Raw genomic sequence first — 57671 nt, 5'->3', positions numbered from 1 at the left:
CAACTGGATGCGCTGCCAAATCCTTTCCGTACCGATATTTAAACAATATTCAACAGCCTTGCCTAACCCTAACGTAAGGGCCCGGCTTTTCTCGTAAAGCTCAAATCTGCGGGCATCGCTTCGCAGTTGGTACCCGGTCAGATCAATAGTTGGCGCACTGAAGCCATCCATAAATATCAGCTTCAATTTGTCCTGCACCTCCCTCCGTACAAATAAAAACCCCGTGCCTCGTGGCGCGCGTAAATACTTACGGCCGGTAACCGCCAGCATGTCGCAATCAATCTGCTTAACGTCTACCGGGGCATGACCAGCGCTCTGGCAGGCATCAACCAGGTATAAAACATTATGCCGGCGGGCTATTTTTCCTATCTCTACAATCGGCATCATTCCGCCTGTGGTTGAAGCAATGTGGGTAATGGCAATCAGTTTGGTTTGGGGCGATATGGCGTTTTCCAGTTCATTAAGCGAGAAGTCACCATATTCGCCATTAGGGATCACCCTAATTTTAACGCCGTTGTTTTTTTCGACATTTAAAAAGCCAATCACATTGGTCACATATTCCATTTCGGAGGTGATGATCTCATCACCCGGTTTAAACTCGATGCCGTTAAAAGCCAGCCCCCAGGCTGTGCTTGCGTTTTCAACTATGGCAATTTCATCCTTATCGGCATTAATAAGCCGGGCAATAAGGCTATAGGTATTTTCTATTTGTTCCTTATATTTTACCTCAATTTCATAGCCACCGAGTAGGGCCTCCTCCCTTAAATAATCAATCACGGTATCAACTACTACACCAGGCGGCAACGAGGACCCGGCATTATTAAAATGTATTTTAGATGCCGTGCCGACTGTTTCGGCTCTTAGCCTGATGATCTCCTGTTCGCTTATTACTGTAGTATCCATAGCTGGTATCGGTTTTTGTGCGATACAAAGTAAAGCGATCTGACAGCAATAAAACAGATGCAGTTTTATTATTTTATAACATAACAGATAAGATTTACCGGGACTCTGTAAATTATTTCAAAAAAACATAGCTATACCATTGTACATAGCAATACAATGTATTATATTTGCTGTATGAATAATGAATTTGTGCAGAACTGGTTTTCACAGGTGAAGAAGGGAACGCTGTCCTACATCATTCTCATCATCCTTGATGAAAAGGAATATTACGGCTATGAGCTGGTGCAGGAAATAAAAATTCACACCACACTGGAAGTTGCCGAGGGTACCTTATACCCCTTGCTAAACAGGTTAAAGACGGAGGGAATTGTTGATTCCAAATGGGTGGAACAGGAGTCGGGCATTCCCCGAAAATATTATACGTTAAGCGCGAACGGCAAAGCAACACTAACCGAAATGAAGAAGATCTGGTCGGCATTAAACACCGCCATTAACAAAATAGAGAAATGAAGAGAATAGTTTTTATAAACCCAACGGCGCAAAAGATCTATGATGATTATTTTGCAAGAGTAAGCAGGTGCATCAGCATCTTAAACGACGACGATCAGCTTGAAGTATTGATGGAACTAAACAGCCATATCTACGAGGCAACACACATGGCTCCGCCGGCAATTGAAGTGGATACACTGGTAAATACACTAGAAAAGTTAGGCGCACCCGAGGTTGTATTACAGCCTGCAGTTGCTTATAAAAAGATCCAGCAGGCAGGCCGGTCCTTTAACCCGGTACATATTTTCCAGGCGCTTTACCTCAATATCTCAAACGGCATTGGATTCCTGGTAATGGGAATTATTTATTTGCTGACGTTCGCCTTCGGGTCATTGGCCGTTGTCAAAATAATTTCTCCTGAACATACCGGCCTGTTTTTAAGGGGCGACCGGTTCTTTGCCTTCGGGTATACTCATGATTTGCCATCGGGACTCGTGGAGTTGCTTGGCAATTGGTTTATAGTCACCGTAATTATGCTAATGGGCATATTTTACTTTTTAAACACCCTGCTATTTCGGTTACTGAAAAAGAACTGACTTTTTCAGCTATATATACATAGTTATACTAGGTATATTTTATTGTAAACTTTAATTAAATCATCATGATCGCTGAATCAAAACAAACAGAACGCGGGCTATCGCCTGCCAAAACCATTTTATTTGCTGTGGCATGCGTTGCCATATTTGTAGTAGTGGCAGTCATTTGCGAATTGCTAACCTCGTGGATAACAATAAATCCACTTAAAATAGTAACCAGGGAAGTGTTTTTAAGAACGCCGTTAACCATTTTTGCGCTTCACCTTTTTGCCAAACGTGTTATTAGGGCATATGATCCGGGCACCATTTATGGTAAATTACTAATTGTAAATGCTTTAAAATGGATTGCTTTGGGTTTGCTCTTACCTGTTACAGTAGGGATATTTTATTACCTGCTTCATTTTATGGTGCCATTTCAGCATACGGTACCGCTGAACTTAACCGACAAGCTCGGTGTGTTTGCAAAATGGGCGGCTGTGTCTATTGCTGCCGGAATAACGGAGGAAGTACTATTCAGGGGGCATTTGTTTATGATCATCAACAGCAGGTATTCTAAATTACAGGCGGTATTGATTAGTTCCCTTGTTTTTGGTGTTGTGCATATCGTCATGCTTACTTCTTTTGGTGCACAGGATATTCTGATCGTCGTTTTTGGAGGAATTATTGCAGGCACCGTGTTCTCACTTATTTACCAATACACCAAAGTGATCTGGTATGCTGCCATATTTCACGTTATGTGGGATATATTCTTCATCGGCAAAATAACAACCCTTGCAGCAACACAGGCAGACGCAAACCAGGCTATCATGGCTTTTAAGCTGACTGCACATAGCCTATTGCTTACCGGTGGAAATTTTGGTATAGAGGGCGCTGTTCCTTGCTTAACGGTTTACATTATATTAGGCATTGCTTTGTATAAAAGGATCCAAAAGCGGGATAACGTTTCAGCACCGGAGCAAGCTGGATTTTTTACACCGATTAAAGCTTAACTTTGCGGGCACAATGTCATCAATACCCGAAAAAGTAAATCCGGCAGAAAAAGAAAACCTGCATCCGCGTAACCTGCACCGGGAGCGCTACGACTTTAAACAGCTTTATAAAAGCACCCCGGAGTTAAAAGCTTTTGTTGCGGTTAACCGGTTTGATGTTGAATCGATAGATTTTACAAACCCGGAAGCCGTTAAAGCGCTAAATAAGGCTTTGCTAAAACACTTTTACGGCGTTGACGGATGGGATATCCCGGCAGGATATCTTTGTCCGCCAATACCGGGCCGGGCTGATTACATCCATTACGTAGCTGATCTGTTGGCGGAAGGTAACAATGGCGTTATCCCCACAGGGAACAAAGTAAATATCCTTGATATCGGCACGGGCGCCAATTGTGTTTATCCTTTAATCGGCAGCAGTGTTTACGGATGGAATTTTGTTGGTACTGATGTTGATTTGGTAGCAGCCAGCTCGGCCAAAAATATCATTAAGCTGAATAAACAGTTGCACGACAAAATCGAGATCCGCCTGCAAAACAATAAAGGGTCAATTTTTAAAAGCATTATTAAGCCGGGAGAGGTGTTTGATGTAAGTATCTGCAACCCGCCCTTTCATGCATCAAAACTGGATGCCCGGGCAGCAACCGACACCAAATGGAAAAAACTTGGCATCAGCCCAAAACAAAATAACCCGCTTAATTTTGGCGGACAGAAAAACGAGCTTTGGTTCCCCGGCGGCGAGGCGGCCTTTATTACCCGCATGATAGCGGAAAGTGCGCTGATGCCGGAGAGTTGTAAATGGTTTACCACGCTGGTATCAAAAAAGGAGACGCTGCCCGTAGTACAACGAGCTTTAGATAAAGTACGTGCCGCAGATGTTAAAACCATCAGCATGGCGCAGGGGCAAAAGGTGAGCAGGGTTTTGGTGTGGCGGTTTATTTGACGGCGATAACAGTTATTCCTTTTTCTGTAAACGATCCAACTTCAGCGCCCTTATAATCAGTTATTATCGTATCGATCAAATCCAGTTCAGCGAATTTCAGGTATGATTCCCTTCCGATCTTAGAGCTATCACAAAGGATATAGGTTTGCTCACTTTGCCGGGCTATCGCAAGGGTAATTGAAGCTTCCTTTTCGCTTTGGGCAAACAGGCCATTTACTGAAATTCCATCGACGCCTAAAAAAGCCTTAGTTGCCCTATAACTCGCTATATGTTCTTCAGCCATGCTGCCGTGCACGGCTTGCCTGGCGTGGTCAACTTCGCCGCCGATAAGGTTTATGGAAACCTGGCTGTTGTGCAGTTCAAAAACGACGGGCAGCGAATTGGTAATTACTTTGATCTTTTTATTCCGGATAAACTGGCAAAGCCTGTAAACTGTGCTGCCGCAATCCATAAAAATAATATCGCCATCCTGGATCTCTGCGGCGGCCCTGCGGCAAATTTCGTCCTTGGCCTTTTGATTTACGGCTGTTTTATTTTCAAATTTAAAGCCTGCCAAAGGATCAACCTTTGTTGCCCCGCCATGGGTTCGGTAAAGCATGCCATCTGCCGCCATACGGTTAAGATCGCGACGAATGGTGATCTCCGATGTCCCCAATAAAACGGCAAGCTGGTGAATATCAGCATCACCCTCCTGTTCCAATACCTGTAGTATTTTTTGCTTTCTTTTTTGAAATACCATTAACTATTCTTTTATTTGATCAAAAATAATCAATATTTATCAATTATGAGCAATGTAATAATTCTTGACACCGAAATCCTTTCTGATAATTGGTACATTTTGAAACGAGTGACCTATGAAATTGAGCAAAACGGCACGGTAAACAAACAACAACGCGAGGCTTACGATCGGGGTAACGGCGCAACTATTTTATTATATAACAAAGAGAATGCAACAGTTGTACTGACCCGCCAATTCCGGATGCCGACGTTTATTAACGGCAATGCAGACGGTTATTTGATAGAGGCTTGTGCCGGCTTGCTTGACAAGGATAACGCAGAAGATTGCATTAAACGCGAAACCGAGGAAGAAACCGGGTTTAAGGTTACCCACGTTGAAAAGATCTTTGAAGCTTACATGTCGCCGGGGTCGGTAACAGAGATCCTTTACTTTTTTGTGGCAGAGTATACCAGGGAAATGAAGGTAACCGAGGGCGGCGGACTTATAGAAGAACAGGAAAATATTGAAGTGCTGGAACTGTCATTCGACAAAGCCCTGGCAATGATAAAATCCGGCGAAATCAGGGATGGTAAAACTATCATGCTGTTGCAATATGCCGCAATAAACAATTTGCTGCCGCGAGTTTAGTCCAAAGGACGTAACTCGTGGTAAAACATATTGTAAGCTTTCAGCTTACTGAACTGAATAAATTCAAAAGATATCAACTCCGTCCCTACCAAATCTTCACCCGCTTATCAGGCTCAAGCCACATCTTGTCACCCTTTTTAATATGGAATGCTTCGTAAAATTCCGGCACGTCGGTAAACGGTCCGTTTACACGCATAAAGCCAGGAGCGTGTTCGTTGGTGAGGATCTGGCTGGATAGCAATTCCTTTCGCTCCTGCCCAAGCCAGCCCAGCGAATAACCAAGGAAAAATCTTTGAACAGGCGTAAACCCGTCTATTAACTTCCCTTCTTTATATTGCTCTGTTTTCTTAAACGCATCAAGGCCGATTACTATACCGCCCAAATCGGCAATGTTTTCGCCCTGGGTAGCCTTACCATTTACATGCAGGCCGTAAATACTGTAACCGTTAAACTGGTTAATGAGCATTTGGGCACGTTGTGTAAACTTAACCGAATCTTCAGGCAGCCACCATTCCTTTAAATTTCCCTTTGCATCAAACTGGCGGCCCTCGTCATCAAAACCATGCGTCATTTCATGACCGATGGTTGACGCGGCTGCGTAGCCATAAACTACCGCGTCATCAACATCTTCATCCTTAACACCGGGAATAAGAAATTGCGCAGCAGGCAGCACGATCTCGTTATTCGACGGGTTATAGTAGGCATTATACGTTTGCGGCGTTATTCCCCATTCCGTACGATCAACCGGTTTGCCCAATTTGTTGGCTTCGTACCGGTGCCAGAAGTTATTGGCACGCATTACGTTTAACGCGTAGGGACCGCGGTCGATAGTTAAGGTCGAAAAATCTTTCCAATGATCAGGATAGCCTACTTTGGGGTTTACCTTTGCTAACTTGTCATAGGCTCTCTGTTTGGTTTGCTCACTCATCCAGTCGAGTTTTTGGATATGTTCCTTAAAGCTGGCACGCATGGCTTCAACCAGGTTTACATAGCGGCCCTTTGTTTTTTCGGGGAAATACTCCTTTACAAAGATCTGCCCTAACACCTCCCCCATCAGGCCGTTTTCAGTATCCAGTACACGTTTCCAGCGGGGAAGCTGTTCTTTCTGACCATATAATACTGTTCCATAAAACCTGAAGATCTCATTATCAAAAGGCTTGCTTAAATACGAAGCATAGGCCACTACCAGGTTTTTACGCAGGTAGTTTTTCCAGTCGGCCAGGCTGAACGTGCTTAGTGTTTTATTTAGCGCCGTATAGTATTCCGGCTGACCAACTATAACAGTGTCGGCGCCTTTATAGTTCATTTTTTCAAATGTACCCTTCCAATCAATTGCAGGCGCCAGTTTGCCCAGGGCGGCCAAGGGCATTTTATTGTAATTATGATAAGGATCGCGCAGATCTTCCAGCTTTCTCGAGTTGTCTGCCAAAAACTTCTCCAGCTCGTAAGTTTTTTTACTGGCAGCAATTGCCTCATCCGAACTCAGGCCCGACAGTTTGTATACAATAGGAAGATGTTTTTGCTGATAGTCGTTTCTTATTTCAACACTATGCGCATCCGTATTAAAGTAATAATCGCGGCTTGGCAGGCCTATGCCGCCCTGGTATAGCTGCAGCATATTTTTGTCGCTGTTTTTTGCGTCTTGTCCCACGCCGATAGCTATTGGCGATTCAACACCTATGGTTTGGAAATGGGCAAACAGTTCAACCAGGCCCTTAACATCACGTACCTTTTCAATGTTGCTCAACTCGCCTTTTAACGGATCAAGGCCCTGTTTTTCGATATTTACAGTATCTAAGCCGCTGTAATAAAAATCACCTATTTTTTGGGTATTGCTTCCCTTTGGGGCATTGGCTGTTAGTGCTTCCTCGTTTATCTTTTTTAAACGGTCGCGTAATTCCTCTTCAACCACATTGCCTATACCCCATGATGAATATGCAGCGGGAATAGGATTTTTTTTGAGCCAGCCACCATTGGCATATTTAAAAAAATCGTCGCCGGGCTTAACGGTTCTGTCAATATCTTTAACTATTACGTCGTTATCGGCGCTATTTTTTGATTTGTTGTTACAGGCGCTTATAATTATCACACCCATCATCCCGGTTAAAATTGCCCTTGTCGCGTAGTTTCTGGTCATTAGTTTAAATTTTTTGTAGCCAATTAAATACAGCCGATGTATGATATATTATACACCTGAAGTTCAAAAAACAGGAATTTATTCAATCTGTATGAAATATTGAACAAAGAAACATTAAATAAAAGTATGATTTAGTTACTGATTTGTTAAGAACGGCGGGAAATGCGATCGCGTATAGTAACATTTACGTTACAGTTAATCAGGCCGGGCAGTTGGCAAATCCTTTATGTTCAACTATAAAAACTCGTTTAATCAGGCCGTATCTCCCTTACAATCAAAGGTTAATTTTATTAACTGGTTAAACAATTTATCCTGTTAAATTAACTTATATTACCAGGATCCATATGCTTTGGCACAACCCTGTTTTCTTTAACAAACTTATTAGATGAAAAATTTATGAATTTATGGCTTAACATTTGCTATCAGTTGGGCAGCCCTGCATACAATCTGTGAAAAAACGATAAAACATCTACCTGTGAAAAATAATTGTTTTTGAATTCTCAGACGCCCAAGCTGAGGTTTTTTGTTCTTTGTTTTGGGTTTAATCAATAGTTTAAATTAATTAGGGGAAAGGGAGCTTCAACAGAGCTCTCTTTTTTTTGTTTATATTTTTTACTATGCATGCATAATATTATTTTTGAGGCCAGAACCAGATAGCCCATGTATTTTGAACTAACCGAAGAACAATTAATGATCCGCCAGGCAGCGCGGGATTTCGCTCAAACTGAACTTAAGCCCGGCGTGATAGAACGTGATGAACACCAGAAATTCCCAACCGAGCAGGTAAAAATGCTTGGTGAGCTTGGCTTTTTAGGCATGATGGTATCACCCGACTATGGCGGCAGCGGCATGGACGCTATCTCATACGTGCTGGCTATGGAGGAACTATCAAAAATTGATGCCTCGGCATCCGTGGTGGTTTCTGTAAATAACTCGCTGGTATGTTACGGGCTCGAAAAATACGGAAGTGAAGCTCAAAAGCAAAAATACCTGGTGCCATTGGCAAAAGGTGAAAAGTTAGGCGCATTTTGTTTATCTGAGCCGGAAGCAGGTTCGGACGCCACCTCGCAACGAACAACCGCCGTTGATATGGGCGATTATTACCTGCTTAATGGCGTTAAAAACTGGATCACCAATGGCAACTCTGCATCCACCTACCTGGTTATGGCGCAAACCCACCCCGAAAAACGGCACAATGGCATTAACGCCTTAATAGTTGAACGCGATATGGACGGCTTTAAGGTAGGCACAAAGGAAAATAAGCTGGGCATCCGTGGCTCTGACACGCACTCACTGATGTTTACCGATGTTAAGGTGCCAAAGGAAAACAGAATTGGCGAGGACGGCTTCGGGTTTAAATTTGCCATGAACACACTGGAGGGTGGTCGCATAGGGATTGCTGCCCAGGCGCTGGGCATCGCATCAGGAGCCTATGAACTGGCGCTTAACTACTCAAAGGAACGCAAGGCTTTTGGAAAAACCATCGCCGACTTACAGGCTACACAATTTAAACTGGCTGACATGGCCACCGAAATTGAAGCCGCGCGCTTATTATGCCTTAAAGCAGCGTGGTTAAAGGACCAGGGATTGCCTTACGCTCAAGCAAGCTCAATGGCAAAGCTTTATGCAAGTGAAGTTGCCATGCGCACAACCGTTGAGGCCGTGCAAATTCACGGTGGCTACGGTTTTGTAAAGGAATACCATGTAGAGCGGTTAATGCGCGATGCCAAAATTACCCAGATCTATGAGGGTACTTCCGAAATTCAGCGGATTGTAATATCAAGAGAAGTGCTGAAATAATTTGATAAAAATTTTATAGGTTTGGGTATGTTAAAAAAATCACGACTCATCCTATCAATTTTATTGAGTTTAACTATAATTGGTTCAGCATCTGCCCAAACCAAACTAAAAACAGGTATTTGGCGCGGCACCTTAAAAACGTCATCGGGTCATGAGCTGCCTTTTAACTTTGAGGTGAGCGATGTTGCGGGCAAGCAGCAAATAGCCATCATAAACGGCACTGAACACTATAAGGTGCCGGATGTAAAAACTTATGGCGATTCTGTTTTTATCAAGATGCCTTTGTTTGATTCCGAATTCAGACTAAAACTTGAGGGGGATAACTTAACAGGTAACTGGATCAGGCACCTGGGCGATCACGACTCTGCCCTCCCGTTCGCTGCTGTTCCAAATATTTCATGGCGATTTTTGAAAGATCCGGAAAAACCGGCTTATGATATCACAGGTCGCTGGGCAGCCATTTTTGGCGATGGTACGCCCGGTCGTGATGAACTGGTTGGCGAATTTAAACAGGATGGCAATAAGCTTACAGGGACATTTTTAAGTACCACCGGCGATTACCGCTACCTGGAAGGAACTGTTTCAGGCGATCAGCTTTACCTTTCCTGCTTTGACGGTTGCCACGCTTTCTTATTTACCGCTAAAATCAACAGCGGGAAGATCATCAGCAATGGCGAGATGTATTCGGGCTATTCGGGCTTCGACAAGTGGAACGCTGTAAACGATCCTAACGCCAAATTACCAGACGCTTATTCCTTAACCGTATTAAAACCGGGATATAAGAAGATCGAATTCAGCTTTCCCGATATCAACGGACACAAGGTATCGTTGAGCGACGCCCGCTTTAAAAATAAGGTAGTTATTGTACAGATCCTCGGCTCGTGGTGCCCTAATTGTATGGACGAAACCAACTTTTTTATCAACAGCGGTTATTACAAAAAATACCATGCGAAGGGAGTTGAGGTTATCGGCCTGGCTTACGAACGCACAACCGATTTCAAGAAATCACAGAAAACCGTTGCGCAGCTAAAGGATCATTTTAACGTGCCTTACCCGCTGCTGATCACCGGCTTTACCCCGTCAAAAGGCGACCCGATGAAAAGCCTCCCTGCATTGGCTGATTTCAAAGGCTTCCCTACCACCATCATCATCGACAAAAAAGGGAATGTACGCAAGATCCACACCGGCTTTAACGGCCCGGGAACAGGTGACCATTACACCGAGTTTGCAGTTGAATTTGATAAGCTGACGGAGGATTTGCTGGCGGAAAAATAGGGGAATTTCGGAATTTTTCATAGGACGATTATTTTCAAAGGCATTCAAGAGGGCTACGCCGTTCGGATGTTCGATTTTTCTCTATTGAATTTTTTTTGAGTGGCGCTCAAGAGGGCTATGTCGTTTCGGATTTGAGGAATGTGCCTTGTCTTGAAGCCTGTTGTATAAATATTGGCAAAAAGCCATTACCTTTAAGGCGTTATTGACGTTCGTGCAAATCACGGGCTCATTAACTCAAAACTCAGCATTGAACACATCCATCTACATAGCCAAACGGTATTTATTCTCACGTAAGAAGATGCATGCCATCAATATTATTTCGGGCATCTCTATGGTCGGGGTATTAATTGGCAGTGCGGCGCTCATTATTATTTTGTCGGTGTTTAATGGCTTCGAGGAGGTTATCCTATCGCTATACAGCAACTTTACGCCCGAACTAAAAATTGAACCGCGCCTCGGTAAAACGTTCAATCCAAATACCGTTTATTTCAATTCGCTTAAGAAAGACCCAAAGGTGTTTTCGTTCGCCAGCGTATTGCAGGAGAAGGTGCTGATAAAATATGGAGGCAAACCCTTCATCGGCACAATAAAGGGCGTTAGCGACGACTTTATGAAGAAGGGCGACCTCGACAGCATCATTCAAACGGGATCGTTCACATTGAAGCATGAGGGGCACGATTTTGCAGTGATAGGCTCGCAGGTGCAGGCAAGCTTGAGTATAAGCGTGCGCGACCAGCTTACACCCATAGAGATTTATTCGCCAAACCGTAATGCAGGCAACAGCACAACTGAGCTCGACGAATTCAACGTGCGCTCCATTAACCCATCAGGGGTGTTTGCATTGGGGCAGGAGTTTGACGACCTGATGATCACCTCGCTTGATTTTGCCCGCGATCTGCTCAATCAGCCGGTAAATGTGTCGTCGCTTGAGCTCAGGTTTAAAAAGGGGACCAACATCCAGGCCATGCAGGTAGCCATCCAAAATAAAATAGGTGGCGATTTTACGGTAAAAAACCGCAGTCAGCAAAATGCCGAATTGTATAAAACATTGAACTACGAACGCTGGTTTATTTTCATGATGCTGGTATTTGTACTTATTATTGCAATATTTAATATAATAGGTTCGTTAACCATGCTGGTTATGGATAAACGAAAGGATATTGCTATATTAACCAGCCTTGGCGCAAACAAGCAGCTTATACAGGGAATCTTCTTTTTTGAGGGGATGATGATATCAATAATTGGTTGCATTGCCGGTGTTTTTTTAGGGTTGGTATTTTGTATATTGCAGCAGCATTATGGCTTTGTAAAAATGGGCAGCGCCAATTCGCTGATTGATGCCTACCCTATTGCACTGCTGGCCAGGGATTTTGTGCTGGTGTTTTTAACAGTGGGCGCTATTGCGGTAATTGCATCGGGCATTAGTGCGCGTTTGAGCATCAAGGGGCTGAGTGATATTAAACAGGATTTGTAATTTTATTGAATGTATTTGAGGGCTGTAAAATATTTAATATTGGTTTGGATTGTTGTTGCCGCATGTTCATGCAATGGCGGTGGCGACAAGGAGCATCCTGTTGTTTTTAAGGGGGTGTACAGCTTTGGCCCCGAAGTAAAATCGTTTAAGGATTGCGACAGCGGCCGTGAGTTTTGGGTTACCGACAGCTCCAAACAACTGGAACTACAATACTCGCAGTTAAACTTTGAAAAACCTTATGAGCCCGTTTATGTTGAAGTAGAGGGGGTAAAGATCCACTCCAACAAAGAGGGCCTTGGCTCGGAATACGATAGCACCCTTGTGGTGAAGAAGTTAATTAAAATAACAAAGGAGATCCCGCAGGATTTGTGCAAATAGAGATTAGAAACTGGTGATTAGAGATTAGTTGGACGCGGGATAATAATATAATAATTTACAAGGATAGTTGTTGGCTTTTAGCTTTCTGCTTTTACCTTTCAGGCTTAGATAACATGGAATCAAAACGTCAGCAAAAATTTGCGGGAGTAATACAGGAGGACCTTGCAGCAATATTTCAGCGCGAGGGAATCAATTACCTGCCGAATACACTTATTACCATAACCAAAGTACGTGTTACGCCCGATTTGGCCATTGCCCGGATCTTTTTAAGCTTCTTTAACAATACGAACACGCAACTGGCCCTGCAAACCATTAAATTGCACGCCTCCGAGATCAGGTATAAGCTGGGTGCACGCATAAAGGACCAGGTAAGGATAATCCCTCAGTTGGAATTTTTTGTGGATGATACCAGCGAATACGTTGAGCGGATGGACAAGATCTTTGATAAGATCAGCAAGGAAGACAGGCAACCGGAAACCGAATAACACACTATGGATGCCGCTGCCCGGTTAGCTGCTTATTTTACTGCCAATCCCGGAAACGTAGGTAAGGTGGTGGATTATAATGCTGATGCAGATTGCCTTTATCATTTCGACCTTACTGCCTCGAATACGGAGCTTGATGCCGATACCTTTTCAGATACGGCAAGATTCAGCAACTGGATCAACAAAAAACTTAGCGATAATAATTGCAGGTACGGCATAGGTGGTTACATGGAACACCGCACCATATACGCCCGCAGTGCCCACTTTGATACCGAAGACGAACCGCGCCGCTTACACTTAGGCGTTGATATCTGGGCAAAAGCAGGCACCCCTGTTTATTCGCCTTTGGATGCTACCGTCCACAGCTTTCATGATAATGATAACTTTGGCGATTATGGTCCAACTATCATTCTCCAACATCAGCTGGATGACTTGACACTTTATAGCCTGTATGGCCATCTAAGTCGTGCAAGTTTGGATGGATTATACGTCGGCAAGTCCATCAGCAAAAATGAAAAAATGGGCAGCTTTGGCGATATGGAAGTTAACGGTCACTGGCCCCCTCACCTGCACTTTCAACTGATGTTTGATATGCAGGGAAAGCAGGGCGATTTCCCCGGCGTATGCAGGTTCTCCGAAAAGGAAATCTATCAAAAAAACACTCCTGATCCGCAATTGATATTGAAGTTTGCGGATGCGATGAATGGGTAACAAGTTACAATACTTCCTTTGTTACAGGCGACACAGCTGGTTAGTTCAGAAAAGGGTTGGTCACTTTCTCATACCCTATAGTAGTATCCGGCCCATGCCCTGGATAGACAATGCAATCATCCGGCAGTAAAAGTAGTTTTTGTTCGATATTGTCTATCAGCTGGGTAAAGTTTCCACCGGGCAGGTCGCTGCGGCCTATGCTGCCCCTGAACAGTACATCTCCGCCTATCAGCATGTTAGATTCCTTATCGTAAAAACATAAATGTGCGGGCGAATGGCCGGGCGCAAATATTAAATGCAGTGTGGTATTGCCAAACGTTACGGTGCCTGTTTCGGGCAGGTATTCGTCAGGCAAGGGCGACAGCTCATACCTGATCCCCATTGCGGGTGCATAGCCAGGGATGGCGTCCAGCACGGGCAGCTCACCCTCATGGAAACGCGGCTTTAATCCGTACTGATCGAAAATAAATTTATTGCCCAGCACGTGGTCGATATGGCAATGGGTGTTTAGCAGCAAAACAGGTTTTAAATTATTCTTGCGGATGAAATTCACCACCACATTTTGTTCGGATGCAGTTTCCATGCCGGGATCGATGATGGCGCACTCGCCCGTTTCATCGTAGACTATGTATGTATTTTCCTGGTACGGATTGTTTACAAAAAATTGAACCTTGGCCATGGAGCAAAGGTAAGGATTGTAGTCCGAAAGTCGGGAAAGCCAGTAAAGTGTGGAAGAAACTTTTTGCTGAGAAAAAAACCTATTCCGGTTAACAAATTAACTTAATCAACCCAATCTAACTTAATCAACTCAATCAACATCTTCCGGACTCCCGGACTCCCCTCATATCTCCATCACCTCCTTTTTCTTCTTGCTCTTCATTCGTTTAGGCAAAAACTCAAGGATCTCGTTCCTCAGGGCCTCAATCATCCGGCGCTTCAAAAAATTACGCTGTATCACGATGCTTACCTCCCGTGCAGGCTCCGGCGATTTAAAATACCGCACCTTATCCAGTTGTTTGTCGGTAAGGTCTGACAGGGCAAGTTCGGGCAAAATAGTGGCACCGTTGTTTTGATCAACCATGCGCTTCAGCGTTTCAACACTGCCTGTATTGTATTCAAAATGTTTAAAGCCCTGGGTGGCCTTGCGGCGCTGGCAAATGTTTAAAACCTGTTCGCGCATGCAGTGGCCCTCGTTCAGGATCCATATCTCCTCCATATCAATATCATCGGGCACAATGGTTTTCTTTTTAGAGAGCTTGCTGTTTTTGGATACGTAAGCCACAAAGTTCTCGTAAAACACGGGCAGCTCTGTAAGGTTACTCTCGTGCAGCGGGGTTGAAAGGATACCGCAGTCGATCATCCCTAACTTTAGCTGGTCAATGATCTGCTCGGTGGTTTGTTCCCAAACTATGAGTTTCACCTGGGGATATTTCTCAATAAAGCCATGTAGTATTTTTGGCAGGATATAAGGTGCAATGGTTGGTATGATGCCCACTTTTAGTTCCCCTGATAACTCCTTTTGCCTGTCGGTAATGATCTCTTTTATCTTTTCGCTTTCTGAAAGCAGGATGCGCGCCTGTGTGATGATCTCTATGCCAATCTCGGTAGGTGTAACCGGCTGCTTACTGCGGTCAAAGATCTTTACGCCGAGGGTATCTTCCAGCTTTTGCACCTGCATACTAAGAGTTGGCTGGGTAACAAAACATTTATCTGCCGCCGCTACAAAACTACGGTAGGTGTCAACAGCAACGATATATTCTAATTGGGTAATGGTCATACTTATATGTTTTAGAGGGAACCAGGAAGTCAAGAATCAAGAGCCAGGAAAAATAATGAATATCAAGTGTTTTCTATCTTGATTCTCGCTTTCTTGTATCTTGACTCTAAATCAATATAGTTTTTCTCTATTCAAATATAGTAATTATTGATTTTTTCTATTGAATTATTATCGTGAAGTTTGAATATTATAAAACTACGCTGATATGGAAACCAATAAAAAAAAGCTAACCACCGCATCGGGCATCCCGTATGCCGAGAACGAAAACTCCATGACCGTTGGGCCACGTGGCCCTATATTATTACAGGATTTTATCCTGCATGAAAAGATGGCGCACTTTAACCGTGAGCGTATTCCTGAACGTGTAGTACACGCTAAGGGGTCGGGTGCTTACGGCACTTTTACCGTTACTCACGATATTTCAAAATACACCCGTGCCAAATTATTTAATACCATTGGCAAGGAAACAAAAACCTTTCTGCGCTTTTCAACCGTAGGAGGCGAAAAGGGTTCTGCCGATACAGAACGCGACCCAAGGGGCTTTGCTCTGAAGTTTTATACCGAAGAGGGCAACTGGGACCTGGTAGGCAATAATACCCCTGTATTTTTTGTGAAGGACCCTAAAAAGTTCAGCGATTTTATCCATACCCAAAAGCGCGATCCATATACCAATTGCAAAAGCCCAACCATGATGTGGGATTTCTGGTCGTTAAACCCGGAGAGCCTGCACCAGGTAACCATCCTGATGAGCGATCGTGGTACTCCTTACGGCTATCGCCACATGGACGGCTTCGGCAGCCATACCTTTAGTATGATCAATGCAAACAATGAAAGGCATTGGGTAAAGTTCCATTTTAAAACCGAGCAGGGAATTAAGAACTTTACAGATAGTGAAGCCGGCGAAATGCGTGGTAAGAACCCTGACTTTGCTCAGCACGATCTGTTAACTCATATTGATAGCGGCAATTTCCCAAAATGGAAATTAAAGATCCAGGTAATGACCGAGGAACAGGCCAAAACCTATAAATGGAATCCGTTCGACTTGACCAAGGTATGGCCGCACGGCGATTTCCCTTTGATTGATGTAGGTGTTCTGGAACTCAACAAAAACCCGGATAACTATTTCGCACACGTAGAGCAATCAGCCTTTGCGCCTGCACATGTTGTTGATGGAATAGGCTATTCGCCCGATAAGATGTTACAGGGCCGCTTGTTATCGTATCCTGATGCACACCGTCACCGTTTAGGCGGTAATTACGAGCAGATCCCTGTAAACAGGTGTCCGTTCGCTGTAAATAACTACGAACGTGATGGCCAGATGCGCGTTGACGGCAACCAGGGTTCGGCTCCCAACTATTTCCCCAACAGCTTTGATGATATTGTTGCTGATCCGGCCTACAAGGAACCATCATGGGATTTAGGAACAGGCGTAGCCGATTGGTACGACCGCAATGCAGAGGGTGAAAATGATCACTACACGCAGCCTGGTGACCTGTACCGCCTGATGACCGATGAGGCTAAACACGACCTGGTCACAAACATCGTAAACTCCATGAGCGGCATTGACGGCCCTAAAAAGGACCTGATAGTAAACAGGCAGCTATGCCACTGGTTCCGCGCCGATATTGGCCTGGGAATGGCAATAGCCAAGGGTTTGCAACTTGATATGGATGCAGCCATGGGATCAATGGCAGCGCATATGTGAGGTAGTCTGAAGTCGAGAGTCTTCAGTCAATAGTCTTAAAAAGTAAAGCCGGATAAATTTGCTAACTATCCGGCTTTTTGTATACTTTATTTTTTGACTCAAGACTTAGAACTCAAGACTTAGAACTCCTACACTACTCCACCGTTACCGATTTCGCCAGGTTTCTTGGCTGATCAACGTTACAGCCACGTAATACGGCAATGTGGTAAGCCAGCAACTGTAAGGGTATTGTTGCCAGTAAGGGAACAAACGCTTCGTCTGTTTGAGGGATCTCAATTACGAAATCAGCCATGCTCTTCACTTCGGTGTCGCCCTCGGTAACGATGGCTATTACATGGCCCTTACGCGCCTTTACCTCCTGTATATTACTGATCACTTTTCCGTATGATGAATCCTTGGTTGCAATAAATACCACGGGCATATCATCGTCAATCAGGGCTATAGGGCCGTGCTTCATTTCAGCAGCAGGGTAGCCTTCGGCATGGATGTACGAGATCTCCTTTAACTTCAGTGCACCCTCAAGGGCCACCGGGAACGAGCTCCCTCTGCCTAAAAACAGGCAGTTGGTAGAGTCCTTAAACTTCTCGGCTATTTCCTTAATGTGGTCATTTGACTTCAAGGCCTGCTCAACCAGTTCCGGGATCTCATTCAGCTGGGTTAAAAGCTGGACCATTTTACTTTCGGTGATCTTACCACGCTGCTGGGCTATGTAAAATGCCATCAGCGTTAAAACGGTTACCTGTGCGGTAAAAGCTTTGGTTGATGCCACTCCAATTTCAGGCCCGGCGTGAGTATAAACCCCTGCATCGGTAGTGCGCGGAATAGATGCGCCGACAACATTACAAACACCAAATATGGTAGCCCCCTTCTCCTTTGCAAGCTCAATGGCTGCCATGGTATCGGCTGTTTCGCCCGATTGTGAAATAGCTATAACCAGGTCCTTTTCAGTAATAATCGGGTTACGGTACCTGAATTCAGAGGCGTACTCGACCTCAACGGGTACACGAGCATATTCCTCTATTAAATACTCACCGACCAAACCTGCATGCCAGGAGGTGCCACATGCCACTATAATTATGCGGTCGATGTTTTTCAATTTTTCGGTATATTCCTTTATTCCGCCTAACTGAACTTTGCCTTTTTGGGGATAGATCCTTCCGCGCATACAATCGCGAATGGAGCGTGGCTGTTCATAGATCTCCTTCAGCATAAAGTGGTCGAAGCCGCCCTTTTCAAGCGCCTCCAGCTTTAGGTCGAGCTCCTGGATATATGGGGTTTGTACAGTGTTATCGATATTCTTTATCAGCAAATCTTCCCGGCTGATATAAGCAACTTCATTATCATTCAGGTAGATCACATTTTTGGTATACTCTACAATGGGCGTAGCATCCGATGCAATAAAGTATTCGCCTTTACCAACACCAATCACCATGGGGCTTCCCTTACGGGCGGCAATCAGCAGATCAGGCTCGTCTGCACTCATGATTACAATAGCATAGGCGCCTATCACTTTGTTTAAGGCAACTCTAACCGCCTCACGCAGGTCAAGACCTGTCTCGTTTTGAATGTCCTCAACCAGGTGAATTAAAACTTCAGTATCGGTATCGCTTTTGAAAACGTGGCCTTTGTTAATAAGCGTTTCCTTGATAATACCATAATTTTCAATTATCCCGTTGTGGATAATAGTAAGCTTACGGTTGCCGGATGCATGTGGATGCGAGTTCCTGTCGCTTGGGGCGCCGTGGGTTGCCCAACGGGTATGGCCCATACCAATGGTGCCACCGGTATCAACACCCTTTACGAAATCTTCCAGGTCGCTAACCTTTCCGGCTTTTTTATAAACTTTCAGTTCTTTATCAAATAACGAAACACCGGCGCTGTCGTAACCGCGGTATTCCAGCCTGTGAAGGCCTTTTATAACAATGGGATAGGCATCTCTGAAACCTATATATCCAACAATTCCACACATAAATAGCTACTATTGTTAATGTTTAACAGGGGCAAAACTAACAACATAAACGATTAAAGGGTAGGGATGTTGGCGCAGGGCCAATAATAAATTTTTTTAAAAAGTAAGCAGACTTCGCGAACTATGGCGTAAAGGCTATCAAAAAAAGATTTCTAACGCCGCATAACGATTTGCGGCTATCCCTTAAACAAAAAGCCCGAAGAATGCAGTTGATACATTTTTCGGGCTTTCAAGCGAGTTATGTTAAAGACTATTGTCCTTTTTTAATTTTAGTGTAGATAACATTCAGCTTTATTTTATAGGCCGATGAGTTATCTGTGCCCACAGCAGATGTACGCGCCGCAACGGCAGGCGTAGCTGTAATTTGCACTGCCGTATTGCTTGTTGTATCGATAGGGGCTATATAAGTGCCGTAATCAACTGTCTTTTTAAGCAATAGGTCCTGCATATAAGCAGTCAGGATGAAGTGATAGCTTTTAGTCACGGTGCTAAAAAATCCACCGAAAACGGATGCGCCGCCTGAACGTGGATCGCTGGTTGAACCATCCTGGATGTTTGTTCGCTGATGCGCTATGTCCAGCTGATACATAGTGATCCGCGGTATTGTGCGATACTGGCCGGTTGATCCAACGGTGGGTGTTATTACCAGTTCTGCACGGTTAAGTACGAGATCGCTGTCTTTCTTCAATAAATTATTCCGCAGGTTGACCAACAGGTTAGGGAAGCTTATTTTGGCCCGCAAGCTGGCAAGCCCTTGCAAATAAAATGTGCTGGAAGTATTTGCTGTACTATTCAACGCAGCATTTATCGTTGTTGAATAAGTATGTGTGATGTTTGCTGCTAACCCGGTTATCGGGAGTTTAACCTGTGTGGTATCAATAGTGGTACCGTTATTTATTTTGCAATAAATAGCAACGGTGTCGCCTTTTGTAAACATAAAGGCGCCTCCGGGGCCGGTAGTTTGATTCTTATCAAGCGTTATATAAAGCCCTTTAACCAATGTTTGGAAAACCGTATTGGAAGAAAGTGTAGCGTTACTGGCGTTAAAAAAGTTCGAAATAATAAAGCTTTTATCTATTGGGATCCTTAGCTGCGCGGGCACCTTCCTAAGGGTATCAGGTGCACCGGTTAAAATGTTATAGATCTTAATAGAATCATGCGTACGGGCCTTAAATGTTAAAGAACCAAGTAAACTTGATGAATTATATTGCCACTTCTTGGTATTATAATAACTTTTGGTTTCGTCGTATTTTTCTGTTAGCTGATAAACATTCAGCTTATAATTAGATGCCACTGAATCTCCGTAAAAACCATCAGCAAAGGGCATTACTAACCTTACCGAATCGATGCTTATCGTTCCTGACGGCAGGGAATATGATGCTGCCCCCGGAAGGCTTAAACTGGCAGCCAGGCTTGATTCTGCCACCCCAAAAACCGGATCGGTAAAGAAAGCCAGCGGGTTTTTTGTAGCCTGTGTGGTTACAACAGAATCCTCCAAAACTGTCTTTACAAGTATTGTTGATGTATCAATCAGTTTACCAGTAAGTTGGGACGAAGAATCGACACCCAAACCTACAGTATCCTGGTTTTTACAACTATTCAAAATAAAAAGACTTATCAACAACGTTAATAAGTCTAAGCGGAAAAATTTCATATATGATCTCAAAGCTTATACAACTTGTGCCAATTCCTCATTGGCAATTTCGTCGTAAAAATTGTAATAATTTTCGAAATCTGCGGTGGATTCGAATTCTAAAACCGATTTATGGCTGTTTTTAACATTATTTAACACATCTTCATCGATTTGTTCATCAGCTAAAACTATTCCATCGCTGTATTGAATAGCGCCTGCATATAAGGCCGAGTTAGTGCCCGGTTTGTATACTTCGGTATGCTTTTCGCTCATATCGCCCATAACAGCCTTTTGAGCAAAATCGGCATCCATAGCCTCGGTAAAGTCGTTTTTATAAATTGAATAAACAACCTTCGAATTTTTGAACGTCGGATCGTCCTTGTAGGTTGTCTTTAAGTAAGCAGGTACTAAAGCACTCATCCAGCCGTGGCAATGGATAACGTCAGGAGCCCAGCCTAATTTTTTAACAGTCTCTAAAGCGCCCTTGCAGAAAAAGATCATGCGCTCATCGTTGTCAGCATAAAACTTGCCGTCCTTATCGTTAAAAACGTGCTTACGCTGAAAGTACTCTTCATTATCCAGAAAATAAACCTGCATTCGTGCAGCAGGGATAGACGCAACTTTAATGATCAACGGATTGTCATTATCATTAATGATAATGTTCATTCCGGATAAACGGATCACCTCGTGTAACCTGTTCCTACGCTCATTGATATTTCCAAAACGCGGCATAAGGATACGAATTTCGTAACCCTTTTCCTGCATAGCCTGCGGAAGCTGGCGTGTGATTTCAGAAATTTTTGAGAGTTCAAGGAAAGGAGACATTTCGTGAGTTATAAACAAAAGCTTAGATTTACCCATCACTATATCAGTATTTAATTTATATAAAGAAGTCCAAAAAATTGAGTTTGCAAATATAAGCATTATTATATGAACTGGCAACCACTTATGCAAGTAACTTTTGGTAAATAATAATCATTTACACAACTTTGCCCCAATTATGTAATTTCATTTGTATTGAAAACATTTACTTCTAAGAAAACATTACAGGAATACCTGCACCAATTAAAAGCCTCAAACAAAACCATCGGATTTGTAGCTACTATGGGCGCGCTGCACCAGGGCCATATCTCGCTTATTGAGCTTGCGAAGCAACAAAACGACATAGTTGTATGCAGCGTTTTTGTTAATCCCACCCAGTTTAACGACCCAAAAGACCTAGAAAAATATCCCCGCACAATTGAGGCCGATACCAAAATGCTGGAGCAGGCAGGCTGTGATATTTTGTTCAATCCCGAAGTAAATGAGATGTATGATGGTAATGAACAATGGCATTTAAATCTTGGCGAAACCGAGCATTTGCTGGAAGGAGAATTCCGCCCGGGGCATTACCAGGGAGTTACGCAAGTAGTAAATAAGCTGTTTAATATTGTTAATCCCGACAAGGCTTACTTCGGCCAAAAGGATTACCAGCAATTTTTGATCATCAGTAAAATGGTTGATATGTTAAATATGCCGGTAAATCTTGTGATGTGTCCTATCCTGCGTGAGGCAGACGGGCTGGCCATGAGTTCGAGAAATATCCACTTAACACCGGAAGACAGGCAGCATGCGCTTGTCCTGTCAAAAGCACTTAACTGGCTCAAAGATAATTTTGACAAACACAACATCCCCGAATTAAAACAAGAGGCTGAGAAAATGATCAATTCCGAACCCGGCGTGGAGCTTGATTACCTTGCCATTGCTGATGGCGATACGCTGCACCCTGCAACGGAAAATACCAAAAGTATAGTGGCCCTGGTAGCCGCCAAAGTAGGGAAGACGCGGTTGATAGATAATGTTATTTTGGTTCATGGTTGATAGTTCATGGTTCATGGCCGGAGCATTAAACTCAAGGAGCTTCATATTCACAAAGTGCAGCTACTATGATCTATGAACCATCAACTATGAACTAAAAACTTCCAGCTTCCTCCCCATCACTTCACTAATTTTCCGGTACGATTCAAATGTCCAGCCTGCAACGTGCGGTGTAAGAATAACCTTGCCTGATTGTTTAAGCTCCTCAAACCATTCCTGCTCAGCCAGTGCCGGAAACTTCTCTACCTCCAGCACATCCAGCCCCGCGCCTAAAATCTTGCCTTGTTTTATTGCATTAAGCACCGCCCTAACCTGTGCAGTTTTACCACGTGAGGTATTGATAAAGAATATCGGCTTCCTGAAATGGAACAAAAATTCTTCGCTGATCAGGTATTGCGTTTCGCGGGTTAGCGGGACGTGCAGGCTCAGCACATCGCTGTGCTTCACAATTTCCTCCATGCTTACCTCGCGGGCGTATCGGTCGCTGAAACCGGTTTTATATTTATCGAAAGCAATAACATCAACCCCAAAGCCCGACAGCTTTTTGGCAAAACTGCTGCCCATGTGCCCGTACCCGATAATACCTACCGTGCGGCCTTTTAGCTCATAGCCACGGTTAGCTTCGCGCAACCAGCTCCCGGTGCGGATCTCCGCATCTGCCCTGTTAAAATTATTCATTAAAGATAGCAGCAAGCCCACCGCGTGTTCGCCAACGGCATCCATATTGCCTTCGGGGGCGTTTATCAGTGTTATATTTTTTTCGGCGGCATATGGCTCATCTATGTTATCCATACCGGCACCTGCCCGGCAAATAAAGCGCAGGTTTTTAGCAGCATCCAGGTATTGCCTGTTCAATAAGAATTTAGAGCGGATAACCAGGCCTGCATAATCGCCTATTATTTGTAGCGCTTCGGCAGCGGTTATTTTGGGTTGATAGTCGCAATGATACCCTTTGGCTTCGGCCATTTCCATAAAGACCGGGTGGATATCATCGACAATAAGAATATTATTTTTCAAAGACTTAACGTTTATATCAAACCGTAAAATTATAAAATGGCGTGGTTAATTAACATTCATGCAACGGTTTATTAATAAAAGATGACATTTTGTGCATTAAATAAAACTGGCACGCTTATAGTCTGTTATTTACTACACGGATTAAAAACCGGAAAGAATAAAAATGAAACTTAAAAAATTTGGAGCTAGCATGAAAATGCAGGCAAGCAGGCTTTCGCATCAGGGCTTTAGGCAGATCTTTGATCGGATAAACCAGCTCAATATAAAAAACGGGGTTGACAAACTAGGGATCGATAAGTTTATTGAGCAATGCGCCTACATGGCGGCAGGCTCAGGTGTAGTATCCGGCACCGGCGGCGTATTAACAATGGTAATTGGCGTACCTGTAGATTTTATCAACCTGATCACCCAACAATTCAGGGTAACCATGGCCATTATGTATTACAAAAGGGGCCATTACCAAATAGGGTTTGAGGAATTTATGTCGATGATAGCAACTTCATTAAAAGTTGAAGCGGGCGTAACACTAACCAAAAGCATGATGGAAGGTATAGCCGAAAAGCTATTGATGATATTAGGTACCCGTACTGCCGAAAGATTGGTGCCAGTAGTAGGTGCGGTTATTGGCGGTACTGCAAATTACTTATTCATCAAACGCATGGCTGAATCAGTAAAGAAGATGCAGCTGGTTGAACCGGTTGTTATAATTGTAGATTAGTTGATGGTTCATAGTTGATGGTTCATAGCCGAAAAAAGTGCATGTAAACCTTTTATAGCTATGAACTATGAACCATCAACTATGAGCTGCAATCTATTCATCCCTCAACGATTTTATCGGGTTGGCTCTTGCTGCCCTAATTGTGAGGTAGCTGATGGTCGCCATCGAAATAAATAGTAAGGCTATAACGGGCAAAACAAACTGCCACCATGTTAATGTTGCTTTAAACGCGTAGCTGTTTCGCCACTCTTGTATGAAAATATAGGCTATCGGCAAAGCCAGCAAGCCTGATAACAATACCAATTTCACAGCGTCAAGGGTTAGTACAGAAGCGATATTGCTAACCGATGCTCCCAATACCTTGCGCACACCGATCTCTTTGATCCTGCGCGACGTAGAATAGGCGGTAAGCCCAAATAAACCCATACAGGCAATCAATATTGCCAGCGAGGAAAATCCCAGGAAAAACCTGCCGAACTGAACGTCCTGCAGGTATTGGCGATTGTAAAAATCATCAAGGAAAAACCAGTCCAATGACGATTCTGGGAAATAATTATTCCAGTTATTTTTTATGGCTGACACAACTTGACTGGTGTTGTTGCCTTTAAACTTAATTGAATAATAATTAGTTGGGATCCAGCTAAGCGCCGGGTCCATAAATAATATAACTGCGGTATACTTTTGCTGTAGCGATTGCTGGTGATAGTTTTTTACAACGCCGATAACCAGGTTAGGTCGCTTTTCATTGGTTTCAATCCACACCTGCTGGCCTACGGCCGCCTCGTTTGATGCAAAGCCAAATTGCTTGACTGCGGCTTCATTTAATATAACCCCGGTTGAATCTGTAGGTCGGCTCTTATCGAATGCCCTCCCGGCTACTACCCTCAGATCATAGTTTTTTATAAAATCGTGATCAACCTTTAACATTTCATAGGTAAGCTCATCATTTTTCGATGCACCAAACCGGCGGTTCGCTAAAAACTCACCAACCGCTTTGCCCGGCACCGCTCCGGATACAGTAACCCCGGCTATGCCTGGGCTGTTCAGCATTACCTGTTTGAAGCTCTGGATCTTTTGTGCATAATTTGGCGTGTTAACCGGAGCTTTTATTACGATAGTTTGGTTGATTGCCGTGCCGGGCTGTTGTCCCGTCATGAAAATGATTTGCCGGTATACCGCAAATGTTCCGGCTATTAATACCATAGAAGCAACAAACTGGAAGCCAACCATACCTTTTCGAAGAATAACTCCACTTTTCGAAAAGCTGTATTTACCTTTTAATACGCTTACAGGCTTTAATTTCGAGAGTAGCAATGCTGGGTATACGCCCGAAATAAGGATACTCCCGATAAATACTATTGCTATTTTTAAATAGAGCTGGCTGTTGAATAATAAGCCGAATGAGAAATTGCCATTTATAAGCTGTGGTAATAATTTATCGATGACAAGCACCAGCAGTCCTGCCATCAGCAACGAAATACAGAGGACAACAAACGACTCGAACAAAAACTGCAGCAGCAACTGCATGGAATTTGCGCCATTTACCTTGCGAATGCCAACCTCCCGTGAACGATCAATTGCTTTCGCTGTTGACAGGTTGATATAATTTACACAGGCAATCAGCAAAATAACATAGGCAATTATGCCCAGGAACTTTACCGCAACCCGATTACCCTTCGCTTCAATTTCATATTGTTTTGGTGGGTTAAGATGGATGTCGGTTAGTGGCACCAGCGTAATAGCCCATTTCAGATTCTTCATTGAAGGGCCCGTTTTAAAGCGTTCCGCTAAGGCAGGAAATTTCGCTTCTACGGCATGGATATTAGAACCCGGACGCAATTTCAGGAATGTATAGCTTTCATGGATGTACCAAAAATCCTGAAAAAATAACGGCGTTGATGCCCACGAGATCAGGAAGTTAAAACGCATGGTTGAGTTTGGAGGAACATCTTTAAACACACCGGTAACCATACAATGTAAACTGCCGTTCAGTGTATTTACTTCCATAAATTTGCCCATCGGGTTAGCGTTTCTGAAGTATTTGGTTGCTGCCGACTGTGAAATAACAATGGTATTAACATCCTTCAATACCGTTTTTGGATCGCCCTGCAAAAGCGGGTACCCGAAGAAGGTGAAAAAGTTGGTATCGGCAAAACAAACATGCTCCTCGCGGTATTTGATATCGTTATACCTTACCACCCGTTCCGAATTATTCCAGTTGATGCGTACTATCGAGGCTATTTCAGGGAAATTCGCCTTCATTGCAGTAGCATAACCATTGGTGCTTGTTGGCCAGTCGTCGGTTATTTGTCTGTCTTTATAAAAGCTGCTTTCAACCCGGTAAATACCGTCGGCGTTCTTAAACATCCGGTCGTAGCTTTTCTCAAAATTTACATATGCGCTGATTAGAATATAAGCAGCAATACCAAGGGTTAATCCGCCAATGTTTACAAACGAGTAAAGCTTATTTTTAACTAAGGTTCGGCGGGTTGTGAGCAGGATGTTTTTAAACATTATTCAGCGCTTAGGGTGTGAATAACGAATTTAAGAATTTTAGAGGAAAAATCCAGCTATTACCTGTTATTGGTGATCATATTAGTCAATTTCACAAAATCATCAACACTTAAGCGTTCGGCACGTAGATCAAGCATGGGCTCATTGGTCATTTTTTCCTTATTTATTAGGGATGATACTGCATTGCGTAAAGTTTTTCGGCGTTGGTTAAAGCCAGCCTTTACTACCTGCCAGAACAATTTCTCGTCGCAACCCAGGGTCTCAGTCTTATTGCGGGTTAACCTTATAACTGCTGATAGTACCTTAGGCGGCGGGTTAAATACGCCAGCCTTCACGGTAAATAAGTATTCCACTTTATAGTAAGCCTGAAGGAACACGCTCAGTATCCCATACTCCTTGCTGCCTGGTTTTGAATTACAACGTTCAGCAACCTCCTTTTGAAACATACCTACCACTTCAACAACCTGTTGCCGGTTGTCAAGCACCTTAAAAAGAATCTGGGATGAGATATTATAAGGAAAGTTACCGATTATCCCCATCGGCCCGTTAAAATACGCTGCGAAATCCATCTCCAGGAAATCGGCGTTAATAAGGCGTTTACCTAATGCCGGGTATTTTTTTTGAAGATATTCGTACGATTCGGTATCGATGTCAATTAGGGAAACCTCCAGATCTGGCTTCTGTAATAAAAAATCTGAAAGGATGCCCATACCTGGCCCGACCTCAAGAACCTGGTGATAACCAATATCGGGGCGCAGACTGTCAACTATTTTTGCAGCAATATTTTTATCAGTAAGAAAATGCTGACCTAAATGCTTTTTTGCTCTTACCAACGTCATTATTAATCAAATATTGAGCAAATTAAGGCATATTTGTTCTTTAATGAGTTAAAATCTTTTTATTTGCATGGTTAAAGCAGAAAGCGCAAAGCAAAAAGCCGAGAGCCGAACCAATAAAACTGGTAAAATATCCACCCAAAAAATCGGTGTAATCACCTTTTAATCGGGGTAATCATATATGACATGAGCGAGAAAATTAAAATAGGAATCAGCATAGGCGACGTTAACGGAATAGGTTTGGAAATAATTATTAAAACATTGGCCGATAGCCGAATTTATGATTATTGCATTCCTGTAGTTTACGGCCATACCAAGCTGGCTTCTTTTTACCGCCGTACCACAACGGTTGAAGATCTTAATTTTTTTGTGATCAATCAGCCATCTGAAGGAAAGAAGGAAGGGCGGAAACCGAACATGATCAATTGCTGGGATGAGGATGTAAAGGTTGAACCAGGTGTAGCCAATAGCGAAGTGGGCAAATATGCCTTTATGTCGTTAGAACGCGCAACTGCCGACCTGATCAACGGGCAAATTGATGCACTGGTTACAGCGCCCATTAATAAGGACACCATACAAAGCGAACAATTTAATTTCCCGGGTCATACGGAATATCTACAGGAGCGCGATGGCGCAGCAGAATCGTTGATGTTTTTGGTAAGCGATACTTTGCGTGTTGGTGTAGTTACAGGGCATATCCCGCTGTCTAAAGTTTCTGAAAGTATTACTACTGAAAAGATAGTAGCAAAGCTAAAACTAATGGATGCCAGCCTGCGTAACGACTTCTGGATCCGCAAGCCTAAAATTGCAGTATTGGGCCTCAACCCTCATGCAAGTGATAATGGGCTTATCGGCAATGAGGAGCAAACCGTAATTATTCCTGCAATTGAGGAGGCCCGCAACAATAATATTCTTGCTTTCGGCCCTTATGCTGCCGACGGCTTTTTTGCAAATGGCACCTATTTACAGTTTGACGCCGTGCTGGCTATGTATCACGACCAGGGCCTCATTCCATTTAAACAAATAGCTTTTGAATCGGGCGTAAACTTTACCGCCGGTTTAAACTTCGTACGCACCTCGCCCGACCATGGTACCGCCTATGATATCGCCGGAAAAAACCAGGCATCCGAGATCTCGTTCCGCGAGGCCTTGTTTACGGCCATGCATATTGTAAAGCACCGCCGCGAAACATTGGAGCTTCACGAAAACCCGCTTACCATCACCAAATTGAGCCGCGACAGGGATTAGGGAAATTTAACGCCCTTTCAATCAACAATGGGGATAAACCTCACTCGAAATTTACGAATTAAAAGAGCCCGTAGAACATGATTTTTATGGGCCTTTTACTGTAGCTAATTTGTTACAGACAGCATTTACTATCATTCAGCTAACAGATTGCAATTCAGGGCCCTGTGTAACAGAAAAATACGGATAAACTACTAAAACCATAGGATTTATATCTTTTATATACTTTTTAAAATAATTTAAAAAGGCTTGTGATTTTGGTTTGCTTTTTTTCTAAGTTTATCGAATATTTCTCAACCAATTACTTTTATTACCCAAAATCAAAATTTATGAAGATTAATTTACCTTTAAAATTCTGTTGGTTAACCGCTGCGCTATTAGCTGCAGGCTATACCAACGGCTATTCCAGCCCGATAAAAGCCAAAGGGCACGACAGGGCTGTTCACGCTCAGATGCCGGTGAAAGGAACCATTAAAGACGCCACAACAGGCGAATTGCTGATTGGTGTATCGGTATCTATCAAAGGCACCACCACTGGCGTGCAATCAGATGTTAACGGCGCATTTGCATTAAATGCCAATCCCGGCGATGTACTTGTATGTAGCTACATTGGCTACGTCAGCCAGGAGGTTACCGTTGGTAACGATGCAACAATCAGCGTCTTATTAAAAGCAGATGCAAAACAGCTAAGTGAAGTTGTTGTAACGGCGCTGGGTATCTCAAGGGAATCAAAAACCCTTTCGTACGGGGTACAAACTTTTAAAACAGCTGATGTTAACGCTGTAAAAGACCCCAGCTTAGTTAACACGCTATCGGGTAAAGTTGCCGGTGCGCAGATTACCAAGAGCGCATCAGGCGTTGGTGGTTCAACAAAAGTTGTTTTACGCGGTAACAAATCAATAAGCGGCGATAACAACGCGTTATTTGTTATCGATGGTATTCCTATGCCAAGATTGGAATCTGGCCAATTAGGCTCGTCTTTTGGGGGTATGGACAGAGGTGACGGTATTGAGAACCTAAACTCCGAAGATGTTGAAAGCGTTACTGTATTGCCAGGTTCTGCGGCATCAGCACTATATGGTAACCAGGGATCAAATGGTGTTATATTAATAACTACCAAAAAAGGATTAGCAGGAAAAACTGTAATAAACTTTTCTTCAAACACAACTTTCGAAGATCCTTTTAAGCTTCCTGATTTCCAAAATACTTATGGTCCTTCGTCGGCAGGCGCCAATGATAGCTGGTCGAACACAAAACTGTCGACGCCGTCAACTTTCAATGCAAGAGACTTTTACCAAACGGGTAAAACATTTACCAATTCACTTTCGATACAAACTGGTACAAAAGTTAACCAAACTTATTTCTCGTTCGAAAGCACAAATTCGTCAGGCATAATTCCGGATAACAAATTGGACAAATACAATTTCTCTATTCGCAACACCAGCCAATTTTTAAATGACAAACTTACATTGGATGTATCTGCAAACTATATTCACCAGAATGTAAATAACAGGCCAAACCTGGGATTTTATTATAACCCGATTGTGCCTTTATATCTTTTCCCTCGTGGTGTTGATTTTAATCAATTCAAATCAAATTTTGAAGTTTACGATCCAACCCGGAACTTGATGGTTCAGAACTGGCCATATGCTATCAGCGATATTGCTACTCAAAACCCATACTGGATAGTTAACCGCAACACAAACCAGGATCACCTGGCCCGCTTGCTGGGAACAATATCTGCTAAATACCAGTTTACAGATTGGTTGAACTTGCAGGCACGTGTTAAGGTTGATCGTTCAAACAGCAACTACGAAGCACAAAACTACGCTTCATCAACAACAACATTGGTTGGCTCAAAGGGAGCGTACACTTACAACCCAAGCGGCACAACTCAAACTTATGCTGATGCGATTTTAAACTTCAACAAAAAATTCTCAGACATTAGTGTAAATGCTAACCTGGGTGCAAGCTTACAAAATACTGTAAACTATGGCTCAAACACTTCAGGTAACCTTTTAAATTTTGCTAATTTATTTTCAATTTCGAATATTGACTATACAAGGGTGTTCCCTACTCAATATTCAGATCAGTTGCAAACACAATCAGTATTTGCCACCGCAACTGTTGGATATAAAGACAAATTATTTTTAGACGTTACCGCCAGGAACGACTGGGATTCAAGTTTGGCTTTCACACAGAAAGACAACTATTTTTATCCATCAGTTGGCTTAACCGCTGTTTTAAGCCAGATGTTTAAGCTACCTGAATTTGTATCGTTTGCAAAATTAAGGGGTAACATAACAGGGGTGGGTAACGGTAGTGCCATTTTATATGCTGCTAACCCAACTTTTGCGGTAAGCAATGGTTTAACCAATCCGGTTGGCGCTGAAAAATTCTCTACATTAAAACCTGAACATACAACATCATATGAAATAGGTACCGACTGGAGGTTTTTGAATGACCAGATTACCTTTACCTTAAACGTCTACAGATCGTTCACAACAGACCAGATCTATGGTATCACTCCGTCTGCTGCGACAACCTTTAGCTTATTTTACGTTAACGGTGGTAAAGTACGCAATGAAGGTATAGAGGCAACGTTAGGATACAATCTCAAAGCCGGCGATTTTAGCTGGAAACCAAGTGTTAACTTCTCATTAAACAGGAATAAGATCTTGACGGTTGTTGATTACACCGATCCGCTTTCAGGTCAGCCGGTTGACCTTCAATACCAAACACTTTCAACTGACTATGTAAGCCTTCGCGCTCAAAAAGGCGGTTCGTTTGGTGATTTTTATTCACAAACACTGCTAAAAGACGCGAATGGAAATTACATCACCGATGCTAATGGCCTGCCGCAACGTGGTACCGACTACACTAAAATTGGTAACTATAACCCAACTTTTCTTGTAGGTTTCCAAAACCAGTTTAACTACAAAAACTTTAGCTTAAGCTTCCTGATTGACGGACACTTTGGCGGACAGGTAGTATCCATGACTAATGCGCTACTTGACCAGTACGGCACATCGGCTGCAACAGCTAAAGCCCGTGATAACGGCGGCGTTGATATAAATGGCAAAAAAGTTGACGCAAAAAAATACTTTGACCTTATTGACGGCAGAAACGGCCTTGCGTCAGAATATGTTTACAGCGCTACAAATATCAGGCTGCGTGAGTTAACATTAGGTTATACTTTACCAGGCACATTGTTTAACAATACAGTTAAAAATATCGGCATTTCAGTTATAGCACGTAACTTATTCTTTATTAAGAACAACGCACCTTTTGATCCGGATGCAATGTTATCAACTGCAAATGGCTTCCAGGGACTTGATATATTTAACTTACCTACCATAAGAAGCGTAGGTTTTAAAGTAACTGCCCAATTTTAATTGTGAAATTCATAAACGATATTGAAATGAAAACAAAATATTTAAATAAAAAATTTGGCATTGCCTTAGCTTGTATTGGCTTGGGCTTTACATTGCTTCAATCGGCATGTACCAAAAACTTCGAAAAGTATAATACCAATAAGTATAACCTGACCGATTCATTACTTAAGATTGATGGCGAAGGGCTTGGAACTTTTATGTTGCCAATGGAATTAGGTGTTGTAAACTCAACAAACTATAACTTCCAGGTACAGGAAAACTTAAATGCTGATATCTTTTCTGGCTTTATGATGACTGCTGATGCAGGCTTTAACCCTAACAACCATACTTACGGACTTAATTCAGGCTGGAATACTGCGGCGTTCGATCTCGGTTTTGGTACTATTATGGCTGATTGGGTACAGGTAAAAGCAAGGGTGACCGCAACATCTCAAGATTACCTTGCTGTTGCCAACATATTGAAAGTTGAAGGTATGCACCGTGTAACTGATGTGTACGGGCCAATGCCATATACCCAAGTTGGCGTAAAAGCCTTTTCTGTCCCTTATGACAGCCAGGAAACAATTTACAAAACGTTTTTTGATGAACTTGATTTTGCCATAAAAACACTAACTCAGTATGTTAAAGATCACCCTGGTGCTACTCCATTTAAACCTTATGACCTCATCTACGGGGGTGATTACAAAGAATGGATAAAATTTGCCAATTCATTAAAACTGCGTTTAGCGATCAGGATTTCTATGGTAAATCCAGCCATGGCGAAAACTGAGGCCGAGTCTGCAGTAAGCGATCCGGGAGGCCTGATCACTACTAATGGTGACAACGCTTATGTAAAAGCTGCTAACGGCGTAACATTTACCAATCCCCTATGGTCTGTTTGCTACGAGTACCTTGATATTCAAGCAGGCGCTCCGTTAGAGTGCTACTTACAGGGCTACAATGATCCACGTTTAGCTGCATATTTCGTAAAAAATAAAAATGGCGAATATCGTGGTATCCGTAATGGCATCGTACTTGACAATTCAGACGAATACGCTATTGCAAGTAATTTAAACCTTACCAACACATCTCCTATAAGGTTTATGGCGGCGTCTGAAATCTCTTTTTTAAGGGCTGAAGGTGCTTTACGCGGATGGAGCATGGGCGGTACCCCGCAAAGTTTCTATGAGCAAGGTGTAAATCTTTCATTTGACCAGAGCGGAGTTGCACCAGGTAATTACCTGAGCGATGCTACCAGCACTGAAGCAAACTATGTCGACCTTGTTCGCGCAAGCAACAATGCTTCAGCAGGTTCAAAAGACATCAGTACCATTACCATCAAATGGAACGAAGCTGACACTTATCAACGCAAGCTTGAACGTATCATCACTCAAAAATGGCTGGGTTTATGGCCAGATGGCAACGAAGCATGGGCTGAGCAAAGAAGAACCAATTACCCAGTGTTAATGCGTGTTGTAGTAAACAACAGCCAGGGAACCATCAGCACTGACAACTTTATTCGCAGGCTTCCTTTCTCACAAAAAGAATATGACACCAATAAAGACCAGGTTACCAAGGCGGTTAGCTTGTTAAGCGGTCCTGACAATGGCGGTACCCGTTTATGGTGGGATTTAGCTACCAAAAACTAAATAACATTTAATATTGTTACGGAAGGGCCCTTTTAAAAGAGGGCCCTTCATACTTTAAGAGCCATAGGTTTTAGGGATTTTGGGAGCTTAAAATCGTTTTAAAAAAACACTTTTCTATTATCATATTTATCCTTACATTTGCGGGCTAATTGTTGCTCATTGAAATCGCTAAGAAATTATTCGATTCCTTATACCGGCCTGAAACTGGGGAAGCACCAGTTTGAGTATGTTGTTAACGATGCTTTTTTCGACGAGTTCGAATATTCGCTGGTTAAAAAAGCAAACTTAAACTGCCAGGTTGAGTTGGAGAAACAGGAGACCATGATGATCCTGAATTTTCAGATCACCGGTACAATTGACACAAACTGCGACAGGTGTTTGGCGCAATATCCGCAGCAGGTGGATATACACGAACAAGCCATCGCGAAGTTTAGCGACGAGGAGATAGATGAGGATGAAGAGATCATCACCCTGACAAAAAATGATCACGAGATCAATATAGCAGGGTTGATGTATGAATATATAAACGTTGCTTTGCCGTTTATAACAGTTTGTGATAACGAGGGTAATACACCCTATTGTGATAAGGAAATGCTGGAAAAGCTTAATAACCTTTCAGCAAATACAGAAAAAGATGAGCAGATTGACCCAAGGTGGGAAGCGCTCAAAAAGATTAAATAAAAATATAAATACCAGGTTTTATGCCACATCCAAAACGCAAAATATCCAAATCAAGGAGAGATAAACGCAGAACGCATGATAATGCTGTTGCGCCAACTTTAACTACCTGCAAAACTACAGGTGCCGTACATTTGCCACACAGAGCTTACACTGTTGACGGTAACGTATACTACAACGGTAAATTACTGATTGAGAAGGCAGCTGTAGCTTAAGTTTAATTTTCTGAAATGAAGATTGGCTTAGATATTATGGGCGGTGATTACGCTCCCAAAGCAACCGTTTTAGGGGCAATTGCGGCTTATGATGTTCTGTCTGTTAACCAAAAGCTTGTGCTTATTGGTGACAAGGACGCAGCTATAAGCATTCTCCAGGAAAACAACTTTAACCCGGATCATTTCGAGTATGTACATACAACCGAAGTGATCGGTATGGGTGAGCACCCCACGAAGGCAGTTGTTCAAAAGCCCGACTCCAGCATTGCTGTGGGTTTTAAACTGCTTAAGGAAGGTGCAATTGATGCATTTTCATCTGCCGGCAATAGCGGTGCTATGCTGGTGGGCGCTATGTTTAGCGTAAAGGCAATTCCCGGCGTTTTGCGCCCGGCGATAGCAAGTTTTATACCTAAACTGAATGGCGGTTTGGGTATTTTAATTGATGTAGGCGCCAATGCCGATTGCAAACCCGAATATTTGCTTCAGTTTGGAGTGCTGGGCAGCCTGTTTGCGCAATACATTTATAACATTGACAACCCACGGGTTGCCTTAATGAATATAGGCGAGGAAGAGGAAAAGGGCAATATACTTTGCCTGGCAGCTTACCCGCTTATGAAGGAATCTCCACTTATTAATTTCACCGGTAACGTTGAAGGCCGCGACCTGTTTGGCGACCATGCTGACGTTTTTGTTTGCGATGGCTTTACCGGCAATATAATGCTAAAGCTTGCCGAATCGTTTTACGTTGTTACGCTTAAAAAGAAGATCAAGGACGAATTTTTCGACAGGTTTAACTATGAGCAATACGGTGGCAGCCCTATTTTAGGCGTAAATGCCCCGGTTGTAGTTGGTCACGGCATTTCAAGCCCCGAGGCCATAAAAAACATGGTGCTGCTTTCAAAAAACATGGTTGAAAGCGCCATTACAGATAAAATTAAACTGGCTTTCCAGTAGAGGATATTATAATGAATAAAATTCATGCTGCTATTACAGCCGTGAACGGTTACGTACCCGATTATGTACTTACCAACCACGAGCTGGAAACGATGGTGGACACCAACGACGAGTGGATAACCACGCGTACAGGCATCAAAGAGCGAAGGATATTGAAGGGCGAGGGCCTGGGCACATCAGACATGGCGGTACCTGCTGTGAATGGTTTGTTAAAAAAACGCGGTATTGGGGCCGATGAGATCGATCTGATCATATTTTGTACATCCACACCTGATCGTGTATTCCCAGCTACAGCAAATATATTGGCCGACAAAATTGGCGCTAAAAATGCCTGGGGGTACGACCTGCAGGCTACCTGTTCAGGCTTTTTATTTGGGCTTGCAACCGGTTCTCAATTTATCGAAAGCGGCAAACACAAAAAAGTATTGGTTGTTGGCGGCGACAAAATGTCGTCGATGATTGATTATAAGGACCGCGCTACCTGCATTATTTTTGGCGACGGCTGTGGTGCCGTTTTATTAGAGCCTAACGACGAAGGAAACGGAATTATCGATTCTGTTTTAAAGAGTGATGGTGCGGGTCTTCCATTCCTGCATCAAAAAGCAGGGGGATCTGCAAGGCCGACTTCACACGAAACCATTGACGCTCGCGAACACTACCTATACCAGGAAGGACAATCGGTTTTCAAATTTGCAGTAACCAATATGGCCGAAGTTGCCGCCGAAGTAATGGAGCGCAATAACTTAACGGCCAATGACATAGCATGGCTGGTACCACACCAGGCCAATAAGCGCATTATTGATGCAACTGCCAGCCGAACCGGCGTTAGTTCAGATAAAGTAATTATAAATATTGAACGTTACGGTAATACCACAAACGGAACTTTACCTTTGTGTTTGTGGGAGTGGGAAGATAAATTTAAAAAAGGCGATAACCTTATAATTGCTGCATTTGGTGGCGGATTTACCTGGGGATCGATCTATTTAAAATGGGCTTATTGATGAGCAGTTTTTAAAAAGTGCGAACTATAGAGTTAAAATAATTTTATACTTTTAGTCCGCATTTTTAAGTTTATATCTGTACATCAAAGATATTTTTTCAATAAAAAAATAAAAAATGAGTAAAATTCATGCTGCTATTACAGCTGTACACGGTTACGTACCTGATTATATACTAACTAACCAGGAGCTGGAAACAATGGTAGACACCAACGACGAGTGGATAACCACCCGTACTGGCATAAAGGAACGAAGAATTTTAAAGGGAGAGGGTTTAGGCACTTCAGACCTTGCCGTTCCGGCTGTTGAAGCGCTCTTAAAAAAACGCGGCATCAGTGCCAATGAACTTGACCTGATCATCTTTTGCACCACTACTCCCGACCGTGTATTCCCTGCTACGGCAAATATATTAGCCGATAAAATTGGCGCAAAAAATGCCTGGGGTTACGACCTGCAGGCAGCATGCTCCGGCTTTTTATTCGGATTGGCTACCGGCTCGCAGTTTATAGAAAGCGGAAAACATAAAAAAGTATTGGTTATTGGCGGAGACAAAATGTCGTCGATCACCAATTACGAAGACCGTGCTACTTGCATTATTTTTGGCGATGGCTGCGGCGCAGTTTTGCTGGAACCTAATGACGAAGGCAATGGCATCATCGACTCCATTTTAAGAAGCGATGGCTCCGGTGTACCTTACCTGCACCAAAAGGCAGGCGGATCAGTTAAACCCGCTACGCACGAAACCGTTGATGCGCGTGAACATTTTGCTTACCAGGAAGGCCAGGCGGTATTTAAATTCGCCGTTACAAAAATGGCGGATGTTGCGGCCGAAGTAATGGAGCGCAATCAGCTGCAATCAGAAGATATTGCATGGCTGGTACCGCACCAGGCCAACAAACGCATCATCGATGCAACCGCCAACCGTACCGGTGTTACTGCCGACAAGGTGATCATAAACATAGAGAAGTATGGCAATACAACCAACGGAACAATCCCGCTGTGTTTGTGGGAATGGGAAGACAAATTTAAAAAGGGCGACAACCTGATATTAGCAGCCTTTGGTGGTGGTTTTACCTGGGGATCTATCTATTTAAAATGGGCGTACTAATGTGCAAATGCAGGATAAAAAAGATGTCGCAATATTTCAATTCGCATATTTAAAATCCGCACATTTGCACGGCCAACACGAACATTATTAAATAAGTTTTGTTTATTTGCGTACAACTGACAATTAAATCTAATTAACTAAAGCATTTGCACCTTTGAAATCTGCACAGCCGCATATCAATCATTTGGACATCTGCACATTATCATATAACTTTATCAAAACCAATTAATCCCCGGCATGGATATTAAACAAATTCAGGATCTTATACGCTTTGTTTCCAAATCAGGAGTAAACGAAGTTTCAATAGAGCAGGAAAACTTTAAGATCACAATAAAAACCAATGCGGTTTCAACAATTGTGAATGCAACAGTTCCTGATGTAAGCTATGCGCCTGCGCCAGTTGCAGCTGCCCCTGTAGCAGCTATTCCAGCTGCGGCACCGGTTGCCGATACATCACACTACATCACTGTAAAATCGCCGATGATTGGCACTTTTTATCGTTCTGCAAGCCCTGAAAAGCCATTATTTGTGAACGTTGGCGATGAAATAAAACCGGGCTCAGTGCTTTGTATTATTGAAGCAATGAAATTATTTAATGAAATTGAATCGGAAGTATCCGGTCGGATCGTAAAAATACTGGTTGATAACGCATCGCCGGTTGAATATGACCAGCCGTTATTTTTGGTTGAACCTATGTAATTATGATTGATTGCACCGATCTTAAAAAGATTACACCGATTTTTTGATTAAGAATTGAATCGGTGAAATCGTCAAGCAATCGGTGAGATCACAAAAATCAAACTATGTTTAAAAAAATATTAATAGCTAACCGGGGAGAGATTGCCTTGCGAATTATTCGCACCTGTAAGGAAATGGGCATAAAAACCGTAGCTGTATATTCAACTGCCGACAGGGACAGCCTTCACGTTCGTTTTGCTGATGAAGCTGTTTGTATAGGCCCCCCTCCAAGCCGCGATTCGTACCTGAATATTCCGAACCTGATATCGGCAGCTGAACTTACCAATGCAGATGCTATTCATCCGGGCTACGGGTTTTTATCAGAAAACGCAAAGTTCTCTTCTATATGTGCCGAATACGGCATCAAATTTATTGGCGCTACCGCCGCACAAATAAACGCCATGGGCGATAAGGCCTCGGCTAAGGAAACCATGAAAAAAGCCGGCGTGCCCTGCATTCCGGGTTCCGAAGGTTTACTAACCAGTGTGCAGGAAGGCATCGCAATCTCAAAAAAAATAGGTTATCCCGTTATATTAAAGGCTACTGCCGGTGGTGGTGGCAGGGGTATGCGTATTGTTTGGAAGGATGAAGAGTTTGAAAATGCATGGGATAGCGCCCGTGCAGAATCAGGCGCAGCCTTTGGCAACGATGGCATGTACCTTGAAAAATATGTGCAGGACCCGCGCCACATCGAGATCCAGGTAGTTGGTGATCAATATGGTAAAGTTTGTCACCTTTCAGAACGCGACTGCTCTATTCAGCGCCGTCACCAAAAGTTGGTTGAAGAATCTCCGTCGCCGTTTATGACAGAAAAGCTGCGTAAAAAAATGGGCGAAGCTGCCATCAAAGGCGCGAAGGCTGTAAAATACGAAGGCGCGGGAACTGTTGAGTTTTTAGTTGACAAAGACCGCAACTTTTATTTCATGGAAATGAATACCAGAATCCAGGTAGAACACCCCGTTACCGAGGAGGTTATTAATTTCGATTTAATAAAGGAGCAGATAAAGGTTGCCGCCGGCATCCCGATCTCGGGTAAAAACTACGAACCGATATTACACGCAATTGAGTGCCGTATCAATGCCGAGGATCCGTTTAACAACTTCCGCCCGTCTCCGGGTAAGATCACCAACTTCCATTCACCCGGTGGTCATGGAGTGCGAATCGATACCCACGTTTACAGTGGCTATGTGATTCCGCCTAACTACGACTCGATGATCGCAAAGGTTATTTGTATGGCCCAAACCCGCGAGGAGGCACTGGCAACAATGGAACGTGCATTAAGCGAATTTGTAATTGAAGGCGTAAAAACAACCATTCCATTCCATTTGAAATTATTGCAGGATCCTAATTTCCGGGCGGGCAATTTCACAACCAAGTTTATGGAAACCTTTGAATATTCAGAATAAAAAACCGGGGTATAAAAATTAAACGTATTTAATGTTCCGGGCGCTTCAAGCCGGTTTTTATTTCAAAAATGGCCAATTTAGGTAAAAAGCTGATCCAGGCGATCAAGGATAAAGGAAACAAGTTAGAAGGTGAAATGTCGTTCTTTGAGCACTTAGAAGCTTTAAGATGGCACCTTATCCGCGCAGCGTTAGCCATAGTTGTATTTTCGGGGGTATCATTCGCTTATTACGACCAGATTTTTAGTGGCATAATCATGGCGCCCGCCCATACCAGCTTTTGGACTTACCGCATGATGTGCGGTATGGGAGACTTTTTCCAGAGCATATTACCTTCTATATTCAAAGCAAAGGACTTTTGTGTAAACAGTATCGATATACAGCTGATCAACACTGAAATGGCTGGCCAGTTTACGCTGCAGATCAACTCATCGCTAATGATCGGCCTTGTGTTAGGTATCCCTTACTTATTCTGGGAACTATGGAGATTCATTAAGCCGGCGCTGCACGAAAAGGAAAGAAAGGCTGCAAGCGGTTTTGTGTTCTATGCCTCGTTATTATTTCTGTTAGGAGTGTTGTTTGGCTACTATATAATTACGCCGCTATCATTGCGTTTTTTGGCTGGCTATAAAGTAAGTGATTCTATTCAAAACCTATTTTCCATTGACTCTTATCTTTCATCCGTATCTACCTTAACCCTGGCGACAGGAGTGGTTTTTCAGTTGCCAATTTTGGTGTATATTGTTGCGAGCCTTGGCTTTTTAACGCCAAAGCTAATGCGCAGCAGCAGACGCTATGCCATTGTTATAATATTGATCATTGCTGCAGTGGTAACACCAACTCCTGATGCACTTACCATGACTGTGGTGGCTATTCCATTATTTGTTTTATACGAATTAAGTATAGTAGTTGCAGGTGTTGTTGAAAGACGACGCAAGGCCAAGGAACTAGCATCATAATTGATTTGCGGATTTTTGATGTGCGGATGTGCGAATGACCTTTAGGCTCGCAAATCCGCACATTTTATTTATAAGGCATTTTCCACCATCCTGGTAATTTCTTCATCCGCACATTTGCATATCCACGCATTCGCACATCATCTTCCTTTTCTTTCCCACAAAAATTTTACCTTCGCCACTTACAATAATCATTAAATTTGATGTTATGAATAAAGGGCTAAAGATTGCAATTGGCGCTGATCACGCCGGGTTTGAATATAAACAAGCATTGATTGAAAGCCTGGATGTTTCAGAAGTTAAAGATTTCGGAACCTATTCCGATGCTTCGGCAGATTATCCGGATTTTGCTCACCCCGTGGCCCTGGCTGTTGAAAGCGGCGACTTTGATTTCGGGATCCTGGTATGCGGCAGCGCTAATGGTGTTGCTATAACAGCAAACAAACACCAGGGCATTCGCGCAGCTATCTGCTGGAATGAAGAGCTGGCTGTACCTGCCCGTAGTCACAACAACGCAAATATTGTTTGCATCCCGGCACGCCACATTTCTATCGAATTGGCAAAAAAAATCGTGGAGATATTTCTAAGCACCGAGTTTGAAGGCGGGCGGCACGCAAACAGGGTGAATAAGATTGCTTGTTGAGGGTAGTGGTTGGAGGTTAGCCAGATGGTAATCTCGCGTTATGGCTCAAATGCTAAACCATTTTGGCCATGAACCATCAACTATGAACTAAAGAAACTAACTGACCAAAAATGAATAAATTATTCCTGACACTAACCGCATTGGGTGTGGTTACCAGCGCCTGTGCGCAACAAAACCCCACGGCCATGAAGTACGCTTCAATTATCAGCGCCGACCTGGCTAAGCAACACTTAAGTATCATTGCTTCCGATGCCTATGAGGGTCGCGAAACCGGCAAACCCGGTGCCGATAAAGCCGCGCATTACATCGCCGATGAGTTTAAATCATTGGGCTTGCAGCCGATTGTAAAAGGCTCTTATTTTTTGGATGTACCTGTGGTACAAAACTCATTTAAAGTAAATTCATTTACCGTAAACGGCACAGCATTAACCAGCGGCACCGACTTTACCGCAAGGGGTGGCGCGGGCACAAAGACAATTGATGCAAAGGATATTGTGTTTATTGGCTACGGAATAAGCACCGACAGCTATGACGACCTGAAGGGAATGGACCTTACCGGTAAGGTAGTCATGTACATCAGCAACGGCGAGCCGATGAACGATGGCAAGTCAAAAATCACAGGTACAGATAAACTATCTGACTGGAGCGGACAACGCAGCAGGAAGCGTACGCAACTGATCCAAAGTAAAAACCCTTTGTTAATGCTGGCTGTATCACCAACCCCGGCGGCGCTTCGCCCAGGTGGTGGTGGCCCGCCGCGTTCTCTTCCGATGACAGTGAAACAGGACGGCCCGACGCCAGCTGTAGTATACACAATCCCACAGTCTACTGCCGACCAGATTTTAAAAAGCACCGGCAAAACTATTGCCGATTTAAAGGCCGCAATTGACCAAACCGGAGCACCGCAATCCCAAATAGTTAAAGCCGATGTTTCTACATCTTATGCCACCGAGGAAATCCCGGTTAAAGCTGTTGACGTGTTAGGCTATTTGCCGGGCAGCGATCCTAAATTAAAAAATGAGGTGCTGGTAATTTCCGCGCATTATGATCATATCGGCCTGATGCCTGAAGGTTCAAAGGATATGGTGAATAACGGTGCGGACGATGACGGTAGCGGAACAACTGCCATAATGGAGATTGCACGTGCATTTTCAAAAGCTAAAAAAGATGGTCACGGCCCTAAAAGGAGCATCCTGTTTTTAGGGAATGTGGGCGAGGAAAAAGGTCTGCTGGGTTCACAATATTATACCGATCACCCGGTAATTCCGTTGGCTAACACCATTACCGACCTAAATATCGATATGATCGGTCGTGTTGGTACCGAATATATTGGCAAGGCCGATTCTGCAAATTATGTATACGTAATCGGATCAGGAATGTTAAGCACCGATCTGCATAACGCGGGCGAGAAAGCCAATAAAACCTACACCAACCTTATTCTGGATTACAAGTATGATGATCTGAACGATCCGAACAGCTTTTATACCCGCTCTGATCATTATAACTTCGCCAAACATGGCGTACCGATAATCTTCTACTTTAACGGCGTACATGCGGACTATCACAAACCCGGCGACGAAGTAAGCAAGATCAACTTCCCGCTGCTGGCTAAACGCGCACAACTGGTTTATTATACTGCATGGGATTTGTTAAATGCTGATAAACGCCCGGTTGTAGACGGTAAGAAATAGCCTCAAATCATCGGGCTGTAATGGCTTGGCTACAGAAAAGCGATAGGTTATCCTGTCGCTTTTTTTATTATAGTAATTTGGTTAATTTCAGCCACTAAATTAAAACCATGAAGAAATTTATACTATCACTTTCGTTTGCCGGTTTGGTAACCGGGGCCTTTGCACAGCAGGACCCAATTGCCATGAAATATGCACCAATCATCAGTGCAGACCTGGCAAAAAAACATTTGAGCATCATCGCATCTGATGCCTACGAAGGCCGCGAAACCGGTAAACCAGGTGCCGACAAAGCCGCCCATTATATTGCCGATGAGTTTAAATCATTGGGCTTACAGCCAATTGTAAATGGTTCATACTTTTTTGATGTCCCGTTAAGCGAAAATTCGCTGAATGTTTCATTTTCAGTAAACGGCGCGGCATCAACTAATGGCGATGACTTTTTTGCCTATAAGCCAGCAGCCGACCGAACTTTGGACGTTAACGAAATTGTATTTGTAGGATACGGTACCGATACTGAAATTGCCGGCACCGACCTTACCGGTAAAATTGTTTTATGGATAAACGAGGACAAACCCGAAGCAGGCAAAACACCTAATACAAGTTTCCGCGCTACTCCTGCCCGTGCATTGATCTTAAAAAATCTGCAAAGCAAAAGCCCCGCTATCATTTTGGCAGCAAACGGCGGCATGGCCGATCTGCTTAAAAAGAACAAAGGTTATATCACTGCCGCACGTTTAGGCATCAAGAAAGATGCCGGCACCGAAGTTGATAAAACCCCGGGCGTATTCTGGATTACAACCGGCTTAGCCGATCAACTGGTAAAATCAAGCGGTAAAACTTATGACGCGCTAAAAGCAGCCGGAGCAAATGCACAGACCATAAAAGCTGATGTTAAACTGAGCTACAAAACCATAACTAAGGATGTAAAAGCAGTTGACGTTTTAGGTTACCTGCCCGGCAGCGATCCAAAATTAAAGGATGAAGTGGTAGTAATCTCAGCACACTATGACCACATCGGCCTAATGCCTGAAGGTACTAAAGGCGACCGCGTAAACAATGGCGCTGATGACGACGGCAGCGGAACCACCAGCATTATGGAAATTGCCCGCGCATTCTCAAAAGCTAAAAAAGATGGCCACGGTCCGCGCCGCAGCATCCTGTTTTTAGGGAATGTGGGCGAAGAAAAAGGCTTGTTGGGGTCTGAGTACTATACCGATCATCCGGTAATTCCTTTGGCTAATACAATTACAGATTTGAACATAGATATGGTTGGTCGCGTTGGTACCGAATACATCGGAAAGGCTGACTCTGCCAACTACGTGTATGTAATTGGTTCGGGAATGTTGAGTACCGACCTGCACAATGTGAATGAAAAAGCCAATAGCACGTACACCAAAATGGACCTGGATTATAAATATGACGACCCTAATGATCCAAACAGCTTTTACACCCGCTCAGACCATTACAACTTTGCCAAACATGGCGTACCGATCATATTCTATTTCAACGGTGTACATGCCGATTACCATGGCGTTGGCGACGAGGTGAGTAAGATCAACTTTCCGCTGTTAGCCAAACGCGCGCAATTGGTGTTTTATACTGCATGGGACTTGCTGAATGCTGATAAACGCCCTGTAGTTGATAAGAAATAATGAATAATTGATTTTTTAGATTGGGTTGATTAGGTTAATTTTTGTCACAAAATAACTTATTCAACCCAATCAATTATTCACTTAATCAACTAAATCCCCTAACTTCGCAAATATGGGAAGCACGGCGGATGAATTTTTGGTAGCCTCGGAGGAAAAAGCTTTCGACATGGGGCACCGGCGCATTATCAATTACAATATTGGTAAATATGATGCTGCAGTTGAGCGCGGATTATCGAAAATCATCAACCTTGAGAACACCAAGCGCAAGGCCCACGCCATCAAGTGGAAGGTGATGGAAAACCTGGACAAGCTGCTCCCGGAGTTTGAAGCCAACTTTCAGAAACGCGGCGGCAAGGTAATTTGGGCAAATGATGCCGAAGAAGCTAACCGCGAGATCCTGAACATCATCAAAAAAGCCGGCGCCAAAACTGTTGTAAAATCAAAATCGATGGTTACCGAGGAAATTCAATTGAATGAGTTCCTTGAAGAACACCACATCGAATCATTGGAAACTGATCTTGGAGAATACATTGTACAATTGCTGGGGCAAAAGCCTTACCATATTGTTACGCCTGCCATGCATCTATCTAAGGAAGACATCGCAAAGCTCTTCCACGAAAAGTTCGGCACTCCGCTTGACTTTACACCGCAACAACTTACCCAAAAGGCGCGCGAACTGCTGCGCGAAAAATATGTACAGGCCGACGTTGGCATTACCGGCGCCAACTTTTTACTTGCCGATACCGGCAGCATCGCCATAAGCGAAAATGAAGGAAATGCGCGTTTAAGTACATCGTTCCCGAAGATCCATATTGCGGTTGTTGGGATCGAGAAACTTATTCCCTCAATAACTGATCTCGACCTGTTTTGGCCGATGCTGTCAACACATGGAACAGGGCAAAACTTAACAGTATACAACACCATATTGAGCGGCCCGCGACAGGCTGACGAAACTGACGGACCGGATGAAATGTACGTTGTTTTGCTGGATAACGGTCGCACTAACCTGCTTGCGCAAAAGGACCAGCGCCAGGCTTTGTATTGCATTCGCTGCGGGGCCTGCTTAAATGCATGCCCGGTTTATAAAAATATTGGCGGGCATACCTACGAAGCTACTTACAGCGGCCCTATCGGGTCCATCATAACGCCACACATGGCAGGCATGGAAGAGTTTAAGCACCTCAGCTACGCCTCCAGTCTATGCGGAAAATGTACCGAAGTATGCCCTGTAAAAATCGACATCCACAAGATGCTGCTGCTCAACCGCCGTGATGCGGTAAACGAGATGCTGGTAACAACCAAAGAAAAATGGGGCTGGGCTTTCTGGAAAAAAGGAATGCTAAACCGGAAGTTTACAGATTTTTTTAGCGGCAAAACAAAAAACTTTTTACTCCGCCGGTTCTTCAAAAAAACATGGGGCCATTATAGGGAGATGCCGACCGTTGCTGAAAAATCATTCAGCCAGCAATACCAGGAGAAGAATGGATTTGGTGACTAGTTAATTGGAGACTAGAGATCAGAGGTTAGGAAAACCGCGACAACTAATCTCTAATCAACTAATCACTAGTCTCTAACCCCCTAATGCTTATTTCCGAATCCAAATTCCTTGTAAGTATTTGGTAATTCTTCTGAACTGCTGAAGGGGAATGTGAATGAGGTCCACCAGCTTTCAAAATCGGCATCCTTGTCCTTTGTTGGCTCGATCCTAACAGCGCGAAGCAGGTAAACGCCCTCACGACTAAGATTAAATGTTACCTCGCCGTCATTATTGGTAGTTAGGTTTTGGGTATAAACATTACCGGTAATAGTTTTTATATAAAGCTCCATAGCAGTAGATGCCGCTGGCTTGCCCATAAATTGCAGTACTGCAATCATGTCGTCACCGTATTGCTTATCGTACGGGTTCTTCTTTAAAATTATTTCAAAATCCTCATTCAGCACCTTTTCGTAAGCTTTACCATCCTGGTTATCAACGGAAACCAGTGTTTTTAAATAGCGGGTGTATTTTTCCTTTACCCTGAACTGGTTTCCACTTTTTACCTTTTCAGCCATTTTATCCAGGCCCTGGTTATTTAAAAACTCTGCATAGGCATCCCGCGAGGTAAAGCTAAACTCATATCCTCTCGTCATTTCAATTAGCGACTGACCGGGAAGTGTCATTTCATAAGTTAATACCGGGGTTACGGTGTCTTTAGCCGCTTTAGTTAAATCAAGTTTCTTTGATCCGTTATATAGCATAAAACGGGTGGTTTTAGTCGGCTGATAGCCAATTTCGGCATCTTTTACAAAGGTGTCCCCTGTTAATAAATGCAAATTCATTTTATCGCCCTTATGCATAAAGAACATTTCGGGCAACAGGAAATAATCGTGCGTAGTGGCAGCTATTCCAATAGCGGCTGCGAGTATAATAAGTAAAATTGGAGCGTGTTTTTTCATTTTGTCGTTCATAGGTTCAGTTGTTCATTAGTTCATTGGTGCAATATTTTACATCCGGTTGAACAGTCCCGATTTGTATCCTATAATAGTACCTAAGCACTTAATGCTGAATTAAACCGCAAACTACCAATAAAAATCCGGCTATCAGTAATTGAACTTTCAACCAATGAACTGATGAACCAGTAAACCAATGAACCAACAACCAAACATACAAAGTTTTAAAAACTTCAGTAGTTTTACCAAATGATTTTCGACCGAAAAAACCTAAATAGTAACCAACTGCTTGAATTTTATAAGAAGTTACTATGGCCGCGCCTTGTTGAGGAGAAGATGCTGATCCTTTTACGGCAGGGCCGCATTGGCAAATGGTTTTCGGGAATTGGACAGGAGGCTATCGCGGTTGGCAGCGCCCTTGCCATGAATAACGATGAATATATTTTGCCGATGCACCGCAACCTGGGTGTGTTTACCACGAGGGATATCCCCCTTTCACGGCTGATGGCCCAGTGGCAGGGCAAGGCTTCCGGCTTTACCAAAGGCCGCGACCGCTCCTTTCACTTCGGTACACAGGAATATAAGATCATTGGAATGATCTCGCATCTTGGGCCGCAATTGGCATTGGCAGATGGCATTGCCCTGGCGGATGTTTTAAGTAAGCGCAAAAAGGCAACCCTTGTATTTACCGGCGAAGGGGCCACCAGCGAAGGTGATTTTCATGAAGCCCTAAACATTGCAGCCGTTTGGAAACTGCCCGTGATATTTTTGATAGAGAACAATGGCTACGGGCTCTCGACCCCGGTAAGTGAACAATACAACTGCAGATACCTGGTTGACAAAGCCATCGGCTACGGCATGGAAGGCCGCCGCATTGACGGCAATAACCTGCTTGAGGTTTACCATACTGTAAGTGAGCTTGCAGCGAGCATGCGTGAAAACCCGCGCCCCGTTTTGCTGGAGTGTATGACGTTCAGGATGCGGGGACATGAAGAAGCTTCCGGCACCAAATATGTTCCCCAGCATTTATTTGACATCTGGAAAGAAAAGGATCCGCTTCGCAATTTTGAAACCTATCTGCTGGATGAAGAGATCCTGAGGCCTGAATGGGTCCCGCAAATGAGGGCCGAGTTTATTGCACAGATTGAAGCGGAGATTGAAAAGGTTTTCAGCGAGCCTGATATTATCCCCAATGTCGAAACAGAAGTAAAGGACATGTACGCACCGTACACTTTTCCTGCGTTTCAACCTTCCATCTCTTCAACAACTAACAAACGTTACATTGATGCGATCAGCGACGGCTTAAGGCAGAGCATGCGCAAGCATGATAACCTGGTGATAATGGGCCAGGATATAGCCGAATATGGCGGTGCATTTAAAATCACCCAGGGCTTTGTTGAGGAGTTTGGCCGCGGACGGGTGCGGAATACGCCCATTTGTGAATCCGGCGTGGTTGGGGCTGCGATGGGGCTGGCCATTAACGGATATAAAGCTGTTATGGAAATGCAGTTTGCCGACTTTGTGACCGTTGGCTTTAATCAAATTATAAATAACCTCGCAAAAACGCATTATCGCTGGGAGCAGGGCGTAGACGTAGTGATCAGGATGCCGGCGGGTGCCGGTACTGGGGCCGGCCCGTTCCACTCGCAAACAAACGAGGCCTGGTTCACAAAAACCCCGGGGTTAAAAGTGGTTTACCCGGCATTCCCGGCGGATGCCAAAGGGTTGCTAATGGCCGCCATTGACGACCCTAACCCGGTGATGTATTTTGAACATAAATATTTGTACCGCAGCACCAGCGGCGAGGTACCCGATGGCGATTATTACATAGAGATAGGTAAGGCTAAGATAATACAGGAAGGCAAAACAGCCAGCATCATTACTTATGGGCTCGGTGTGCATTGGGCAATTGAATACGCCACCAAACACCCGGAATTGTCTGTTGAAATAATTGACCTGCGCAGTTTGCAGCCCTGGGATAAGGACACTGTTGAGGCAAGCGCTAAGAAAACCGGTCGTGTGCTTATTTTACAGGAAGATACCCTGACCAACGGCTTCGGCGGCGAAATTGCAGCGCACCTGGCAGAGAATTGCTTTAAATACCTGGATGCTCCGATTATGCGCTGCGCAAGTTTGGATACCGCCATCCCCATGAGTAAGGCGCTTGAGGAACAATTTTTAGCGAAGGCCAGGTTGAGCGAGACGATGGAGAAGCTGCTTAATTATTAATAGACACTAATGCTCACGAATTTTTTCGAATTACACGAATTGGAATTGCAAAATTCGGCAATTACTTTTCTGTGGCATGTTTAATTCATGAAACTCGATTCAATTCGAAAAATTCGTGTCTTTCCCTTCGTTAAATTTTGTTAAACTTATTATTGTTTAATACCCATATCGATAATAATAACAGATAAACTTTTACCTTTAGGCTTAGGTTTCTTATTTTCGCGGGTGGAGAGTGTTGGAACTTTGTTACTCACTCACAATTAACCACTCGCAACTGACAATACTATGGAAGAATTTGAAGCAAGCGCATCGGCAAAAAAAACAAAAACGATATATATATCTACCGTTTTTGGAATTGCCATGGTGCTGTCAATGATAGGGTTATTGGGGTTGATCCTGGTTGAGGCAGAAAACCTGTCAAGGTATGTTAAAGAAAATATTGTACTAAATATTTTTGTTGACGATGCCGCGCATGAAACTGATGTTTTACAACTGCAGAAGCAAATAGAAAGCAATATCATGGTTAAGCAAACCCAGTATGTAAGCAAGGAGCTTGCTGCACGAAACCTGCAAAAGGATTTGGGTGAAGACTTTGTAAAATTCCTGGGTTATAACCCATTGTCGCAATCGCTTGATGTTTACCTTAAGGCCGAATACGCCAACAATCCCGATATTGAAAAGCTTAAGGCCGAGTTGCTTAAAAATCCGTTGGTGAAGGAGGTTAAATACCAAAAATCATTGGTCGACCAGATGAATGAAAATATTACCACCATAAGCCTGATCATACTTGTATTTGCGGGCATATTCGTGGTGTTGTCTGTAGCGCTCATTAACAATACCATCAGGCTGGCTATCTACTCTCAGCGCTTCCTGATAAAATCAATGCAGCTAGTTGGCGCAACAAAAGGGTTTATCCGTAAGCCATTTATGCTGTATGGCATCTGGCACGGGCTATTGGGCGGCCTTATCGCCATCCTGATTTTAATAGGCACACTTTCATTGGCTTACAAAGAAATCCCTGACCTGATAATCCTCAGGAATTATACAGAATTCGGGCTGATATTCGTAGCAATAATAGGTATAGGGATCTTTATTTCGGGATTCAGCACCTTTTTGGCAGTTAACAAATTTTTACGTTTAAAAATATATAATTTATATAGGTAGTGCGGGAGGTAAAAGCTGAAAGGCAGCTTCATTATTCACTAATTCAGTCATTCACTAATTAAAAACATGGCACAGAAAATAACCAAACCGGCTACTCCGGTTAAAACTACAGCCGCTGCTAAACCTGCCTACAAAGCACCAGAAGCGAAACCGGTTAGCTTTATATTCGACAAAGGCAATTACCGCCTGCTTATCATCAGCATTGCAGTGGTAGCGTTTGGCTTTATATTAATGAGCGGTACTACCGACATCTACAGCAACACCAAAATTGTGATTGCTCCTTTGGTAGTATTGGGCGGATTCGCGCTGGGATTTTTTGCCATCTTCAAAAAACCATCTGTAAAAGCTGATTGAGCTGATATAAGTGAGTGGTTGATTGAGTTAGATTCTCAACAGCGCACTTAATTTAATCAACTTAGTTAACTCAATCCACCTAATCAACTTTCTCCTACCCCTATGAACATTATCCACGTTATAGTCCTGGCCATTATTGAAGGGATTACCGAGTTTCTGCCTGTGTCCTCTACCGGGCACATGATCATTGCATCATCAATAATGAATATTGCATCTGATCCCTTCGTAAAGCTATTTACCATTGCCATTCAATTAGGCGCTATCTTATCGGTAGTGGTACTATATTACAAGCGTTTTTTGAAATCGCTTAACTTTTACTACAAGCTGTTTGTCGCGTTTATACCTGCGGCAATATTCGGGGTGCTTTTCAGCAAAAAAATTGACAATTTGCTTGAAAGTGCTCTTACTGTAGGCATCACTATGTTTGTTGGCGGGATTATCTTGTTGTTTGTTGATAAATGGTTTAATAAACCCACCGTTACCGAAGAAAAGGATATCAGCTACGCAACAGCCCTTAAAATAGGCTTCTTTCAATGCCTGGCCATGATTCCCGGCACTTCGCGTTCTGCAGCCTCAATTGTTGGGGGGATGTCGCAAAAGCTAACCCGTACCGCTGCTGCAGAGTTCTCCTTCTTCCTGGCTGTGCCAACCATGTTTGCTGCGACAGCAAAAAAGCTTTGGGATTTTCACAAGGATGGCCACATTTTCACCGGCGAAGAGATCAAATACCTGGCTATCGGCAATATAATTGCATTTGTAATAGCGATGCTTGCCATAAAATCTTTTATCACCTTCTTAGAGAAAAAAGGATTTAAGCTATTTGGCTGGTACAGGATTATTTTAGGCGCAATAATCATCGGCCTTATTGCCAGCGGGCATAATCTGCAGACAGTATAAGATATTGCAGCGCCACGCTTAAGCGGTTAACCTTCAAGTATCATTTCTTACCCAGTCCGCCTACGCGGGTGGCATTATCCTTGGCAAAGGTGTCCCAACCAGAGTACGACTTTTTGCTGCCCGAGGTGCCCTTGCCGGTGGGGATCCGCTGAAATGAATGGCACACGGCCACAGCAAGCCCGTCAGTAGCATCTAAAAAATCAGGCGTTTCGTTAAACTTAAGAAGGGTTTTGAGCATCGCTGCCACCTGTTCCTTGGTGGCGTTACCATTGCCGGTTATGGATTGCTTTATTTTGCGGGGAGCATATTCGGTTATGACCATGCTGCGGGATAATGCAGCGGCTATTGCCATACCCTGCGCACGGCCCAGCTTCAGCATCACCTGGATGTTTTTGCCATAAAAGGGCGCTTCAATGGCAAGGCAGTCGGGGTTGTAGTTATCAATCAGTGCAACAGTTTTTTCAAAGATGCGCTGCAGCTTCAGCATGGGGTCGTCAATCTTTTCCATCTTCACTACCCCAAGGCTTATCAGTTCAATTTTTGTGCCTACCTCCTTTACCAGGCCATAGCCCATCACCACTGTTCCCGGGTCAATACCTAATATTATGCGTTCCTTTTGGAGTTCCATTTAGAGACCAGCGACTGGAGATTAGAGATTAGTTAAAATTTAAAAGCGCAAGGTATCAACAAAATCAAACATTGCCTAATATTTGATCTGTGCTAAATACTCCATCCTCAGTATCATCCTTGCACCCATAGAGGCCAAGTGATCGGTGTGGACCTGGCAATCTATCAGATCATAGCGCCCGCTTTTGCACAGATGAATTAACGCCGACTTTGACGCATTACTCACGAGGCTGAACATACTCTCGCCACAAAAAACATTACCCACCTGCACGCCATATAAGCCGCCTATTAACTCTTTGTTCTGCCAAACCTCCACTGAGTGGGCATGTCCTTTTTTATTAAGGTTGATGTATGCAGCCTGCATATCGGGGGTTATCCAGGTACCATCCTGGCCGGGGCGTTCCATCTTTGAACAGGCAGCTATTACCTGTTCAAAGCATTCATTTACAGTAATTGTAAACATTCCCGATTTTAAAACCCGCTGCATCGATTTGGAAATTTTCAACTCATCGGGGTAAAGCACAAACCTTTCATGCGGCGAAAACCACAAGATCGGTTCGTCCTCGCTGTACCACGGGAAGATGCCATTTTGATAAGCCAGCAGCAGGCGCTCTTCCGAAAGATCGCCGCCAATAGCCAGCAAGCCGTCGTCCTCCGCCAATGCGGGATCGGGAAAAAGCAAACGTTCATCCAGCCTGAAGATCATCAGGGCAAATTTACGCCTTATGCCGTATCACCAGCTTTTTATTTTGCGCCTTGGCTACCGCATCCATATACTGCTGCATCTCGGTGTATTTGGCCGCAGGGATAACGTGATTGGTTAGCTTAAAGCTGGCCTTGCTGATAACCTGGTTCTTTGCAGCATCATAAGTGTAGTTAATGTCGTACGAACCATAGCTAAACTTCAGACTTTGATTTGCCGGCAGGGTTTCCACTTCAAAGCCCGTTGGCAGGTCAATGGTGGTGGTGCATGATTTTTGCAATGGAAAATCGAAATAATAATCGGTTTTTCTTTTTTCCTCAATGGGTACAGTACCGCGCCACAGGCTAAACGCCATAGGCTTATAGAATTGCTTGTCGCCCGACATTACATCGCAAAACTTATCATATTCCATGTTAAGGCTTATCTCCTTCACATAATTAGCGTCTTCGCCCGATTTATAGTCAAATGCAGCGGGCTGCTTTATATTCAAATCGCGCAGCAAAAATTCTTTTTGCTCGTCCTCCTTAGTAGCAGCCATGCCTATATACATCTCGCGGTATTCACCTGTGCTTAAGATCTTTATAGCTGTTTTAGCGCCACCGTCGGCATCAAGTATAATATGTGCTTCGCCGTTAAACTGGTTATCTGCCATTTTACTACGGGGCGTATTTACCAGTTTGCCACCGTCATCCCCAATTAACAAAGCTGTGCGATTTTCTGTAAATGCGCTCGGTTTACCAAATTGTGTTGTGTTGCTGGTGCACTCCAGCCAGGTTGTATCTCCTTTAAAAGGAATACACAGAATAACATGGTTAAAATAATTAAACGGGAATGAGAAGTCAGCAGGCTCTTTGTTGGGTTCCGCGTTTACCACGGCGTAGTTTGATGGGATGTTAACCGCTTTAAGCAGCGCATTCATATAATTTGAAAGAGCCTTACAATCACCATATTTTTTTTCATCAACAAACTTTGCCGGGAAGGGCTTTAAACCGCCTATACCCAGCTGAACGCTAACATAGCGCATGCTTTTTTGCATGTACCGGTACAGGAACTCGGCTTTCGCTTTGTCCGTTTTAATGGTGTCCGTCATTTTGCGGATCTCTTCTTCGCGCTGAGGTGCTAATGTACAAACATCCGAATTCAGACCCTTTATAAATTTACCAAAGTTTTGCCACGTTGTAAAATCACCTTGAACACCATAAAACTGGAAATTATTATCGGCGAAATAAATAGCGGGTAAAACCCGCCATGAAACAGCCCCTTCTTCCATTTTAAAAGCTTTCAGGTTCGAAACCTTCCAGGTGTAATCACTCACGTTACCTGTTATGGTTTTAACAGGCTTGGCAATAGTGTTTCGGTTGAGATACCGAAAGCCCGCATCGTTGTTTATCTGGATGTGATAACTTGCATTTTGTACCGCTTGCTCATTACCCTGCATATACCATCTTCCAAGGTCGAGCGAGCTGCTTATATCCTCCTCATATTCCTGCTCAATTGTACATGGATAAGATGCTATTGTGTGCCGCACACCAAGAAATCTTTCGTCTGACACCAGCTCTCCGCCATTTGCGGCACCGTCGTACATATCGCCCTTATGGTATTTTTTTATTGAGACGCCCTTGTCATTATAAACGCGCATCTCAATATCGCTGAAGGTGTCGTATTTCTTGCTGTAACCCAGCACCATTACAGCCTCCTTATCGCCTTTTTCATTTAATACGGTAACAATTGAGTGCTTCCTGATCACTAACCTTCCCGGGCCTTTCACAACCATATCCGTTCTATCATAACGAACCACAGAGTTGGCACTTTCTTTTAATGAATCAGGAATGCCCGTAGCGCTATACAATGTAGGGTCTATCTTTTCATCCTGCGCGTGGGCGCAAATCGTTGTAAGCAGTACAACTCCGGTAAAAAACAGTAATCTTAAATATCTAACACACATTTTCTTATATTTTCTTCAAAACAATTTGTTCATTTAACATTTCGTACATTTTCTTGTAGAAGTCATGCAATCCGGGATAATCTTCCTTCAGGAAGGTTGATCTTTTAAACGAGATCACAAACCTTGCTGCAACAACACCGTCCTCCTGTGCCAGAACTCTTTTAAAGTTAATGCTGCCATCAGGTAAACTCATCGTAGTGTTTGCGGGCATAGCGTCAATTTTGTAGCCTGCCGGCATTTTGAAAGATGCGTTTACTACATAATTATTGCAAAAACCGAAGTCGATATTGGTATGCCGGTTTTCGTTAATAAAAGGATTTGTATGCATTAGCGAAAACAGGTTCGCATTAAAATAAATGTAGTTTTCATCAGCGCCCGGCAAATCGATATTAAAATCAATACTTTGCGCTAAAGGAAGGGAGTCAATCGCCATATTTTCCATTTTTAATGCCGACACTTTCAGGTTGTTGTCATTCCCGGTTAAATATTCAAGATATTTTTTTTCACCATCCCGGGTATACCGTTCTGCATCGCTAATCCGGTTGTAACCGTAACTATTTATGTGCGCGGTGCCCGACATTTTGCCGCCCGGTTTAATTTCGGCGGTTAACGAAATGGTTTTTCTAACCGGGGCGTTGTCCATGATGTTAATGAGTTCAAATTTGTCCTCGTCCCTGTCAAAGTAAAACCCGGTTCCGTTCAATAGGTCTTCAGGCGTTTGGTTATACACGTTGTATTTCCCGGTTGCATCCAATATATAAAAGTCGTTATCGAACGGGGCATAAACAACCGTTTTGTTAAATTGGTCAGCATTGGTATATGTACGATTTACCTTTCCATACCTTTTTGTGCTCACCAACATGGGGTAAACTGTAACTCCCGATTTTTTTAGCAGGCGATAAAGTATCAGGTTAATTTCAGTGGAGTTCCCGGTCTTTTTATCCCACGCGGCCGAAGTTCCGTCATTTACGACGCTTTCATTGAAGCCGTCCCATTTCATGGTATTTTTAACTTCATTAAAAATGTAGGCTATTTTTTCATTATTGTCTGCCAGTTTTTTAGCTTTCGCTATAATTAAAGATTCACCTTTTAAACTCTTACCAAATTGCCCTCCAAACCCGTCGTATTCATCTATCTCTAATCCTACTTTTTTCCAGGTATCATTGGCATGCGCATAAACGCTTTCAGTTTTTAAAGCAGTTAGCTGAAACAATATTTTATCCGCGTTATCCTTTATCGAAGTCATATACGGCTCATCGGTAAGAGATGGCTCATAGGCCATCGCCCTTTTGCTGGGGCTACTTACCATGAATGGATGGTGAACCTGTACGAGTGAGCTATAGGTAAGTTCTTCCGGGAAGGTTGTATTTATCTCGCTGTACCGGGTAGGGATGTCGTTTTGAAAATACCAATTCGGGACGTCTGATATGCGGGAAATTCGCGAATACTTAAACTCTATAACCGATCCGGGTTTTACATTTGGGAAAGAAAAAGAGATCTCCATGCGGTATTTATCGACCATTCGTCGATAAATTAGGCTGTTATCGACCTTTGTAAATTCGATATTGCCGTTATTAAGGTTAATTGTTTCCGCTTGTATTTCGCCAATGTTTTCCACGTCACCCGTGGCATAATATTGCAGGTGTATATTTGCCTCGTTTTTTCCCTTATCATTGAAAATTTTAATGCGGGTATGCCTGTCAAAACTCAAATGTGTGCCAATATAAACTCCCAGGGACCCTTTATCAAACAAAATTTCCGCATTTGCATCCGGCTCAAAATCACAGGATGTAGCCTCCAGGTCAACCTTGTCAATTTTTCCAAACGGCATTACAGGGTCAACGGTAGGCGGTTCGGTTTGTGCCCCCGCTGAAAGGCTGATAAAGCAGGTTAGGCACATTAAATAAAACTTGTTCATAAAGTCAAATTTTAAGCATTTATATAGGTTTTCTGCAGCGATATTAGCCTTTCTTTAACACTATCTGTTCACTCAGTAACTCGTGCATTTTTTTAAAAAAGGCAAAAAAATCGGCATAGTTTTCCTTGGAGTATTCGGCCACATTATAGTTAATTGTATAGCGCACCACCAATGATCCATCCTGTTCGGCCACAATCCGCTTAATTCCGAAGCTCTTGTCGGGCATTACCATACTGATATTTTGGGGCAAAACATCTGCCTTGTAGCCTGCAGGCATTTTGTAGATCCCGTTGATGGAGTAGATGCGGCTATATTCAAAGTCAACATCTGTAGTGCGGTTTTCACTTAAGAACGGGTTTTTTCCAAGCGGTGTAAACAGGTTAGGATTCAGGTAAATGTAAGTATCGTCCGAGCCGGCCAGGTCAAGGTTGAAATTGATCGTTTGCATCAACGGCTCAGCATCGGCATCGATGTTGTCCATTTTTATGCCGCTTATCTTCAGATTGTTATCGTCGTTGCGTAAAAAGTCGA

General features: G+C 43.4%; 50 protein-coding genes (2 of these 50 running past the window's edge). 33 read left to right on the top strand and 17 right to left on the bottom strand.

Annotated features, from left to right (window positions below; translation table 11 throughout):
* Positions 1–903: the 5' portion of an aminotransferase class V-fold PLP-dependent enzyme gene (locus tag KXD93_RS08065; RefSeq protein ID WP_258136480.1), read on the bottom strand. Its footprint begins 297 nt before the window's first position; only the first 903 of its 1200 coding nucleotides appear in the window; the start codon lies at positions 901–903; its stop codon lies beyond the left edge, outside the window.
* A gap of 174 nt (positions 904–1077) precedes the next feature.
* Here KXD93_RS08065 and KXD93_RS08060 point away from each other — a divergent pair, with 174 nt between their 5' ends.
* The 4 genes from KXD93_RS08060 (at position 1078) to rlmF (ending at position 3917) form a co-directional block, all read left to right on the top strand.
* Positions 1078–1413, top strand: a complete 336-nt coding sequence (locus tag KXD93_RS08060; protein ID WP_258136479.1) for a PadR family transcriptional regulator — start codon at positions 1078–1080, stop codon at positions 1411–1413.
* Positions 1410–1988, top strand: a complete 579-nt coding sequence (locus KXD93_RS08055) for a hypothetical protein (protein ID WP_258136477.1) — start codon at positions 1410–1412, stop codon at positions 1986–1988. The genes KXD93_RS08060 and KXD93_RS08055 overlap by 4 nt, the downstream gene beginning before the upstream one ends.
* A 65-nt stretch (positions 1989–2053) precedes the next feature.
* Positions 2054–2977, top strand: coding sequence for a CPBP family intramembrane glutamic endopeptidase (locus KXD93_RS08050; RefSeq protein WP_258136476.1), 924 nt, complete (start codon positions 2054–2056; stop codon positions 2975–2977).
* 13 nt (positions 2978–2990) lie between these two features.
* Positions 2991–3917 carry a 23S rRNA (adenine(1618)-N(6))-methyltransferase RlmF gene (rlmF, locus tag KXD93_RS08045; RefSeq protein WP_258136475.1) on the top strand — a complete coding sequence of 309 codons (927 nt, stop codon included), beginning with the start codon at positions 2991–2993 and terminating at the stop codon, positions 3915–3917.
* Here the strand turns inward: rlmF and KXD93_RS08040 are convergent.
* Positions 3910–4656, bottom strand: a complete 747-nt coding sequence (locus KXD93_RS08040; protein WP_258136474.1) for a DeoR/GlpR family DNA-binding transcription regulator — start codon at positions 4654–4656, stop codon at positions 3910–3912. The two genes, rlmF and KXD93_RS08040, sit on opposite strands and share 8 nt — an antisense overlap.
* Positions 4657–4701: 45 nt before the next feature.
* On the opposite strand from KXD93_RS08040, the gene nudK reads away from it, so the two are divergent.
* A complete protein-coding gene (nudK, locus tag KXD93_RS08035) occupies positions 4702–5283 on the top strand; it encodes a GDP-mannose pyrophosphatase NudK (RefSeq protein ID WP_258136473.1) in 582 nt (193 codons plus the stop codon).
* Positions 5284–5368: 85 nt separating this feature from the next.
* Here the strand turns inward: nudK and KXD93_RS08030 are convergent, their stop codons facing one another.
* Positions 5369–7420, bottom strand: coding sequence for a M13 family metallopeptidase (locus tag KXD93_RS08030; protein ID WP_258136472.1), 2052 nt, complete (start codon positions 7418–7420; stop codon positions 5369–5371).
* A 660-nt stretch (positions 7421–8080) separates the two neighbouring features.
* Here KXD93_RS08030 and KXD93_RS08025 point away from each other — a divergent pair.
* From KXD93_RS08025 to KXD93_RS08000, 6 genes are all read left to right on the top strand, one after another.
* Positions 8081–9220: an acyl-CoA dehydrogenase gene (locus tag KXD93_RS08025; RefSeq protein ID WP_258136471.1), complete on the top strand. Its 1140-nt coding sequence runs from the start codon at positions 8081–8083 to the stop codon at positions 9218–9220.
* A gap of 63 nt (positions 9221–9283) precedes the next feature.
* Positions 9284–10495: a peroxiredoxin family protein gene (locus KXD93_RS08020; RefSeq protein WP_258136470.1), complete on the top strand. Its 1212-nt coding sequence runs from the start codon at positions 9284–9286 to the stop codon at positions 10493–10495.
* 160 nt (positions 10496–10655) lie between these two features.
* Positions 10656–11969 (top strand): FtsX-like permease family protein, encoded by a 1314-nt coding sequence (locus tag KXD93_RS08015; protein WP_258136468.1) that lies wholly within the window; start codon positions 10656–10658, stop codon positions 11967–11969.
* 9 nt (positions 11970–11978) lie between these two features.
* A complete protein-coding gene (locus KXD93_RS08010) occupies positions 11979–12347 on the top strand; it encodes a hypothetical protein (protein ID WP_258136467.1) in 369 nt (122 codons plus the stop codon).
* A 113-nt stretch (positions 12348–12460) separates the two neighbouring features.
* The gene (gene rbfA / locus KXD93_RS08005; protein WP_258136466.1) at positions 12461–12832 is read left to right on the top strand and encodes a 30S ribosome-binding factor RbfA; all 372 of its coding nucleotides are present in this window, start codon (positions 12461–12463) and stop codon (positions 12830–12832) included.
* Positions 12833–12838: 6 nt separating this feature from the next.
* Positions 12839–13543 (top strand): peptidoglycan DD-metalloendopeptidase family protein, encoded by a 705-nt coding sequence (locus KXD93_RS08000; RefSeq protein ID WP_258136465.1) that lies wholly within the window; start codon positions 12839–12841, stop codon positions 13541–13543.
* Positions 13544–13583: 40 nt separating this feature from the next.
* Here the strand turns inward: KXD93_RS08000 and KXD93_RS07995 are convergent, their stop codons facing one another.
* Both KXD93_RS07995 and KXD93_RS07990 read right to left on the bottom strand, forming a co-directional pair.
* On the bottom strand, positions 13584–14222 hold the full coding sequence (locus KXD93_RS07995) for an MBL fold metallo-hydrolase (RefSeq protein ID WP_258136464.1): 639 nt from the start codon (positions 14220–14222) through the stop codon (positions 13584–13586).
* Positions 14223–14384: 162 nt separating this feature from the next.
* Positions 14385–15320, bottom strand: a complete 936-nt coding sequence (locus KXD93_RS07990) for a hydrogen peroxide-inducible genes activator (protein WP_258136463.1) — start codon at positions 15318–15320, stop codon at positions 14385–14387.
* Positions 15321–15525: 205 nt separating this feature from the next.
* On the opposite strand from KXD93_RS07990, the gene KXD93_RS07985 reads away from it, so the two are divergent.
* Positions 15526–17025, top strand: coding sequence for a catalase (locus KXD93_RS07985; protein ID WP_258136462.1), 1500 nt, complete (start codon positions 15526–15528; stop codon positions 17023–17025).
* A 133-nt stretch (positions 17026–17158) separates the two neighbouring features.
* On the opposite strand, the gene glmS is transcribed toward KXD93_RS07985, so the two are convergent.
* The 3 genes from glmS to KXD93_RS07970 form a co-directional block, all read right to left on the bottom strand.
* The gene (glmS, locus tag KXD93_RS07980; RefSeq protein WP_258136461.1) at positions 17159–18994 is read right to left on the bottom strand and encodes a glutamine--fructose-6-phosphate transaminase (isomerizing); all 1836 of its coding nucleotides are present in this window, start codon (positions 18992–18994) and stop codon (positions 17159–17161) included.
* Positions 18995–19244: 250 nt separating this feature from the next.
* Entirely contained in the window at positions 19245–20648 is a 1404-nt protein-coding gene (locus KXD93_RS07975) for a DUF4270 family protein (protein WP_258136460.1), read from the bottom strand.
* 15 nt (positions 20649–20663) lie between these two features.
* Positions 20664–21488, bottom strand: coding sequence for a glycogen/starch synthase (locus KXD93_RS07970; RefSeq protein WP_258136459.1), 825 nt, complete (start codon positions 21486–21488; stop codon positions 20664–20666).
* Between the two features lie 156 nt (positions 21489–21644).
* On the opposite strand from KXD93_RS07970, the gene panC reads away from it, so the two are divergent.
* A complete protein-coding gene (gene panC, locus KXD93_RS07965; protein WP_258136457.1) occupies positions 21645–22487 on the top strand; it encodes a pantoate--beta-alanine ligase in 843 nt (280 codons plus the stop codon).
* 84 nt (positions 22488–22571) lie between these two features.
* On the opposite strand, the gene KXD93_RS07960 is transcribed toward panC, so the two are convergent.
* Positions 22572–23501 carry a 2-hydroxyacid dehydrogenase gene (locus KXD93_RS07960; protein WP_258136456.1) on the bottom strand — a complete coding sequence of 310 codons (930 nt, stop codon included), beginning with the start codon at positions 23499–23501 and terminating at the stop codon, positions 22572–22574.
* 163 nt (positions 23502–23664) lie between these two features.
* On the opposite strand from KXD93_RS07960, the gene KXD93_RS07955 reads away from it, so the two are divergent.
* The gene (locus KXD93_RS07955; RefSeq protein WP_258136455.1) at positions 23665–24219 is read left to right on the top strand and encodes a hypothetical protein; all 555 of its coding nucleotides are present in this window, start codon (positions 23665–23667) and stop codon (positions 24217–24219) included.
* Positions 24220–24312: 93 nt separating this feature from the next.
* On the opposite strand, the gene KXD93_RS07950 is transcribed toward KXD93_RS07955, so the two are convergent.
* Entirely contained in the window at positions 24313–26733 is a 2421-nt protein-coding gene (locus tag KXD93_RS07950) for an ABC transporter permease (RefSeq protein WP_258136454.1), read from the bottom strand.
* A 59-nt stretch (positions 26734–26792) separates the two neighbouring features.
* The gene (gene rsmA / locus KXD93_RS07945) at positions 26793–27572 is read right to left on the bottom strand and encodes a 16S rRNA (adenine(1518)-N(6)/adenine(1519)-N(6))-dimethyltransferase RsmA (RefSeq protein WP_258136453.1); all 780 of its coding nucleotides are present in this window, start codon (positions 27570–27572) and stop codon (positions 26793–26795) included.
* A 183-nt stretch (positions 27573–27755) separates the two neighbouring features.
* Here rsmA and pdxA point away from each other — a divergent pair, with 183 nt between their 5' ends.
* From pdxA to KXD93_RS07870, 15 genes are all read left to right on the top strand, one after another.
* Positions 27756–28817, top strand: a complete 1062-nt coding sequence (pdxA, locus tag KXD93_RS07940) for a 4-hydroxythreonine-4-phosphate dehydrogenase PdxA (protein ID WP_258136452.1) — start codon at positions 27756–27758, stop codon at positions 28815–28817.
* Between the two features lie 326 nt (positions 28818–29143).
* Positions 29144–32209, top strand: coding sequence for a SusC/RagA family TonB-linked outer membrane protein (locus KXD93_RS07935; RefSeq protein ID WP_258136451.1), 3066 nt, complete (start codon positions 29144–29146; stop codon positions 32207–32209).
* Positions 32210–32235: 26 nt separating this feature from the next.
* A complete protein-coding gene (locus KXD93_RS07930) occupies positions 32236–33837 on the top strand; it encodes a RagB/SusD family nutrient uptake outer membrane protein (RefSeq protein ID WP_258136450.1) in 1602 nt (533 codons plus the stop codon).
* Between the two features lie 159 nt (positions 33838–33996).
* Positions 33997–34518 carry a YceD family protein gene (locus tag KXD93_RS07925; protein WP_258136449.1) on the top strand — a complete coding sequence of 174 codons (522 nt, stop codon included), beginning with the start codon at positions 33997–33999 and terminating at the stop codon, positions 34516–34518.
* Between the two features lie 20 nt (positions 34519–34538).
* Positions 34539–34730 carry a 50S ribosomal protein L32 gene (rpmF, locus tag KXD93_RS07920; RefSeq protein WP_073407314.1) on the top strand — a complete coding sequence of 64 codons (192 nt, stop codon included), beginning with the start codon at positions 34539–34541 and terminating at the stop codon, positions 34728–34730.
* Positions 34731–34745: 15 nt separating this feature from the next.
* Positions 34746–35684: a phosphate acyltransferase PlsX gene (plsX, locus tag KXD93_RS07915; RefSeq protein ID WP_258136447.1), complete on the top strand. Its 939-nt coding sequence runs from the start codon at positions 34746–34748 to the stop codon at positions 35682–35684.
* A gap of 11 nt (positions 35685–35695) precedes the next feature.
* A complete protein-coding gene (locus KXD93_RS07910) occupies positions 35696–36685 on the top strand; it encodes a beta-ketoacyl-ACP synthase III (protein WP_258136446.1) in 990 nt (329 codons plus the stop codon).
* Between the two features lie 115 nt (positions 36686–36800).
* Positions 36801–37790, top strand: coding sequence for a beta-ketoacyl-ACP synthase III (locus KXD93_RS07905; protein ID WP_258136445.1), 990 nt, complete (start codon positions 36801–36803; stop codon positions 37788–37790).
* Positions 37791–38027: 237 nt separating this feature from the next.
* A complete protein-coding gene (gene accB / locus KXD93_RS07900) occupies positions 38028–38489 on the top strand; it encodes an acetyl-CoA carboxylase biotin carboxyl carrier protein (protein WP_258136444.1) in 462 nt (153 codons plus the stop codon).
* A 104-nt stretch (positions 38490–38593) separates the two neighbouring features.
* A complete protein-coding gene (accC, locus tag KXD93_RS07895; RefSeq protein ID WP_258136443.1) occupies positions 38594–39934 on the top strand; it encodes an acetyl-CoA carboxylase biotin carboxylase subunit in 1341 nt (446 codons plus the stop codon).
* Between the two features lie 68 nt (positions 39935–40002).
* Positions 40003–40890 carry a twin-arginine translocase subunit TatC gene (tatC, locus tag KXD93_RS07890; RefSeq protein WP_258136442.1) on the top strand — a complete coding sequence of 296 codons (888 nt, stop codon included), beginning with the start codon at positions 40003–40005 and terminating at the stop codon, positions 40888–40890.
* 205 nt (positions 40891–41095) lie between these two features.
* Complete coding sequence (rpiB, locus tag KXD93_RS07885; RefSeq protein ID WP_258136441.1) at positions 41096–41530, top strand: ribose 5-phosphate isomerase B; 435 nt, start codon at positions 41096–41098, stop codon at positions 41528–41530.
* Between the two features lie 110 nt (positions 41531–41640).
* Positions 41641–43221: a M28 family peptidase gene (locus KXD93_RS07880; protein ID WP_258136440.1), complete on the top strand. Its 1581-nt coding sequence runs from the start codon at positions 41641–41643 to the stop codon at positions 43219–43221.
* A 107-nt stretch (positions 43222–43328) separates the two neighbouring features.
* Positions 43329–44873 carry a M28 family peptidase gene (locus KXD93_RS07875; protein ID WP_258136438.1) on the top strand — a complete coding sequence of 515 codons (1545 nt, stop codon included), beginning with the start codon at positions 43329–43331 and terminating at the stop codon, positions 44871–44873.
* Between the two features lie 112 nt (positions 44874–44985).
* Positions 44986–46371 (top strand): LutB/LldF family L-lactate oxidation iron-sulfur protein, encoded by a 1386-nt coding sequence (locus tag KXD93_RS07870; RefSeq protein WP_258136437.1) that lies wholly within the window; start codon positions 44986–44988, stop codon positions 46369–46371.
* A gap of 80 nt (positions 46372–46451) precedes the next feature.
* On the opposite strand, the gene KXD93_RS07865 is transcribed toward KXD93_RS07870, so the two are convergent.
* Entirely contained in the window at positions 46452–47309 is an 858-nt protein-coding gene (locus KXD93_RS07865) for a DUF4198 domain-containing protein (protein WP_258136436.1), read from the bottom strand.
* A 243-nt stretch (positions 47310–47552) separates the two neighbouring features.
* Here KXD93_RS07865 and KXD93_RS07860 point away from each other — a divergent pair, with 243 nt between their 5' ends.
* The 4 genes from KXD93_RS07860 to KXD93_RS07845 all read left to right on the top strand — a co-directional run bounded on the left by KXD93_RS07860 (position 47553) and on the right by KXD93_RS07845 (position 51947).
* Positions 47553–49532 (top strand): alpha-ketoacid dehydrogenase subunit alpha/beta, encoded by a 1980-nt coding sequence (locus KXD93_RS07860; RefSeq protein ID WP_258136435.1) that lies wholly within the window; start codon positions 47553–47555, stop codon positions 49530–49532.
* 285 nt (positions 49533–49817) lie between these two features.
* Complete coding sequence (locus tag KXD93_RS07855; protein ID WP_258136434.1) at positions 49818–50696, top strand: cell division protein FtsX; 879 nt, start codon at positions 49818–49820, stop codon at positions 50694–50696.
* 66 nt (positions 50697–50762) lie between these two features.
* Entirely contained in the window at positions 50763–51050 is a 288-nt protein-coding gene (locus tag KXD93_RS07850) for a DUF3098 domain-containing protein (protein ID WP_258136433.1), read from the top strand.
* Positions 51051–51152: 102 nt separating this feature from the next.
* Positions 51153–51947, top strand: a complete 795-nt coding sequence (locus KXD93_RS07845) for an undecaprenyl-diphosphate phosphatase (protein ID WP_258136432.1) — start codon at positions 51153–51155, stop codon at positions 51945–51947.
* Positions 51948–51987: 40 nt separating this feature from the next.
* Here the strand turns inward: KXD93_RS07845 and ruvC are convergent, their stop codons facing one another.
* The 5 genes from ruvC to KXD93_RS07820 all read right to left on the bottom strand — a co-directional run.
* Positions 51988–52575, bottom strand: coding sequence for a crossover junction endodeoxyribonuclease RuvC (gene ruvC / locus KXD93_RS07840; protein ID WP_258136431.1), 588 nt, complete (start codon positions 52573–52575; stop codon positions 51988–51990).
* Positions 52576–52650: 75 nt separating this feature from the next.
* Positions 52651–53280: a leucyl/phenylalanyl-tRNA--protein transferase gene (aat, locus tag KXD93_RS07835; RefSeq protein ID WP_258136430.1), complete on the bottom strand. Its 630-nt coding sequence runs from the start codon at positions 53278–53280 to the stop codon at positions 52651–52653.
* 10 nt (positions 53281–53290) lie between these two features.
* Positions 53291–55222: a DUF3858 domain-containing protein gene (locus tag KXD93_RS07830; protein ID WP_258136429.1), complete on the bottom strand. Its 1932-nt coding sequence runs from the start codon at positions 55220–55222 to the stop codon at positions 53291–53293.
* Between the two features lie 4 nt (positions 55223–55226).
* Positions 55227–57140: a DUF3858 domain-containing protein gene (locus tag KXD93_RS07825; RefSeq protein WP_258136428.1), complete on the bottom strand. Its 1914-nt coding sequence runs from the start codon at positions 57138–57140 to the stop codon at positions 55227–55229.
* A gap of 43 nt (positions 57141–57183) precedes the next feature.
* On the bottom strand, positions 57184–57671 hold the final stretch of the coding sequence (locus tag KXD93_RS07820) for a DUF3858 domain-containing protein (RefSeq protein WP_258136427.1). It continues 1501 nt past the right edge of the window; the window shows 488 of its 1989 coding nt (coding positions 1502–1989); its start codon lies beyond the right edge, outside the window; its stop codon occupies positions 57184–57186.

It is taken from the genome of Mucilaginibacter phenanthrenivorans, from assembly GCF_024721155.1.
GTDB classification, from domain to species: Bacteria; Bacteroidota; Bacteroidia; order Sphingobacteriales; family Sphingobacteriaceae; genus Mucilaginibacter; species Mucilaginibacter phenanthrenivorans.
Note: the sequence above shows the minus strand (reverse complement) of the source record. Positions and strands in the feature narration are given on the sequence as shown.

Bases quoted from the DNA above. Each gene is read 5' to 3' on its own strand.
- KXD93_RS08060 (WP_258136479.1), top strand. From the start codon at position 1,078: ATGAATAATGAATTTGTGCAGAACTGGTTTTCACAGGTGAAGAAGGGA.
- KXD93_RS08055 (WP_258136477.1), top strand. From the start codon at position 1,410: ATGAAGAGAATAGTTTTTATAAACCCAACGGCGCAAAAGATCTATGAT.
- KXD93_RS08050 (WP_258136476.1), top strand. From the start codon at position 2,054: ATGATCGCTGAATCAAAACAAACAGAACGCGGGCTATCGCCTGCCAAA.
- rlmF (WP_258136475.1), top strand. From the start codon at position 2,991: ATGTCATCAATACCCGAAAAAGTAAATCCGGCAGAAAAAGAAAACCTG.
- KXD93_RS08040 (WP_258136474.1), bottom strand. From the start codon at position 4,656: ATGGTATTTCAAAAAAGAAAGCAAAAAATACTACAGGTATTGGAACAG.
- nudK (WP_258136473.1), top strand. From the start codon at position 4,702: ATGAGCAATGTAATAATTCTTGACACCGAAATCCTTTCTGATAATTGG.
- KXD93_RS08030 (WP_258136472.1), bottom strand. From the start codon at position 7,420: ATGACCAGAAACTACGCGACAAGGGCAATTTTAACCGGGATGATGGGT.
- KXD93_RS08025 (WP_258136471.1), top strand. From the start codon at position 8,081: ATGTATTTTGAACTAACCGAAGAACAATTAATGATCCGCCAGGCAGCG.
- KXD93_RS08010 (WP_258136467.1), top strand. From the start codon at position 11,979: ATGTATTTGAGGGCTGTAAAATATTTAATATTGGTTTGGATTGTTGTT.
- rbfA (WP_258136466.1), top strand. From the start codon at position 12,461: ATGGAATCAAAACGTCAGCAAAAATTTGCGGGAGTAATACAGGAGGAC.
- KXD93_RS08000 (WP_258136465.1), top strand. From the start codon at position 12,839: ATGGATGCCGCTGCCCGGTTAGCTGCTTATTTTACTGCCAATCCCGGA.
- KXD93_RS07995 (WP_258136464.1), bottom strand. From the start codon at position 14,222: ATGGCCAAGGTTCAATTTTTTGTAAACAATCCGTACCAGGAAAATACA.
- KXD93_RS07990 (WP_258136463.1), bottom strand. From the start codon at position 15,320: ATGACCATTACCCAATTAGAATATATCGTTGCTGTTGACACCTACCGT.
- KXD93_RS07985 (WP_258136462.1), top strand. From the start codon at position 15,526: ATGGAAACCAATAAAAAAAAGCTAACCACCGCATCGGGCATCCCGTAT.
- glmS (WP_258136461.1), bottom strand. From the start codon at position 18,994: ATGTGTGGAATTGTTGGATATATAGGTTTCAGAGATGCCTATCCCATT.
- KXD93_RS07975 (WP_258136460.1), bottom strand. From the start codon at position 20,648: ATGAAATTTTTCCGCTTAGACTTATTAACGTTGTTGATAAGTCTTTTT.
- KXD93_RS07970 (WP_258136459.1), bottom strand. From the start codon at position 21,488: ATGGGTAAATCTAAGCTTTTGTTTATAACTCACGAAATGTCTCCTTTC.
- KXD93_RS07955 (WP_258136455.1), top strand. From the start codon at position 23,665: ATGAAACTTAAAAAATTTGGAGCTAGCATGAAAATGCAGGCAAGCAGG.
- KXD93_RS07950 (WP_258136454.1), bottom strand. From the start codon at position 26,733: ATGTTTAAAAACATCCTGCTCACAACCCGCCGAACCTTAGTTAAAAAT.
- rsmA (WP_258136453.1), bottom strand. From the start codon at position 27,572: ATGACGTTGGTAAGAGCAAAAAAGCATTTAGGTCAGCATTTTCTTACT.
- pdxA (WP_258136452.1), top strand. From the start codon at position 27,756: ATGAGCGAGAAAATTAAAATAGGAATCAGCATAGGCGACGTTAACGGA.
- KXD93_RS07935 (WP_258136451.1), top strand. From the start codon at position 29,144: ATGAAGATTAATTTACCTTTAAAATTCTGTTGGTTAACCGCTGCGCTA.
- KXD93_RS07930 (WP_258136450.1), top strand. From the start codon at position 32,236: ATGAAAACAAAATATTTAAATAAAAAATTTGGCATTGCCTTAGCTTGT.
- rpmF (WP_073407314.1), top strand. From the start codon at position 34,539: ATGCCACATCCAAAACGCAAAATATCCAAATCAAGGAGAGATAAACGC.
- plsX (WP_258136447.1), top strand. From the start codon at position 34,746: ATGAAGATTGGCTTAGATATTATGGGCGGTGATTACGCTCCCAAAGCA.
- KXD93_RS07910 (WP_258136446.1), top strand. From the start codon at position 35,696: ATGAATAAAATTCATGCTGCTATTACAGCCGTGAACGGTTACGTACCC.
- KXD93_RS07905 (WP_258136445.1), top strand. From the start codon at position 36,801: ATGAGTAAAATTCATGCTGCTATTACAGCTGTACACGGTTACGTACCT.
- accB (WP_258136444.1), top strand. From the start codon at position 38,028: ATGGATATTAAACAAATTCAGGATCTTATACGCTTTGTTTCCAAATCA.
- accC (WP_258136443.1), top strand. From the start codon at position 38,594: ATGTTTAAAAAAATATTAATAGCTAACCGGGGAGAGATTGCCTTGCGA.
- tatC (WP_258136442.1), top strand. From the start codon at position 40,003: ATGGCCAATTTAGGTAAAAAGCTGATCCAGGCGATCAAGGATAAAGGA.
- rpiB (WP_258136441.1), top strand. From the start codon at position 41,096: ATGAATAAAGGGCTAAAGATTGCAATTGGCGCTGATCACGCCGGGTTT.
- KXD93_RS07880 (WP_258136440.1), top strand. From the start codon at position 41,641: ATGAATAAATTATTCCTGACACTAACCGCATTGGGTGTGGTTACCAGC.
- KXD93_RS07875 (WP_258136438.1), top strand. From the start codon at position 43,329: ATGAAGAAATTTATACTATCACTTTCGTTTGCCGGTTTGGTAACCGGG.
- KXD93_RS07870 (WP_258136437.1), top strand. From the start codon at position 44,986: ATGGGAAGCACGGCGGATGAATTTTTGGTAGCCTCGGAGGAAAAAGCT.
- KXD93_RS07865 (WP_258136436.1), bottom strand. From the start codon at position 47,309: ATGAAAAAACACGCTCCAATTTTACTTATTATACTCGCAGCCGCTATT.
- KXD93_RS07860 (WP_258136435.1), top strand. From the start codon at position 47,553: ATGATTTTCGACCGAAAAAACCTAAATAGTAACCAACTGCTTGAATTT.
- KXD93_RS07855 (WP_258136434.1), top strand. From the start codon at position 49,818: ATGGAAGAATTTGAAGCAAGCGCATCGGCAAAAAAAACAAAAACGATA.
- KXD93_RS07850 (WP_258136433.1), top strand. From the start codon at position 50,763: ATGGCACAGAAAATAACCAAACCGGCTACTCCGGTTAAAACTACAGCC.
- KXD93_RS07845 (WP_258136432.1), top strand. From the start codon at position 51,153: ATGAACATTATCCACGTTATAGTCCTGGCCATTATTGAAGGGATTACC.
- ruvC (WP_258136431.1), bottom strand. From the start codon at position 52,575: ATGGAACTCCAAAAGGAACGCATAATATTAGGTATTGACCCGGGAACA.
- aat (WP_258136430.1), bottom strand. From the start codon at position 53,280: ATGATCTTCAGGCTGGATGAACGTTTGCTTTTTCCCGATCCCGCATTG.
- KXD93_RS07830 (WP_258136429.1), bottom strand. From the start codon at position 55,222: ATGTGTGTTAGATATTTAAGATTACTGTTTTTTACCGGAGTTGTACTG.
- KXD93_RS07825 (WP_258136428.1), bottom strand. From the start codon at position 57,140: ATGAACAAGTTTTATTTAATGTGCCTAACCTGCTTTATCAGCCTTTCA.